The sequence below is a fragment of the Cohnella mopanensis genome (assembly GCF_022352055.1).
GTDB lineage: Bacteria > Bacillota > Bacilli > Paenibacillales > Paenibacillaceae > Cohnella > Cohnella mopanensis.
Genome location: NZ_JAKRWM010000006.1, coordinates 288,357 through 346,027 on the forward strand (window position 1 = coordinate 288,357; position 57,671 = coordinate 346,027).

Annotated in this window: 55 protein-coding genes (2 of these 55 cut by a window edge); 15 read left to right on the plus strand and 40 right to left on the minus strand. The window is 50.4% G+C overall.

All coding sequences use genetic code 11. From position 1 onward, the window contains the following. From L3D05_RS11865 to L3D05_RS11930, 14 genes are all read right to left on the minus strand, one after another. Nucleotides 1–77, minus strand: the start of a protein-coding gene (locus L3D05_RS11865) for a PHP domain-containing protein (RefSeq protein WP_239616481.1). 928 nt of this gene lie to the left of the window's left edge; only the first 77 of its 1,005 coding nucleotides appear in the window; it begins with the start codon at nt 75–77; the stop codon falls past the left edge of the window. Beyond that, nucleotides 67–939: an alkaline phosphatase family protein gene (locus L3D05_RS11870; protein WP_239616264.1), complete on the minus strand. Its 873-nt coding sequence runs from the start codon at nt 937–939 to the stop codon at nt 67–69. The genes L3D05_RS11865 and L3D05_RS11870 overlap by 11 nt, the downstream gene beginning before the upstream one ends. Nucleotides 940–944: 5 nt before the next feature. Beyond that, nucleotides 945–1,739 carry a DeoR/GlpR family DNA-binding transcription regulator gene (locus tag L3D05_RS11875; protein ID WP_239616265.1) on the minus strand — a complete coding sequence of 265 codons (795 nt, stop codon included), beginning with the start codon at nt 1,737–1,739 and terminating at the stop codon, nt 945–947. 2 nt (nt 1,740–1,741) lie between these two features. Further along, the gene (locus L3D05_RS11880) at nt 1,742–2,791 is read right to left on the minus strand and encodes an ABC transporter ATP-binding protein (RefSeq protein ID WP_239616266.1); all 1,050 of its coding nucleotides are present in this window, start codon (nt 2,789–2,791) and stop codon (nt 1,742–1,744) included. Continuing rightward, nucleotides 2,788–3,591, minus strand: coding sequence for an ABC transporter permease (locus L3D05_RS11885; RefSeq protein ID WP_239616267.1), 804 nt, complete (start codon nt 3,589–3,591; stop codon nt 2,788–2,790). Before L3D05_RS11885 ends, L3D05_RS11880 begins: the two co-directional genes overlap by 4 nt. Beyond that, nucleotides 3,588–4,517, minus strand: coding sequence for an ABC transporter permease (locus L3D05_RS11890; protein ID WP_239616268.1), 930 nt, complete (start codon nt 4,515–4,517; stop codon nt 3,588–3,590). Before L3D05_RS11890 ends, L3D05_RS11885 begins: the two co-directional genes overlap by 4 nt. Before the next feature lie 99 nt (nt 4,518–4,616). Next, nucleotides 4,617–5,720, minus strand: coding sequence for an ABC transporter substrate-binding protein (locus L3D05_RS11895; RefSeq protein WP_239616269.1), 1,104 nt, complete (start codon nt 5,718–5,720; stop codon nt 4,617–4,619). Nucleotides 5,721–6,308: 588 nt separating this feature from the next. Continuing rightward, nucleotides 6,309–6,956 carry a ribonuclease H gene (gene rnhA / locus L3D05_RS11900; protein ID WP_239616270.1) on the minus strand — a complete coding sequence of 216 codons (648 nt, stop codon included), beginning with the start codon at nt 6,954–6,956 and terminating at the stop codon, nt 6,309–6,311. Between the two features lie 48 nt (nt 6,957–7,004). Beyond that, entirely contained in the window at nt 7,005–8,330 is a 1,326-nt protein-coding gene (locus tag L3D05_RS11905; RefSeq protein ID WP_239616271.1) for a discoidin domain-containing protein, read from the minus strand. Nucleotides 8,331–8,501: 171 nt separating this feature from the next. Continuing rightward, nucleotides 8,502–9,491 carry an aldo/keto reductase gene (locus L3D05_RS11910; protein WP_239616272.1) on the minus strand — a complete coding sequence of 330 codons (990 nt, stop codon included), beginning with the start codon at nt 9,489–9,491 and terminating at the stop codon, nt 8,502–8,504. Between the two features lie 93 nt (nt 9,492–9,584). Beyond that, nucleotides 9,585–10,421, minus strand: coding sequence for an AraC family transcriptional regulator (locus L3D05_RS11915; RefSeq protein ID WP_239616273.1), 837 nt, complete (start codon nt 10,419–10,421; stop codon nt 9,585–9,587). Next, nucleotides 10,415–11,161: a type I methionyl aminopeptidase gene (gene map / locus L3D05_RS11920; RefSeq protein WP_239616274.1), complete on the minus strand. Its 747-nt coding sequence runs from the start codon at nt 11,159–11,161 to the stop codon at nt 10,415–10,417. Before map ends, L3D05_RS11915 begins: the two co-directional genes overlap by 7 nt. Nucleotides 11,162–11,323: 162 nt before the next feature. Beyond that, nucleotides 11,324–12,607, minus strand: a complete 1,284-nt coding sequence (locus L3D05_RS11925; RefSeq protein ID WP_239616275.1) for an ArsB/NhaD family transporter — start codon at nt 12,605–12,607, stop codon at nt 11,324–11,326. Nucleotides 12,608–12,677: 70 nt separating this feature from the next. Beyond that, nucleotides 12,678–13,919 carry a multidrug effflux MFS transporter gene (locus L3D05_RS11930; RefSeq protein ID WP_239616276.1) on the minus strand — a complete coding sequence of 414 codons (1,242 nt, stop codon included), beginning with the start codon at nt 13,917–13,919 and terminating at the stop codon, nt 12,678–12,680. 189 nt (nt 13,920–14,108) lie between these two features. Between L3D05_RS11930 and L3D05_RS11935 the strand changes: the two genes are divergently transcribed. Both L3D05_RS11935 and L3D05_RS11940 read left to right on the plus strand, forming a co-directional pair. After that, nucleotides 14,109–15,239 (plus strand): ParB/RepB/Spo0J family partition protein, encoded by a 1,131-nt coding sequence (locus L3D05_RS11935; protein WP_239616277.1) that lies wholly within the window; start codon nt 14,109–14,111, stop codon nt 15,237–15,239. Between the two features lie 236 nt (nt 15,240–15,475). Beyond that, on the plus strand, nt 15,476–16,732 hold the full coding sequence (locus L3D05_RS11940) for an MDR family MFS transporter (protein ID WP_239616278.1): 1,257 nt from the start codon (nt 15,476–15,478) through the stop codon (nt 16,730–16,732). Here L3D05_RS11940 and L3D05_RS11945 read toward each other — a convergent pair. Together L3D05_RS11945 and L3D05_RS11950 are read right to left on the minus strand one after the other, a co-directional pair. Next, nucleotides 16,713–17,501, minus strand: a complete 789-nt coding sequence (locus L3D05_RS11945; RefSeq protein ID WP_239616279.1) for a CPBP family intramembrane glutamic endopeptidase — start codon at nt 17,499–17,501, stop codon at nt 16,713–16,715. The genes L3D05_RS11940 and L3D05_RS11945 overlap by 20 nt on opposite strands. A 108-nt stretch (nt 17,502–17,609) precedes the next feature. Then, nucleotides 17,610–18,221 carry a TetR/AcrR family transcriptional regulator gene (locus L3D05_RS11950; protein ID WP_239616280.1) on the minus strand — a complete coding sequence of 204 codons (612 nt, stop codon included), beginning with the start codon at nt 18,219–18,221 and terminating at the stop codon, nt 17,610–17,612. Between the two features lie 132 nt (nt 18,222–18,353). On the opposite strand from L3D05_RS11950, the gene L3D05_RS11955 reads away from it, so the two are divergent. Together L3D05_RS11955 and L3D05_RS11960 are read left to right on the plus strand one after the other, a co-directional pair. Further along, a complete protein-coding gene (locus tag L3D05_RS11955; protein WP_239616281.1) occupies nt 18,354–19,025 on the plus strand; it encodes a Crp/Fnr family transcriptional regulator in 672 nt (223 codons plus the stop codon). 82 nt (nt 19,026–19,107) lie between these two features. Then, complete coding sequence (locus tag L3D05_RS11960; RefSeq protein WP_239616282.1) at nt 19,108–19,488, plus strand: carboxymuconolactone decarboxylase family protein; 381 nt, start codon at nt 19,108–19,110, stop codon at nt 19,486–19,488. 368 nt (nt 19,489–19,856) lie between these two features. Here L3D05_RS11960 and L3D05_RS11965 read toward each other — a convergent pair whose 3' ends face one another. The 3 genes from L3D05_RS11965 to L3D05_RS11975 form a co-directional block, all read right to left on the minus strand. Then, on the minus strand, nt 19,857–20,987 hold the full coding sequence (locus L3D05_RS11965; RefSeq protein ID WP_239616283.1) for a site-2 protease family protein: 1,131 nt from the start codon (nt 20,985–20,987) through the stop codon (nt 19,857–19,859). Nucleotides 20,988–21,197: 210 nt separating this feature from the next. Then, nucleotides 21,198–22,958 (minus strand): methyl-accepting chemotaxis protein, encoded by a 1,761-nt coding sequence (locus L3D05_RS11970; protein WP_239616284.1) that lies wholly within the window; start codon nt 22,956–22,958, stop codon nt 21,198–21,200. Nucleotides 22,959–23,107: 149 nt separating this feature from the next. Then, the gene (locus tag L3D05_RS11975; RefSeq protein WP_239616285.1) at nt 23,108–23,542 is read right to left on the minus strand and encodes a YkvA family protein; all 435 of its coding nucleotides are present in this window, start codon (nt 23,540–23,542) and stop codon (nt 23,108–23,110) included. A gap of 147 nt (nt 23,543–23,689) precedes the next feature. Here L3D05_RS11975 and L3D05_RS11980 point away from each other — a divergent pair, with 147 nt between their 5' ends. Both L3D05_RS11980 and L3D05_RS11985 read left to right on the plus strand, forming a co-directional pair. Continuing rightward, entirely contained in the window at nt 23,690–25,342 is a 1,653-nt protein-coding gene (locus L3D05_RS11980) for an SWIM zinc finger family protein (protein WP_239616286.1), read from the plus strand. After that, the gene (locus L3D05_RS11985) at nt 25,339–28,341 is read left to right on the plus strand and encodes a DEAD/DEAH box helicase (RefSeq protein WP_239616287.1); all 3,003 of its coding nucleotides are present in this window, start codon (nt 25,339–25,341) and stop codon (nt 28,339–28,341) included. Before L3D05_RS11980 ends, L3D05_RS11985 begins: the two co-directional genes overlap by 4 nt. Nucleotides 28,342–28,390: 49 nt before the next feature. On the opposite strand, the gene L3D05_RS11990 is transcribed toward L3D05_RS11985, so the two are convergent. Together L3D05_RS11990 and L3D05_RS11995 are read right to left on the minus strand one after the other, a co-directional pair. Next, complete coding sequence (locus L3D05_RS11990) at nt 28,391–28,672, minus strand: hypothetical protein (protein WP_239616288.1); 282 nt, start codon at nt 28,670–28,672, stop codon at nt 28,391–28,393. Nucleotides 28,673–28,773: 101 nt separating this feature from the next. Further along, on the minus strand, nt 28,774–29,130 hold the full coding sequence (locus L3D05_RS11995) for a LytTR family transcriptional regulator DNA-binding domain-containing protein (protein WP_239616289.1): 357 nt from the start codon (nt 29,128–29,130) through the stop codon (nt 28,774–28,776). A 212-nt stretch (nt 29,131–29,342) separates the two neighbouring features. On the opposite strand from L3D05_RS11995, the gene L3D05_RS12000 reads away from it, so the two are divergent. Continuing rightward, complete coding sequence (locus L3D05_RS12000) at nt 29,343–29,702, plus strand: helix-turn-helix domain-containing protein (protein ID WP_239616290.1); 360 nt, start codon at nt 29,343–29,345, stop codon at nt 29,700–29,702. 5 nt (nt 29,703–29,707) lie between these two features. Here L3D05_RS12000 and L3D05_RS12005 read toward each other — a convergent pair whose 3' ends face one another. Both L3D05_RS12005 and L3D05_RS12010 read right to left on the minus strand, forming a co-directional pair. Continuing rightward, nucleotides 29,708–30,361, minus strand: coding sequence for a DUF8426 domain-containing protein (locus L3D05_RS12005; protein WP_239616291.1), 654 nt, complete (start codon nt 30,359–30,361; stop codon nt 29,708–29,710). A 26-nt stretch (nt 30,362–30,387) separates the two neighbouring features. Continuing rightward, nucleotides 30,388–31,119 carry a ZIP family metal transporter gene (locus L3D05_RS12010; protein ID WP_239616292.1) on the minus strand — a complete coding sequence of 244 codons (732 nt, stop codon included), beginning with the start codon at nt 31,117–31,119 and terminating at the stop codon, nt 30,388–30,390. A 191-nt stretch (nt 31,120–31,310) separates the two neighbouring features. On the opposite strand from L3D05_RS12010, the gene L3D05_RS12015 reads away from it, so the two are divergent. Further along, entirely contained in the window at nt 31,311–32,195 is an 885-nt protein-coding gene (locus tag L3D05_RS12015; RefSeq protein WP_239616293.1) for a lipoate--protein ligase family protein, read from the plus strand. 369 nt (nt 32,196–32,564) lie between these two features. Here the strand turns inward: L3D05_RS12015 and L3D05_RS12020 are convergent, their stop codons facing one another. The 10 genes from L3D05_RS12020 to L3D05_RS12065 form a co-directional block, all read right to left on the minus strand. Next, on the minus strand, nt 32,565–32,744 hold the full coding sequence (locus L3D05_RS12020; RefSeq protein WP_239616294.1) for a hypothetical protein: 180 nt from the start codon (nt 32,742–32,744) through the stop codon (nt 32,565–32,567). A 243-nt stretch (nt 32,745–32,987) separates the two neighbouring features. After that, on the minus strand, nt 32,988–34,070 hold the full coding sequence (rhaS, locus tag L3D05_RS12025) for a rhamnose ABC transporter substrate-binding protein (protein WP_439647943.1): 1,083 nt from the start codon (nt 34,068–34,070) through the stop codon (nt 32,988–32,990). A gap of 71 nt (nt 34,071–34,141) precedes the next feature. Then, nucleotides 34,142–35,131: an ABC transporter permease gene (locus L3D05_RS12030; RefSeq protein ID WP_239616296.1), complete on the minus strand. Its 990-nt coding sequence runs from the start codon at nt 35,129–35,131 to the stop codon at nt 34,142–34,144. A gap of 3 nt (nt 35,132–35,134) precedes the next feature. Continuing rightward, nucleotides 35,135–36,184: an ABC transporter permease gene (locus L3D05_RS12035; RefSeq protein ID WP_239616297.1), complete on the minus strand. Its 1,050-nt coding sequence runs from the start codon at nt 36,182–36,184 to the stop codon at nt 35,135–35,137. Then, nucleotides 36,181–37,716, minus strand: a complete 1,536-nt coding sequence (locus L3D05_RS12040; protein ID WP_239616298.1) for a sugar ABC transporter ATP-binding protein — start codon at nt 37,714–37,716, stop codon at nt 36,181–36,183. The genes L3D05_RS12035 and L3D05_RS12040 overlap by 4 nt, the downstream gene beginning before the upstream one ends. Before the next feature lie 171 nt (nt 37,717–37,887). After that, complete coding sequence (locus tag L3D05_RS12045; RefSeq protein WP_239616299.1) at nt 37,888–38,214, minus strand: L-rhamnose mutarotase; 327 nt, start codon at nt 38,212–38,214, stop codon at nt 37,888–37,890. Beyond that, the gene (locus L3D05_RS12050; RefSeq protein ID WP_239616300.1) at nt 38,201–39,859 is read right to left on the minus strand and encodes a response regulator transcription factor; all 1,659 of its coding nucleotides are present in this window, start codon (nt 39,857–39,859) and stop codon (nt 38,201–38,203) included. Before L3D05_RS12050 ends, L3D05_RS12045 begins: the two co-directional genes overlap by 14 nt. Further along, nucleotides 39,846–41,678 (minus strand): cache domain-containing sensor histidine kinase, encoded by a 1,833-nt coding sequence (locus tag L3D05_RS12055; protein ID WP_239616301.1) that lies wholly within the window; start codon nt 41,676–41,678, stop codon nt 39,846–39,848. Before L3D05_RS12055 ends, L3D05_RS12050 begins: the two co-directional genes overlap by 14 nt. Then, complete coding sequence (locus tag L3D05_RS12060; protein ID WP_239616302.1) at nt 41,668–42,717, minus strand: autoinducer 2 ABC transporter substrate-binding protein; 1,050 nt, start codon at nt 42,715–42,717, stop codon at nt 41,668–41,670. The genes L3D05_RS12055 and L3D05_RS12060 overlap by 11 nt, the downstream gene beginning before the upstream one ends. Before the next feature lie 64 nt (nt 42,718–42,781). Continuing rightward, complete coding sequence (locus tag L3D05_RS12065; RefSeq protein ID WP_239616303.1) at nt 42,782–44,284, minus strand: L-fucose/L-arabinose isomerase family protein; 1,503 nt, start codon at nt 44,282–44,284, stop codon at nt 42,782–42,784. 117 nt (nt 44,285–44,401) lie between these two features. On the opposite strand from L3D05_RS12065, the gene L3D05_RS12070 reads away from it, so the two are divergent. Further along, complete coding sequence (locus tag L3D05_RS12070; protein WP_239616304.1) at nt 44,402–45,274, plus strand: AraC family transcriptional regulator; 873 nt, start codon at nt 44,402–44,404, stop codon at nt 45,272–45,274. A gap of 100 nt (nt 45,275–45,374) precedes the next feature. Here L3D05_RS12070 and L3D05_RS12075 read toward each other — a convergent pair whose 3' ends face one another. Beyond that, the gene (locus L3D05_RS12075) at nt 45,375–46,640 is read right to left on the minus strand and encodes an FAD-binding protein (protein ID WP_239616305.1); all 1,266 of its coding nucleotides are present in this window, start codon (nt 46,638–46,640) and stop codon (nt 45,375–45,377) included. Nucleotides 46,641–46,662: 22 nt separating this feature from the next. After that, nucleotides 46,663–47,040, minus strand: coding sequence for a MerR family transcriptional regulator (locus L3D05_RS12080; protein WP_239616306.1), 378 nt, complete (start codon nt 47,038–47,040; stop codon nt 46,663–46,665). A 96-nt stretch (nt 47,041–47,136) separates the two neighbouring features. On the opposite strand from L3D05_RS12080, the gene L3D05_RS12085 reads away from it, so the two are divergent. Together L3D05_RS12085 and L3D05_RS12090 are read left to right on the plus strand one after the other, a co-directional pair. Beyond that, nucleotides 47,137–48,108: an aldo/keto reductase family protein gene (locus L3D05_RS12085; RefSeq protein WP_239616307.1), complete on the plus strand. Its 972-nt coding sequence runs from the start codon at nt 47,137–47,139 to the stop codon at nt 48,106–48,108. Nucleotides 48,109–48,212: 104 nt separating this feature from the next. Next, on the plus strand, nt 48,213–49,346 hold the full coding sequence (locus tag L3D05_RS12090) for a transglutaminase domain-containing protein (protein WP_239616308.1): 1,134 nt from the start codon (nt 48,213–48,215) through the stop codon (nt 49,344–49,346). An 11-nt stretch (nt 49,347–49,357) separates the two neighbouring features. On the opposite strand, the gene L3D05_RS12095 is transcribed toward L3D05_RS12090, so the two are convergent. The 4 genes from L3D05_RS12095 to ku form a co-directional block, all read right to left on the minus strand. After that, complete coding sequence (locus L3D05_RS12095; RefSeq protein WP_239616309.1) at nt 49,358–50,284, minus strand: SMP-30/gluconolactonase/LRE family protein; 927 nt, start codon at nt 50,282–50,284, stop codon at nt 49,358–49,360. A 112-nt stretch (nt 50,285–50,396) separates the two neighbouring features. Continuing rightward, complete coding sequence (locus L3D05_RS12100; RefSeq protein WP_239616310.1) at nt 50,397–50,912, minus strand: acyl-CoA thioesterase; 516 nt, start codon at nt 50,910–50,912, stop codon at nt 50,397–50,399. A 59-nt stretch (nt 50,913–50,971) separates the two neighbouring features. Next, the gene (locus L3D05_RS12105; protein ID WP_239616311.1) at nt 50,972–51,946 is read right to left on the minus strand and encodes a hypothetical protein; all 975 of its coding nucleotides are present in this window, start codon (nt 51,944–51,946) and stop codon (nt 50,972–50,974) included. Between the two features lie 74 nt (nt 51,947–52,020). Continuing rightward, nucleotides 52,021–52,854: a non-homologous end joining protein Ku gene (gene ku / locus L3D05_RS12110; protein ID WP_239616312.1), complete on the minus strand. Its 834-nt coding sequence runs from the start codon at nt 52,852–52,854 to the stop codon at nt 52,021–52,023. 287 nt (nt 52,855–53,141) lie between these two features. Between ku and L3D05_RS12115 the strand changes: the two genes are divergently transcribed. The 4 genes from L3D05_RS12115 (at nt 53,142) to L3D05_RS12130 (ending at nt 57,451) form a co-directional block, all read left to right on the plus strand. Next, nucleotides 53,142–54,173: a substrate-binding domain-containing protein gene (locus tag L3D05_RS12115; protein WP_239616313.1), complete on the plus strand. Its 1,032-nt coding sequence runs from the start codon at nt 53,142–53,144 to the stop codon at nt 54,171–54,173. A 71-nt stretch (nt 54,174–54,244) separates the two neighbouring features. Then, nucleotides 54,245–55,636: an ABC transporter substrate-binding protein gene (locus L3D05_RS12120; RefSeq protein WP_239616314.1), complete on the plus strand. Its 1,392-nt coding sequence runs from the start codon at nt 54,245–54,247 to the stop codon at nt 55,634–55,636. Nucleotides 55,637–55,737: 101 nt separating this feature from the next. After that, nucleotides 55,738–56,616: a carbohydrate ABC transporter permease gene (locus L3D05_RS12125; RefSeq protein ID WP_239616315.1), complete on the plus strand. Its 879-nt coding sequence runs from the start codon at nt 55,738–55,740 to the stop codon at nt 56,614–56,616. Between the two features lies 1 nt (nt 56,617). Then, nucleotides 56,618–57,451 carry a carbohydrate ABC transporter permease gene (locus L3D05_RS12130; RefSeq protein ID WP_239616316.1) on the plus strand — a complete coding sequence of 278 codons (834 nt, stop codon included), beginning with the start codon at nt 56,618–56,620 and terminating at the stop codon, nt 57,449–57,451. 44 nt (nt 57,452–57,495) lie between these two features. On the opposite strand, the gene L3D05_RS12135 is transcribed toward L3D05_RS12130, so the two are convergent. Continuing rightward, nucleotides 57,496–57,671, minus strand: the end of a protein-coding gene (locus L3D05_RS12135) for a tetratricopeptide repeat protein (RefSeq protein WP_239616317.1). 565 nt of this gene lie beyond the right edge of the window; 176 of the gene's 741 nt are visible here — the last part of the coding sequence; the start codon falls outside the window, past its right edge — the gene reads right to left on this strand; it ends in the stop codon at nt 57,496–57,498.

The window sequence follows — 57,671 nt, forward strand, 5'->3', positions numbered from 1 at the left end:
AGCGATTGCATGGTGCGCGAAAGCCAGCGGAGCGAATAAGGTCCTTCTTCTAGGTGAAAATGCATATCAACCTTCATCATCTATCTCCCCCCGCCAAGTATTCCGCGCGAACGGGAACGACGGGTTATCTTGAATAGTCATGGCCGGCGAAGGCTCCAGTCCCAAACATTGGCACATTAACGGAGCCACGCTTAGCTGCGCAAGAGTTTGCCCTTCCATCAGCGGGATGGTCGAATCTCCGACGATATAGAGCGGAACGAGCCGTTCCTCGCTTGCCGTTCCTCCATGCTGGCCATTCGCATCCATCCCATGGTCCGACGTCACGATCACGCGATAACCTTCCGACAGCCAGGCCGGAACAAGCATGGCGAGCATTCCGTCCGCCATCCGCACGGAACCGTCGTACTCTTTGCTCTCCCCTCCGAACTTATGGCCGGCATCGTCGATATTCATGGAATGAATATATAGAAAATGCGGATCATACGCCGTGCGTAAATATTCTGCGTCCGCGAACAAATGGCTATCCGGGTAATGATCCTCGAAATAAAAGGCGCCATGCTGGATCGGTTTGCTCTCGTCATGCTGATGACGGTCGCGAACCGGATTAAAGGGAGCGGAGTTATACAGCTCGCTGACCCAATGGTAAGCTGCGGCAGCCGTCCTTAAGCCCGCTCCGGCAGCAAGATGAAAGACGCTTTGCTCCAGGCTTAGACGAACAATATGATTGGTCGTAATGCCATTTGTATATGCCGGGGTACCCGTTAATAACACTTCATATAATGGCCTCGAGAGGCTGGGCAGCTCCGACTTCACTTGATAACAGACCGCCTCGCCTTGCTCGACGAGGTGCTCCAAGTAACCTAAGCATCTACGGGCCGTATCGTAACGAAGTCCGTCCAATACGACGACGATCAGTTTGGGAGACTGCGGTTGAGCCATCCTCTTCACACCTTTCCTTTTGCTTCTATCCATTGAATGCGGTGCGACTTCAGAGCCGGCATCCACTCTTTAGGCGGCGCTACGTTGCTTACGATCGTATCGATCCGGCGAATCGGCGCGAGCTCGACGAACGCTTCCTTGTCCAGCTTCGAATCGTCCGCAAGCACGATCGTCTGGCTTGCCGCCGCGACCATCTTCCGGGAAAGCATCGTTTCGTCCAAGTCGTAATCGCTCGCTCCTCGCTGCACGGAAATTCCGCCAATCGAGATGAACGCCTTATCTACGCGAAATTGCTCCATCACCCGTTCTCCGAGCGCTCCGGACAAGGACTGCTGCTCCGGATTAAGCTGCCCGCCTATGACGATGATTTTGCCCGAAAAACGTCCTTCGATGACCGATTCCATGAGATGGTAGGCCACTGCGATGGAATTCGTAAGCACGGTTAGCCGTTCCTTGCCCGAGATCGCCTTCGCCAGTTCCAAAGTCGTCGTTCCGACATCGATAACGACCGTATCGCCCGAATTGATGAGTTCGGCCGCCCTCATGCCGATCTTCGCTTTCTCTTCCGCTCTCACTTTCTGGCGGAGCAAATACGGCGGTTCGAAGTTGGCTTGCTTAGTCCCTACCGCCCCTCCGTAAACGCGCTTCACTTGCCCCTCTTTCTCCAACTGAACAAGATCCCTTCGGATCGTTTCTTCCGATACGCCGCATTGAAGAGACAACTCCTGTACCTTCACTTGGCCTTCCTGCCTAAGCTGCTCGAGAATACTCCGTTTGCGTTGTTCCGACGATACCGACATTCTTAAGCTCCTTCCTTCTCCAATTGCAGCAACTGGGAAGGATCGAGCACCAATCGGACCGCGCCTCCATCTTCCGAGCGGCGCGAACGTCCGTCGTTCAGAATATCGATCGTTAACCGGACCCCTTCCGCTTGGACGAAATAACGAATAATATTACCGAGGACGTTCACCGATTCAATCGTCCCTTCCACGATGCGCTTATCCCCCTGCGTTCCCTCGCTATCCTCCGCATGCAGCGGAAGTAGCTTCACGGACTCCGGCCGCAATGCGAAGCTATCCGCCGAACCGACCCCTTGGCCGAACAGCCGAACGGCTTCCGTTCTGGCTAATACGTTATAGCTGCCCATGAACCGTGCGACGAATTCGGTGCGGGGAGTCGAATACAAGGCTTCCGGAGAGCCATCCTGCACGATATGCCCATTGTTCATGATGCAGATCCGATCGGATAACGTCAGCGCCTCTTCCTGGTCATGGGTAACGAAGATCGTCGTCATCTTCAACCTCTTCTGAATCTCGCGGATTTCCATTCTCAAGTTTTTACGGATTTTCGCGTCGAGCGCGCTGAGCGGCTCATCAAGGAGCAGAACCTTCGGCTGCACGGCTAGCGATCTCGCAAGCGCGACCCGCTGCTGTTGCCCGCCGGATAGGTGCTGCGGGAACGCATCCCTCTTATCCGCCAGATCAACCAGAGCTAGCAACTCCTCGCACCGTGTCTCTCTTTCCTTTTTGGCGACGCCTCTCATCTTAAGCCCGTATTCCATATTTTCGTAGACGGTTAAATTCGGGAACAAAGCATACGATTGAAAGACCATCCCCACCTCGCGACTGCGCGGCGGCAGGCTGGCGATATCTTTGCGCTCAAGAATAATTCGCCCGCCATCGGGCTCGGTCAGACCTGCGATACAACGTAATAGCGTGCTTTTCCCGCAACCTGAAGGCCCTAACAGAGTGACGAGCTCGCCCTCTTGTATCGTTAGATCCACATTGTTCAACACGGTCGAAGCCCCGAACGTCTTCCGTATGCCCTGAAGCTCCAAGTACGACGTATTCATCTCTCCACCTCCCTGTTCATTTTCTTGCCTAACTTCATCAATATCGTAGACATGACCAGAATGAATAAGAAATAAGAAATTGCGATCGCGCTTGCCAGATGCCCGCTTTCCCCGACCCGTTGGTACAAATACACTTGAATCGTCTGAATATGGCCGCCGACCAGCATATTCGTAAGCACGAACTCGCCGAACAGGACGGAGAAACTAAGCAACGTCGAGATGATCACGCCCGGCCAAATATTCGGCAGAATGATCGTCACGAACGCTCTCATCCGAGAAGCCCCGAGCAATTCCGCGGCATTAAGCAGCTCAACCGCCGAGACGGTAAGCAAGCTGTTGCGGATCCCCTGGTACATATAAGGGAGCACGACGACGAAGTAAGCTCCAATCAAGATATAAGCCGTTCCGGCAATATTGATCGGACCCGAAGAATAGGTACGGATAAGCCCGACAGCAGCCACGACTCCGGGAACGGCATACGGCAGCACGACTAACCCTTTCATGAACGTTTCCCATTTCGGCAAGTACACCGTGATGACGAATACGGCAGGCAACATCACCGCGAGGCTTAATGCGATGCTGATAAGACAGAGATATAGAGACGTCCATAACGCTTCGAGAAACCGGATATCCTTGAACATCTCCCGGATCCATTCCAATGTCCAGCTCTCGGGAAGAACCGTTGTCTGCCACTCCTTGGCGAATCCATATAGGAAGGTGGCGAGCAGCGGAAGCAGCAAGTAGATCATGAGCAACAACATAAGCGTCCGATGCGTCCAGCTTGATCTGGATTTGATCATGGATTCACCCCCTCTTGGACTGCATCGCCTTGCCGCCGACCGCGGGACCGGGAACGCTTGAGGTTCGGATTGGATGCATAGGAGGCGGTAAATTGCTGCGAGCGCTTAGACATTTTATGGTTGAGGACGACAGCCAGCAACGTTGATAATGCCAGCAGTACCGCTAACGCGCTGCCGAGCTCCGGTTGGTTCACGACATCTCCCGCTACCAAGGAGCCAATCCGGATCGCCAGCAAATTGTAATTGCCGCCGACGAGCGCATATGCCGTTGCATACGCTCCCATGGCATTCGCGAACAAGATACCGAGCGTTCCGAATATCGCCGGAGTCAGCATAGGCAGCCCGACGGTTCTCCAGAACTGCCATCTGCTAGCGCCGAGTAACGCCGCCGCTTCCCGCCATTGATCTCGAATTCCGTAGAAGGAAGGATACAATAACAGCAACGCGAGCGGCACTTGAAAATAGACGTAAACGAGTACAAGCCCCGTCCAGCTGTACAAGTTGAAACCGGAGAAAATATCCCAGCCCCACTGCTTGAACAGAAGGGTGAACACCCCGTTATTGCCCAGCAAAATAATATAAGCGAAGGCGAGCGGAACGCCGGCGAAATTCGAGGTCATGTTGGATAGCATAAGCAGCCTGTCCCTGATCCTTGGCGTAAATCGGGTAATCGAATACGCGCAGAGAAGCCCGACGATAATCCCGATCAAGCTAGAGTAAACCGCGATCAGCAAGCTATTCTTGATCGCCTTCAAATAATAGGCGCTGTGAAAGATTTTATCGTAGTGGGCGAACGTAAAACCCGAAGCGCCCGACTTGCTTATACTTCCCGTGAGCATAGACAGGAGCGGCGCGAATTGGAATGCCAGCACCATCAGAGCGAAGGGAACCAATCCGAGCAGCATCCAGCGGTTTCTAGCCTTCATGCCTTCCACTCTCCTATGGCGGTATTAAAACGGGCGCCCTCGCCACGCGGACGAAGGCGCCCCATTGCTGCTATCCATGCCGCATCAAGCGGCAATCGGTTAATTGATATGGACGAGAACGCGCTCCTGCCATTGTTCCGGAATGCTCTTAGCCGTATCTTCCCATACCTTGTAATCGCCGACCGGCTTCGCGTTCGCGTAATCTTCCTTCGGCAACAGCTTCGCCGCTACGTCGTCCGGAAGCTTCACGCTGTCTCTGATCGGTCTGGCATAACCTTTAGCTAAATTGATCTGTCCCGCGTCGCTAAGAATGTATTCCCGCGTCAGCTTAGCCGCGTTAGGGTGCGGAGCGTATTTGTTAATGATCGTCGCGTATCCGCTGACGACGCTGCCTTCTTTCGGAATCGTTACCGCATACTGATCCTTGCCAAGCTGATCTCTATAGTTAAGAGCGTTGAAGTCCCATAGTAGAGTGACTTCGACTTCGCCCTTCTCGATATTAGCGAGCGATGCTTCTACGTTAGCGATTCTGTTGTTCTTCGCCAGATCCTCGAAGAACGCAAGTCCGGGCTCGATATTCGACTCGTCACCGCCGAAAGCCATCGCGGCGGCCAATACGGCCATTTGCGCTTGAGCGGCTTTCGTCACGTCTCCCGTAACGATTTTATAATTGCCATTCTTCAGATCTTCCCAGCTTTGCGGCGGGTTGGCTACGAGCTTCTTATTCGTAAGGAATGCGATTGTCCCTTGATAGCCGATCAACCAATGTCCGTCTTTGTCTTTTGCCCAAGCGGGAATTTCGTCCCAGTGCGAAGTTTTATACGGTTGAGTGACGCCTTTCGCGATCGCTACGGAACCGAACGCAATGCCGACATCGCCAATATCCGCCGTCGGTTTATCCTTCTCCGCATCGAACTTGGCAATTTCCTCCGCGCTCGACATATCGGTGTCGGTATGGGAAAGTCCGTACTTGGATTGAATATCCTCCCACGTGCCTTTCCAGTTCGCCCAAGAGTCCGGCATGCCGACGCTGACGACGGAGCCCTCTTCTTTCGCTTTCGCTTCGATTTCGGTTAAGGATAATTCCTTGGCATCCGAACTATTCGCTTTATTATTGTTTCCGCCTCCACAAGCAGCAAGCAGCACGACGAGTAATGTAAGGATCAGCCCGACGGCAAGCTCTTTCTTCAACCGATTTTTCATGATTCCCTTTTCCTCCCATGTGGTTTTTTGTGGGGTGTCTCTTTAGTCTTGTTGTATTCTACCCTTCACAACTATAGAACTGTTCTATTTCCGAGGAATTAACCGGGATGATATAGTTTGTAAAAAAAGATACGGTGACGGAGGAAAAAGATAGTTGCCGATCCCCATCTTACTGCGCCGATTCTCTACGTCCGCCAAGGGAACTGTCGCGCTTAACGTTATGGGATCACCTTATTTGTGCGCATGACGATGACTTCGACTGAAATAGCGTTACGCAATAACGCTATTTCTGAGGTTCGGTCTATTGGGAGAGGACATAGCGATAATAACGTTGCCGGATCGTCTTATTCATTCGGTTGGCGACGATTCCATTAAAAATAAGACTCCTACATAACGCTATTGCCGACGGAACTCAGTTGGGGAGCATAGCAAAACACAAAAAAGAAGAGCGCCCGATCGGCGCTCTCCCTCTAACTCTTATAGTCGTGGTATATTTCCTTAATCTCATATTGTTCTCCCGTGTTGTGGAATACGACCGCGAAAGTATCAAACTAATTAGGTAAAATATATCACTAAAGAGAAACGATCTCACTTCCGCCCATAGTCGGCTTTAATCTCGCCCCATTGTTTCGTCTGCCATTTAACAACCTTGTTCGAGTACTTGTTCGTCTTCAGCCAGAGAACAGCTCGGTCCACCAAATCCCAAATTTCCCTAGTCGACTCGTCTCGCACCAACGTCGACGACACTTCCTTCTGCTTCACCCATTTCAAAGCGTTAACCGAATCGCTGTAGACGGTCTTGTCGCTGCCAATCTTCTGCAAATAAGCGAGACCGTGAACGATGGCGAGAAACTCCCCGAGGTTGTTCGTCCCTTTGCGAATAGGCCCCACGGAGAAAATGACTGCGCCCGTCTGCGTATCCACGCCTTTATATTCGACCGGTCCCGGATTTCCGCTAGTCCCTACGTCGACGGAGATACTGTTATAGTCGATTTCCTCCGTCGTCTCAACCCCAGTCGACCTAGGCTTGAAGCTCCCCCCGGAGCTAGCTGTTTTCCCGCTTCCCCAGTGTTTCTTCCAACCCTCTTTATAAGCCAGTTCAGCAGCGGCCTTCGTCTCGTAGGACTTAAACTTCGCTTCGTCGAACTTATTGATTTGTTCTTGGCAATCCGCCCAGTTCGCATAGACACCGGGTTTTCTGCCGACCCATACCACGTAATGTTTTTGCTTAGACATCTATTGGTTACCTCTTTCATTCGGAATGACTATTCCTTTATCCCTAATCTAGTAAAGCAATAATAACTCCGTCAAACAAGTATCTTCGTATTTGGTGCCCGGATACGCGTCGAGCAACGTCAGCTTGATCGTCTTTACTTCGCCCTCGTAATAATCCAATTTATCGGATAGCAAATACAAGTTGCCATCCGCTACCGCCTTGGCGTTAAACGGCTTATCCTCGAAATAAACTTCTCTGGTAATCCACTGGTAATCCTTATCAGGAGAATATCGAATTAAGCTTTCTACGCGCATTGACTTCACCCTGGCATTATTCCGGTAAGTTTCCTTGCTCTTCAAATATCCGTTCATTAGCCTCAATTCCGATAGACTCGTATTCTTCTTCAATTCTATCGTGATCTTCTGACCGATTCCCAGCCCCTTAGCCCCTTCCGCCCATGCCGTAGATAAGCTTCTATCCAGCAGCTTGCTCGCATCGTAACTTTTCCCCAGCTCGGAGGAAGCTTTAATGCTCGAAACGAGCTTCGAGGAGATGCGATTAGAACTGATCTTCTTGGATTTCAAGTAGTCCTCGTATTCGTATTGAAATTTGATTTCACCGAGAGACTTCAAATCCGCTTGCTTAAGCTCGACTTTGAAAATCCCCTCCGGCAAAGCTTGTCCATACGGCAACGTAAGCTTCCGCAGGGAACCGCCTTTCTTAACGATGTCGCGATAATCGAACGTGATATTCAGCTTATCCACTTTCCCGTCTCCCCAGTACCCGGCAGGCGTAAGATCGTAGCTGAATTTCCGTTCCCCAATCTGATCGAGTACGCTGTAGGGATCCATCCAATTCACGTAACCGGCATTAACCGCATAACTAACCTTAATAACCTTCGTTTCATTTTTTGCGAAAGAGATATTCGTTTTATACACTCTACTAGCCTTCTGAACAATATACTCATCATCTATGATTTTATTAATGGACGCTGTAATCAATTCATTCGTGACATTAAGAGATTGGTTGCCGTCCAGAATCCGAAACCCGCTTGCCTTATAATCGCAGTTCGGTTCGCAGCCGTACTCCTGTTCATAATAATCCACGGGAAAGGCAAAGGCCACTTGGTCTGCCTTGCCGTGATTCGTAAGCGTATAAGCAACGTTGATCTGCACCCGATCGCCAACGATCACGAAGCTCAGATCCTCCGCGGTCAAAGTCACGTTCTTCTTCTGTACAAAATGAATGCCGCCCCCAGTGACATTAGGCACCGTATCCGATGGTCCTCCATTCGCGAGCGCATTCCCGCCAACCGACGAGACGCAAATCACCGCTATTAACAAGACTCTAGCGATTCTCTTCCTTAACTCGCCTAACGCGCCGAAACTCCCCATCGCATGCACAACCTCCGCTTTACATAAAAAGGATGTAAACCCATAACTCCCTGAATCTATCATATAATATCGCGCAACGAAAGGGGCACAGCGAAAAGGCACCCCTTAGGGTGCCTCGATTGACTTGAATTGACCTTTTTTGGCCTTCGTGCCCCGTGTGCCTGATAATCCTTACTTCAAAATTTCGTCAATACGAGCCAATTCCTCGCCGGAGAAGTTCGGATGGCGCAGCGCGGCAACCGCATCTTCAATCTGGCCGACTTTGCTCGCTCCGATCAAGGCCGATGTCACTCGCCCGCCTCGCAGCACCCAGGCCAGCGCCATCTGAGACAGCTTCTGCCCTCTCTCCGCCGCGAGCTCGTTCAGCAACCGGACTTTGCCGAGAGTCTGCTCGGTCAGCTCTTCCGGCCTCAGGAATACGCTCGGACCTGCCGCTCTCGAATCCGGCGCGATTCCGTTCAAGTAACGATCGGTAAGGATGCCCTTATGCAGCGGGGAGAAAGCGATCGAGCCGATGCCTTCTTCATCCAGCACATCAAGCAGCCCGTTCTCGGGACCCCGCGTTAACATCGAATATTGAGGCTGATGAATCAAACACGGCGTTCCTAGGCGTTTTAAGATCTTAGAAGCTTCTTTCGTCTGCTCCGGGGAATAATTCGACAACCCGACATACAGCGCTTTCCCTTGGCGCACGATCAGATCAAGCGCCGCCATCGTCTCTTCAAGAGGCGTATCCGTATCGGGACGGTGATGATAATAGATGTCGACATAATCAAGATCAAGCCGCTTCAAGCTCTGATCTAGACTGGAAACGAGGCTTTTCTTGGAGCCCCATTCTCCGTAAGGGCCCGGCCACATATAATAACCCGCCTTGGTCGATATAATCATCTCGTCACGGTAAGCCGAGAAGTCCGCCTTCAGAATGCTGCCGAACGTCGTTTCAGCCGATCCCGGAGGAGGCCCATAGTTGTTCGCCAAGTCAAAGTGGGTTATGCCAAGGTCGAATGCCCTTCTGATCATCGCCCTGCCATTCTCGAAAGTATCGATTCCTCCGAAGTTGTGCCACAAGCCAAGCGAAATGGCTGGCAGCTTCAAGCCGCTTCGCCCGCTGCGATGATATGTCATCATGTCGTATCGTTGTGAATCCGCTGAATAAGTCATTCTAACTCCTCCTCGCAATCTAAATATACAAGAAGTGTATAAGAAAGACGAAGACGAGCCTATATCATGAAGGGTGATAAATATGGATTAATGTCAGAATGGCTTGAAGTTCTTAGGAGACACCCCGCTGATTTTCTTAAACATCTTGGAAAATTGCAGCGCATCCGGATAACCGACGGACCTGGCTACCTCTCCGACCGTATACTTCCCTTTGCCGAGCAATTCTCGGGCTTTGTCCATGCGATACTGAAGTAGATATTGTTGGGGAGGCACCCCTAACGCATTCTTGAAAATGACCGACAAATATTTACGATCCAGCCCTAAAGCCGACGCGAGCTGCTGAACCGAAAGATCTTCCCCGTAGTGGGAATGGATGAATTCCATGCTTTGGTGGACGTACGTATCTTGTTTGGTCGGGCGATAATCCTCCCTTGCCTCCAAAGGAATAGCCCCCATAATGGAGGACATCAATTCATACAACGCCGCTTGCAGCCTTAGTCCGCAGCTGATCTCGTCGGACTGGATGTCCGTAAGCTTCTCATATAAACCCGGCATGAGCTGCATATCCATCGGAAATACGGGCATCTCCGGGGTGAGCCCGGTTCGGGCAAGAATCGGAAGCGCTTGAGCGCCGTAGAAACCGACCCAGGAATACACCCACGGCTCTTCCCTATCTGCCTCGTAATAAGTCAAATAATGGGGATAGATCAAAAAGGCTTGTCCTGCGGAGAGCGTGTATTCCCGCTCCCCGATGCGGACGAGACCTTTGCCTTGATGGATAAAATGAATTTTATAAACCTCTTTAACCCCCGGACCGACGGCATGGCCCGGCGCGCATTTCTCTTTGCCCCAGAATTGAAGGTAAAGATCCGGCTCATCCCTGAACGGTCGCTCCGGATTGTACTTGAAAATAGGAGTTCCGATTAACATGCGGTAACGATAATCGGCTTATTGTTCGTAATAATGATCGTATGCTCGAATTGCGCGACGCGGCTGCGATCCGGAACCGCCAACGTCCAACCGTCCGCCTGTTCCACGACATAGCTTGCTCCCGTTGATACGAATGGCTCGATCGTAATGACCTGGCCCGCCTTCAGCACCCTGCGATCCTTCGGTTCATAATAAGGAAGGATTTCATACGGTTCCTCGTGAAGCCCTTTGCCGACCCCGTGGCTGCACAAATTTTCGACGATGCGATATCCGCTTCTTCTGGCTTCTTGTTGCATCATTTTGCCGACTTGATTCAGCTTCACTCCGGCTTTCAAGCTATTGATGACTTTCATCATCGTCGCATGGGTCGCTTGGCATAGATGATCGATCTCGTTCGTTGCGGGAGGAATCTGAAAGGATTGCCCCGCATCCGCATAATAGCCGTTAAGCTCGGCGGATACGTCGACGTTGATCAGGTCGCCGGCTTGCAGCACCCGGTCTCCCGGGATACCATGGGCAACCTCTTCATTGAGGCTAATACAAGTATAGCCCGGAAAGTTGACGTCTTTCATGGGAGCGGATGTAGCGCCATGCCGCGCGAGCATCTCTTGGCCGATCAGATCCAGCTCCCTGGTCGTCATGCCCGGCCTGGCGCTTTTCTTCATTTCTTCGATCGTCATCGCGACGATCCGTCCGATCTTCATTAATTGCTCTATATCTTCTTGCGATTGTATAGTCATCTTGGTCTACCTCCTATCGTCATCCCAGATGCGATTGATTCATTCGTCTAACTGTTAACCCGGTCATTATTTACCTTACCGCTTTCCCCGAGTCACTTCAAGTACGGTCTGCCGCAGATGCAAGAAGCCGACCTCCCGGTCGGCTTCGCGTGAGGCTGTCCGCTACAACAAATACCTCAAATAAATATATACGCTGGATATCACGATAGAGAGCAGCATGAGAGGGAACCCGTATTTCAGGAATTTAACGAAAGTGATCGGGTAACCTTCTTTGGCAGCCAGCCCGGCCGTAATGAGATTCGCGCTTGCCCCGATCAACGTGCCGTTACCACCCAAGCACGCTCCTAGAGCAAGACTCCACCACAGCGGTTCGAGATTGCTCACGCCCATGTTCCCCATCTCCTGAATAAGCGGAATCATTGTCGCCACGAACGGGATATTGTCCATGAACGCTGACGCTATAGCACTCATCCAGAGAATAAGCATGGAGGAAGCGGCAACGTTACCGCCCGTCAAATCGATCGCCTTCACGGCAAGATCGCTAATGATCCCCGTATCCACGAGTGCTCCTACTAGAGTGAACAATCCGACGAAGAAGAAAATCGTCGTCCATTCCACCTTGGTGAAGGCTTCTTCCATCGCATGCTCTCCCGCCAGTAACAGCAGAAGGAAAGCGCCGATCAGAGCGACCACGGATGACTCCACGTGCAACGTTTGATGAAGGAAGAAACCTGCGATCGTGAGCCCTAGAATAATGAGGCAACGGGTTAGCATCGGACGGTCGGTAATGAGTTTGCTCTCGTCCATTTCCATGATTCCGCGCTTGTACTCCTCGGACGTCCGCAGCTTTTTGCGGAATAGCAGAACGAACAAAGGAAGCTGAACCGCCATGATAATAATGACGATCGGAGCCAAGTTGTCTATGAACGCCATAAAGGTAAGCTCTTTAACCGCGCTGCCGATCATAATGTTGGGCGGATCTCCAATCAAGGTAGCGGTGCCCCCGATATTCGAAGCCAAAATCTGGGAAAATAAAAAAGGAAACGGATGAACTTTCAGCTGTCGCGTAATGCTGAACGTCACCGGAACGATCAGCAGCACTGTCGTGACGTTGTCCAAGAACGCCGAGGCTACCGCCGTTACGGCAGCTAACGCGATCAGAATTTTGACCGGTTCTCCTTTGGCTTTCTTTGCCGCCACGATCGCAATGTAGCTGAATAAGCCCGTCTTGGCCGTAACGCTGACGATAATCATCATTCCGATGAGCAGTCCCAGCGTATTAAAATCAATGTGATGTACGATTGCCGAATCCACGCTCACGAGGCCTAGCGCAACAACCAGTAGCCCGCCGAGCATGGCCACGATAGTTCTATGGATTTTTTCCGCGATAATCATTCCGTAGGTAATCAGAAAGATGGCAAGCGCAAGTATCGCTTGTTGCTCCATAGGTCCTCCTAGAAATTCTAGTTTCGTCTTGGTTTGCTGGCCGTGTTGTTACCGCACGATTCTTTATCCGTTAAACCTGCGATTTCATGTTTTCGTATTTATGAACCATTATAAAGTAACAGATGATAGCCCCTATATCCGTCACCGCAATAATGATTCCCATCGGCAACGCGTTCGCGCTCCCCGCTATTCCGACAATCGGCGCCAGCAGACCTCCAAGAAGGAAAGACAGCAGTCCGAGCAGCGCCGATGCGCTTCCCGCCGCATGTCCTTTGTTACTCATTGCAAGCGAGAATCCGGTCGTGCCTACGATGCCGACACTCGAGACGACGAAGAAAAGCGGAATCAGAATGGCTGTCAAACTTGCTGAAGATACGATCATCGCGAGCAGCAAGGTTGCGCTGACGGCAGCGATGATTAACCCGGCTAAGAAAAGTTTCTTCTCGCCTACTCTGCTTGCAAGCGCCCCCGTAATCTGCCCCGCGATAATAATGCCGATTCCGTTAATGGCGAAGAATAGGCTGAACATCTGCGGTGATACGCCGTAGATGTTCTGTAACACGAATGGCGATCCGGCGATATACGCAAACATAGCCGCGCTGACCAAAGCCTGCGCTAACGCGTACCCCATGAATGAACGATCGCGGAGAAGACTACGGAACGTGGACAGCGTTTCACGAATCCCTCCTGTCATTCGCTTGCTAACAGGCAACGTCTCCGGCAAGCCGAACAGCACGGCCAATAGCGTAAGGACTCCCCATCCCGCCAAGACGACGAACAACCCTTCCCAAGGCGTAACCTTGAGCAATTGTCCCCCAATGACCGGTGAGAAGATCGGAGCCGCTCCGTTCACGAGCATCAGCATGGCGAAGAACTTCGTTAATTCCGGCCCCGAATACAAGTCTTTCACGATGGCGCGCGAGATGACGATTCCGGCCGAACCGGCCAAGCCCTGTACGAAACGCAATGCCACCAGCACTCCGATTGACGGACTGAAGGCGCATAGGACGGAGGATACGGCATAAACCAATAATCCGATTAGTAAGGGCATTCGGCGACCTCGGAAGTCGCTCAGAGCTCCGGCGAATAGCTGGCCAACGGACAAACCGATCATGCAAGCCGTTAAGCTTAATTGCGCATAGGAGGAACTAGTGTGCAGCTCCTCGGCAAGTTGAGGTAAAGCCGGTAAATATAAATCCAGCGACAACGGGCCGAACGCCGAGAGCGAGCCGAGCAGGACGACAAGCCAGAGGATATTCGTTCTCTTCGATGCGTTCGCCCCGATCGCTTGCGGGTCTTGAAGTCGATTCATAATGAGCACCTCTCGTCTCTTGCAGTCCTCCTATCATATTACGAGTGGATTTCAAACATCAACCTTTTTGCTTTGCCAGTTTTGACAGCCCTTTAACAGCCCTTTATTCCCAGGAATCAACTCCTGTTATATAATACATATGTTCCCATTGGCGTTTCCTTTAACGACCTTAACGATAGGAGATTACGCATGGACATTATTCAAATCCCTACGCACTTAATCGATGAAGATAAAGAACAACCGAGATATCAATTCGACGAAGAGGCTCTGCAAGAGTTGATGAGCAGCATAGAAGAGCTAGGGCTCTTGTCGCCTATTAAAGTAAGAACGACGAACGACGGCCGATATAAGATCATTTATGGGAATAGGCGCTACAAGGCATGCTCGGCTTTGAACCTCCCGACGATTCCGTGTATCGTATCGAACGTGACCGACGAAATGGAAATTTACCTGGAGCAGATCGCGGAAAATTTAACCCGCCAAGGCTTCTCGCCGATCGAAGAGGCCGAAGCTTTCAATAAGCTGCTGACCGATCCGAAATTCAGCAGCTCCGTGAAATATTTGTCCAGCAAGCTCGGCAAGCCGGAAAATTACATTAAGAATAAGCTAGATCTGCTTAAATTCAGCAACGCCGTTCGCGCACTCATCGTATATGGCACGGAAATTCGCAAAGACAAGCTGACCGAGGACCAACTGATGCCCCTCAAGGACTTATCGATGGAGTATCGCGATTCACTCGCGCTGATCATGGCGCAGGACGAAATGTCCGTCCCGGATGTTAAACGAATTGCGAAATTGTTCAAGGATAAGGAAATTTCGGATAGCACGAAGGGCAAACTGCTGTTCAAGACCGGACCGCAGCTGCTAGAAACTTGGTCCTCGTTCGAGCAGACGAAGAAAGAGCGCGCGAAGAGCGCTGAGCCCAAAGAGGAGACGGTTAAAGATAAGACACCCCCTACGTCTATCGATGGAGCAAATAGGGATATGGGGAATGATCAAGAGTCTGGTACAGCGACCATCGTCGAGAAATCGATAAGCCCGTTGTCGGCGCTCGCATCCGCCCTCGATTATTATTCGGATGAAGAGTTCGATGGGCACGACGATACGGAGCAAGCTTCGGAAAGCTTTATCGAGAGCATGCTGAACCTGTTACTCGCGACGCTTCCCGCTCCGAGCACCCTTGCCCCTAAAGATTTGCCCGATCTTGAAGGCGTGGAACGAGCCCAATTCGTTCAGGACGTCGATACGCTCATTAACGACCTAGAGAAGCATCTGGCGGAGTGGCGGTCGGTCAAAGACATGATGCTCGTTAAACCTTAAACAATCGATAAGAGCACCCGAAACGAAGAAGGATGATGTCATTTCGCCGTACATAGGCGTTCCTTCCCGTTTTTCGGGTGCTTTTTGCCAATCTACTCTCTTCCAAATCTCCTAATTGGGCTTTTCATCCTAAACTGGTTTAATATCGCCACATGGTTCGGTTCGGATCTCCTTGTGCGACGGATGCGTTGGCAGTATGATGGTTGGATATCTTACAACTAGAGGTTATTCGCATCATGAGAATCAAGGATTGGGATAGCAATTTAAAAATAAGGCTCGTCGGGGAAGCTTCCTTTAATATCATTCTGTGGGCGTTCTTCCCGTTCTTGTCCATTTACTTCGCGGAATCGTTCGGCAGAGGCTGGGCGGGAGTGCTCTTGATGTTATCGCAGGCCCTCTCGGTTATCGCCAATCTGTCCGGCGGATATTGCGCGGATCGGTTCGGCCGCAAACGAATGATGGTCATCGCGGCTTTCGGGCAAGCGGTCGGATACGGCATCTTCGCGCTTGCTTCTTCGCCTTGGCTGCCAGCTCCGATCCTGGGCTTCGCCGGATTCACCTTAGCGAGCCTATTCAGCTCGATCTATTATCCGGCGAGCCAAGCAATGGTTGCCGATGTCGTGCCGGAGCAACATCGCTCCGGCGTATTCGCCGTCTTCTATACCGCCGCTAACATCGCCGTCGTCATTGGACCGCTAATCGGATCGGCCTTGTATTTAAACTATCCGTTCATCGTCCTAGCGGCGGCCTCTGCGCTATGCGCTATTCTCGCGACTGTGCTGAGCCGACGCTTAAGGGAAACGCTGCCCGGCGATATCGCCAAACGTGTTCGGCTTCAATCCGGCGGTCCTTGGCACCGATTCTTGACCGATCAGCTTCGCGATTACAAGATTATTGCCTCGGACAAAGTATTCCTGCTCTTCATTATCGCGGGAGTAATGCTGTCTCAAACCTTCATGCAGCTCGATCTGCTGTTCCCGGTTTTCCTTAAAGAGACCATCCCGCTTACAACTTTATTCTCTTATGGAGATTGGAGCTTGCAGCTCACCGGAGAGAAGCTGTTCGGAATCATCGTGTCGGAGAACGGTCTCCTCGTCGCCCTTTTCACTGTCATCGTGACCAGATGGATGCTTGGTTTTAGGGATCGCTATGTATTCATAGGCGGAGCGCTATTCTATGCGCTAGGGATCTGGATGTTCGGGCAAATGTCTTCCTTCTGGGGCTTATCCGCGGCGATCGCCGTCTTCACGCTTGCCGAGCTCATGTCCGCCGGGCCGCAGCAGGCCTTCGTTTCCCGGCTTGCTCCCGATCATATGCGCGGCCAATATTTCGCGGCATCCAGCTTGCGGTTCACGCTAGGCCGCACGATCGCCCCGATGTCCATTCCGCTAAGCAATTGGCTTGGATTCTCGTGGACATTCGGCATCCTAACCGCTATTGCGATCCTTTCCGCGCTCCTGTACAACATCATGTTCAACCGGCATGAGCGGTAGCCTCGTTATTCCGAGATGCCGCCTTGTCCCATGGATACCAAATGATATGGAACAAGCAATGTACCGTCATCGCAGCGATTAACCCGTAGTGAAAGAGCAAATATCCGCAGAAAACGGAAACCCAGAGGTTACCGATGATCGACGTCCCGACGAACAGCGGCGACGGCTTGCATCCTTCTTGAAGATTGCCCGGCAGATGCGCCAAACCGAATACGATTCCCGTTAACCCGATTCCTAACCACGAAGAGACGGGTTCGCTTAAATTTAATCCGGATAGCGCCCATACAGTAACGGTTAGCGCTCCCCAACGGAAAATAACTTCTTCAATGATCCCGCCGGAAGTTACCCGAGTCCACAAGCTTAACCGGTTCCTCAACCTCTCGGACACCACGACCGTTTCCTTGTCTAAGCGAGAACGCACGAACCCATAGTACGCAAGGATCCATGCCACGGCGCACAAAATACCCGACAGCGCCCCGGCCTTCAATTGGCGATAAAGATCGGACCATTGCGCTTCCCCGCGTGCAACTCCTTCGAGAACAACATCGCGTATTCCGACCTTGTGACCGAGATACACTCCCGCGGCGGCGCATAGAGCGACGATGATCAAGGTTTGCCCTGCAACTATAGCGAACAAAGCGGAATCCGATAACTTGCTGTTCTTGCTTTCCGGTTTATCCTTCAGCATCCGAACGGAATACTTGCTCATCAGCACGATTCCCGGAACGGAAAGAGCCACCAATACGATTACGAAAATGATATTATGCATGCGTGCATTTCTCCTCTACGGTTTGATATATTGCATTTGGATTTTCAACATTCACCATAGACCGACCATCCGGTCTAATTAGTATGTAAAAAGAAACGCCAGAAGCTCTTAATGACTAGCTTTGGCGCGAATTCCGTTCAGCACAAGCTGAACCGCACTCCGATAATACTCTCTTACCTTATCCTGTTCCCGCTCTCTGTCGACCATATAATATATTTTGGCCAAGCCCTCGAACATACTGCTCACGATGAACACCATTTGATCGAGATCGCCACTCGCGAAATCGCCCTTTTCCATTCCTTCGCGAAGCACTTCGCGACAAGCTTGAGAGCTCATATTGTTGATACCCAGCAAACGTTCGAATACGTCATCCGTAATGACTCGGCTTCTAGAAAATTCCTCAACCGATTTCTGCAAAGGGTTCTGGAAATCATTGGCATAATGCTCCGCCAAGGCATACATTTGCTCTTCGATTCCGGACAACTTCAACCGCTTATTGCTCCATTCGTTCTGCCAATGCTCCGAGTCCTCTTCGATAACGTATAGGAAGAGCTCATCCTTGCTCGGAAAATGATGATACAAGCTGCCTTTGCTTACGCTCGCTTCCTTGCACACCTCGTTCATCGTGACTGCTCCGTAGCCTTTCTGGATAAACAGTTGCATAGCCTTATTCGTAATCCGTTTCTTCGTTTCTTCACCGTCAGAGCGTCCCTTAACCATGAATGCACCACCTTAGACCGACCGGTTGGTCTAATTATATACGATTCGAGATTGACCATCAAGGTTTCTAACAGGAATTGGTTATCCATTCGCGAATACTGATACAGAAGTCTTCACCTAAGGAGTGCGCGAATGAACGCTCAACATCTAAATCGAATCCAGCAAATATTTCCATGCTTCTCCTCGATCCCGAACGCTCATTGGACGGATGCAGACTTGCTTGTCATAGATTCTTCGACCCCGCATTCCATTCAAGAAGGCCATCTTTTACAACATACGATGTTTATCGTTAGCGGCACCATACGAATTTACAAAATCTGTCCGAATTCCGGCCGAGAAATCACTCTATATCGCGTAAATGGCGGTCAATGTTGCTCGCTCATGTTAGCTAGCGTTCTAGGGGAAACCGAATACGAGGCTTCCGTGTCCGTGGAAACTCCGACCGAAGTTCTAGTGCTGCCTGTTCCCACGTTCAACAGCTGGATGGATGCCTTCAAGCCGGTTAAGCGGTTCGTATACCAAGAAATGGCGAGTCGGATTATCGATGTCACGACCTTATTGGAGCAAGTCGCGTTTCAATCCATCCCCACTCGACTGTCGGATTATCTACTTTCCCGATTCGATGGTCCGCAAGCCGATACTTTGTTCATAACCCATGAGCAAATAGCGATCGAACTCGGCACGGCCCGTGAAGTCATCACGCGTACGTTGAAGAGCTTCGCCAAGGCTGAGGCAATTACCCTAAATCGCGGACAGATCGTTCTCCTGGATCGCAATGCCCTCCGAGCACTCTCCAACCGTTAACCGTGACTTAGTCACGGAAGATTTGCTCTACTCTCCTTACAATCGTGGATAGAACGATTAAACGTATTGGGAGAGGATAACGATGAACCCTTATTACGCACCCGAGAATTTGAAACGTATACCCGAGCTTGTTCAGCTTGCTCCGCAAACCGCCACGTCTTTCTTAAACTTCGAGAAGGATGTCTATCACGCCACCGATGCGGTCCCCTTGAAAACGAAAGAACTTATCGCGATAGCCGTAGCCCATCTTACAGGTTGTCCCTACTGCATTGACGTTCACGTCAAAAAATACAAGGAGCTCGGAGGTACGCGCGAGGAAATGCTAGAAGCGATACTTGTCGCCGCGTCTACCCGGGCAGGAGCCATACTCAGCCACGCGACGCATGCCTTGAATTCTTTCGACGACGGCTCGCAGAAGAAGCCTGATGGCTCTGAGCCGACAGGACCGGATTGCTTCTGCTGAAAAGTATAGCTCAAACGAAATACCCCCGATTAGACGTGAGATCGTCCAGTCGGGGGTAGCGTATGCTCCGTTACCGGAGAATTTCTTTGATCCTTTTCAATGTGTATCCCGTATGCTGAACGACATCCATTATCGTAGCGCCCGGGTTCATTTTAATGTATTCCTTAACGATAAGTGCCTCTGATGCATAGAGTTGCTGACAGTCCTTACACAGAGTATCCGGCCTTTGAACTTGTAATTTTCCACACCTATTGCAATTAACTAATTCCATGTTAGCTCACCCTGCCGCATGATTTACTTCGTTCAAACGCCTATTCCCTACTCCCATTGTAACATCGGATACGCGAACCGTCTTCTAAAGCCTTCCATTATCTATGAAGCTCCATAATCCGGTGACCGTATAACATGAACAATGACAAGGCGGCTGCTAGAAGCAGGTACGCGGTTAATACTTTCCATTTCACGGAAGCCGGAGCTTTGTAATAGGTCCGATAATGCTGCAGCTCTACATCCACGAGCTTGATTCTCTCTTCCGTCCTCTCCGTCGCTTCTTCGAGCAGCATGGAAGGAATCGGACGCGAAGGGTCAGAGTCCTCGTATTTCACCGGCTGATGCTCCCATTCTTGAATAACCGCAAGCGCCAAGCTTGCATAATGCCGATCCAATCTCGCTTGGTCGCGGACGAGACGCTCCTCGTCGTGCAAGAACGGGAAAAGCCGCTTAGGCATGCCGGCTTCCTTCTGCTGGGCAGCATCGATTTGAGCCGATAACGATTGCTTAACCGACCAAGTGCTCGTCAGGCTTGGCCATTTTTGAAGAGCTGACCGGTACCAAACAAGCTTCTCTCTCTCATAGGCTAGCACGGAGCCTTGGTAATTTTCCTTCGCGCGATTCCACCAAGAGAACAGGCCAATAATAATGATGAGAAATAAGATCGGACTAGGCGAGATCGCTACGACGACGCCCAACACCAACAAACCGGCAAACCAGATTTTCGTCGAGAGCACGGACACGATCCGCCCTCCGTCTAAAGGCGATACCGGAATTAAGTTGAAGAGGTTAATCAGCGCGCCTAGAAAAACAACCAATGCCCAGAACGGTTCCCCGGTAGTCTCATACAGCACTACGGCAGGCAAGAACGAGATAAGTCCCGCAAGCGGACCGCCATAAGCCATGTATGCTTCGGTTGCCGCATCCCGCGGTCTATCCTTCAAGGATACGAAGGCGCCTACGAAAGGGATAAAAAAGGCCGGCGACATCGCTATTCCCTTACGTTTGGCGGCGATAAGATGTCCCATCTCGTGAACGAAAATCAAATAGACAAGGGCAACGCCGAATTTCCAGCCGTAGAGAGCCGCATAGGCCCCTAAGCTTATCATCATCGTAATGAACGTGCCGCCGAATTTGGTCCATTTCAATAATGCGAACGCCCATTTGAATTTCGCTAATAGAAATGCGCCGATTCCCACCAGCCATGAGCGGCTTTTGGATTTATTCACAATAAACTTCCTTTCTCAGACCTGCTTAAGTAGTACACTTCCATCCTTCTATCTCATTATTATACGTGAATGGATAAGAGCCGGTTGCGTCGACCCTTGAATTCGACCCTCTTGCGGCATTTAGAGCGGCTACGCCAGGTGAAATCAAAAAGCTACCCCATAAGATTTCTTACGGGGTAGCCCCTTTGCCCAAATCGCGATGCTCGACGTTTATTTGATTTTAAATTGATTGGCTAGTTGCTTCATTTTGTCCGACATTTGGTTTAACTGCTTGGCCGAAGACGAGATTTCATCCATGGACGCGAGTTGCTCCTCCGTAGTCGCAGATATCATAGTAGCGGCACTCGCTGAGTTCGAGGAAACGCTCTCCATCTGCTGCAAGGACGCCGCCACTTCCTGGGCGCTTGCGGACATCTGCTCAGCCGCGGCGGATGCCTCTTCGGCTTGCGCCACCACGTTACGCGTCGCTTGAAGAATACGGGTAAACGCTTCGCCCGTCCGAGCGATGGAAACCGTTCCGGCAGTTACCTCGTTTTCTCCGTTACGCATGGATTCTCCGGCAGCCGAAATGTCTTCCCTTATCGTATCGATCAATTCCGTAACTTGGTTAGCGGATTCGCTTGATCGTTCCGCAAGCTTGCGAATTTCTCCCGCTACGACGGCAAACCCTTTGCCATGCTCTCCCGCTCTGGCCGCTTCGATGGACGCGTTAAGCGCCAACAGGTTCGTCTGACCCGCTATTTCGCTTATCATGTTCGCGATATCCCCGATTTGCTGGGAATGTTGACCCAATTGCGCGACAACCGTGCCGATAATGCCTACCGTATCGCTGATGGCCGTCATTTGCTCCGACGACCTTGTAATTAACCGGTTACCATCCTCCGCTTCCTGCAGCATGGCCGCCGAAGATTCGAACGTCGTCGTTGCCGAGACGGCGATCCGCCCGATACCGGCCGTCATCTCTTCCATCGCCCTCGACGTTTCCCCGATGCTGACGGCTTGGATCTCATGATTAGTCGCCAATTCCGACAGAGAATCCGATGTCTGATGGGCCGCCTTGACCGAATCCCCTATGACGTTAGTAAGATTACCTGAGGATTCGGCCAATGCATTCGCGCTGAGCAATTGACTTCCCGCCAATTCACGCAAATTATGCATAAGTCGATTGAAGGAGTCGGCTAGCTGTCCGATCTCGTCTTTACTGGAGACAATAATATTCTCTTGCGTCAAATCGCCTTCCGCTATTCTCTCCGCCTGCCTCGATATTCGGACGACAGGTCTTGAAATATGCAGGGCAAACAGCGTGAGAATTGGAATACCGATCATTAAGCAGCTCCCCAACGTGATCGCCAGCGTAATCAGAATATCCCGTTGGCCCCCGTTGTAATCCTGCAAGTAAGAGCCCGCCGCGATAATCCAACCCCAGGACGGAGCTGACTCCGCATATACGATTTTCCGCGCTTCCTTAGTCGATTCGGGCAACGGCCAATCGTAATAGGTAAATCCCCCGCCGTTCTGCGCGGTCTTAACGACGTCCCTAATATAGTAAGTGCCATCCGCCGTTTGCTTGTCCCAAATGTTCTGCCCTTCGAGCGTCGGATGAGCCAACAAATTCCCTTTCTCGTCCAGAACATAGAAATAGCCGCTCTCGCCCAAGTCGATCATCTGATTAATCGGTCTCGTGTTGTCGGGATTTTTCTCCCCCAGTAGGAAGACCCGCATGCTCTCCTCCGCGTCTTCTTTCGTCATGGAGCCGTGCTGTACGGCTTTGTCCAAGGATTCCAACATTTGCCCTGCCATTCTAACGTTGTTCTTTAATCCGCTCTCGATTAACGCGCTCGACTCGTTCGTCGACACACGATAAGTAACCGCGCCCAATACTAAAATCGGAACGATCAACAATAAAGAGGATACGATCAGGAGTTTCTTTTTAATCGTCAGTTTGAATATGCCTTGTGTCTTCCCCATCATCGCGAGACCCCTTCATACCCCTACAGATGAAATAAAGGATATATTTTCCTTGGGGTCTTATCTTTTGGTACATCATAACAAAAGATAGACGGCACTTCCCCCGCTATTTGTAAAGTTTTAGGACAATTATGTGAACAGGCTTGTTTTACTTAATCTATTTTGGTGTCTTTGGAAACTTCGGTGTCTTTGGAGTCGACAACGATTTCGGAATCGACCTCCATCACCTCTTGGCTTTTCAGAGCCTCTTCGCCGAACAGATCTTTCAATTTATCCTTCGCTTTCTGCTTAACCTCTTGATCGATGCTCTGCGCAACCGCCCCGAGAGCTAACCCCAGTGCGCCAAGATCATCTACGTATCCGACCACAGGCAGGAAGTCCGGCACTAAATCAATCGGGAGTATTAAATATCCTAAAGCCCCGTATATTTGTACCCTTGCCTTAAGCGGAGTTTTCGGACTTTGAACGGCATAATAGAGCAGCAGCCCGCTATAGACAACTTTGCTCCCCGCATCCTTGGCGCTTTTTTTCAGCTTGGCCCAGAAACCTTCGTCGGAATAATGCTTTTCATATTTCGATTCACTCATCTTAGCCCCCCCTTTCCCTACAAGATTCTACAATCTTCGCTTGACCCCTGCTCGGGAATTGTCAATCCATTCATCCTGAATACGACTCCATTCAATGTTATAATGATAGCATCCAAAAGCGACTAACGTCATTCGGGAGACCTGTATATGATACCTACTTATGAATTGGACGACGATCAATGGAATCAGCTCGTCCAAGACGTAGCCGACCATTTCGGCGATGTTACCCTAAGCAGAGGGTTTCAATATTATAAGCAAGGCTGCGTAGTAAAGCTTACGATTCCCACCCCACGATCCGTAAAGGCGCTCGTCGAGGGATCCGAATATTATCAAGTCGAGATTAACCTCGACAGCTTCTCTGCCAGCCGTTGCAACTGTCCGGTCGGCAGGAATTGCAAGCACATGTTTGCCGCGATATTGAAGTATGCCCATTTGCACAACCGATCGGTACACACGCTCGTGAATGCCAAGACGACAGCCCTTACGAAGCCGCAATCAGCGATAGCCTCGTCAGCGAAATCTTACAACGAAGCCAAGCAATTCGCAGCGAAAAAAGCTGCGGATAGCTATGCGAGATTGCAACAGCAAGCAAAGCTCATCCCTCAACTGAGCATCTCGGAGTGGCATGCGTGGTTCGAGCTGGCTACGGAACGAACGTTGCAAAGCTCGCGGAACACCCAGTTCGTTACCGATTCGTTAGCTTCCATATTCCGTTATAAGCCTTCCCTCCCGCAGGAGATCGAACTATTTTTTATTCTTCATGCCCATCTGTTCGTCTTATCGAGGCTAACGAAGCAACCGCAGGACCAATCGGGATACGTCTATTCTTATCTCGCTTTTCATACCCATCACGCCGCATCGGACTTGCAAGAGTCGATCGAGCAGGGAATGATTCAGCTTGCGCCTGCGGCCGCCGATCCTTCCAACGCTCGGATGGTTGAACAAAGCTTAGCTTATTTGCGCAAGGAAATGCTAGCGGAAACGAACGAAAACCGTTATTTTCTTACCCATTATCTGAAGCTTTGGAGCCAGTGGATCGTACCGGTTACCAGTGACACTCTTCGCTTTGAAGAAGAATTGCGACTGTTAGAACGCGAGTCCACAGAGCTCGGTTCACCCCTTTCCCCTTTCGCGTATAACATCGCCCAAGCCGGGATGAACCTCTATCTCTCCCGAGACTCAGAAGCATGGGAGCTGCTGAATGAAGCGAAGTCGATCTCCGGTATCTCCGGGGATTATTTATTGGTTTTCTTAGCTTATCTCTCGAACGCGGAGCAATGGACGCGTCTAACGAATTGGTTAGGGGAAATAACGCCTTATCTTGACTTGCGCCGAAATACGAGCCTGCGTACCTACTCGGACTACTGGGAACAAGCCGTAAGCCATCTGCCCGAAGCCGAACAGCAAATGTGGGATACCCTTGTCGCCATGCTCCCGCATTCGCGCGCGCTCTACGAGGAGAAGCTATTAGCGAACGGCAAGTGGGAGCGTTGGATGGATTTCCATCTGAGTCGGGACAGCGATCCGATGGACTTCCGGGTGACGGAGCTCGCGCCGATCGAGAAGAACGCGCCCGAGCTCCTCTTGCCCTTCTATCACCAAGCCGTCGAACGATATGTTTTAGTGAAAAATAGGGATAGCTACAAGGCAGCGGTAAAGTTGCTGAAGCGTCTGTCTAAGCTGTACAAGAAATTAAAACAAGAGAGTAGCTGGGAGCAATTCCTTTCCTCGTTTATTTCCCGGCATAGTCGTCTTCGCGCGCTACAAGAGGAGCTCAGGAAAGGAAACTTGCTGCCATGACCACGAACAGACATACCGAATCCATCCATATTCAAGTTATCTTCGACGGGCATGGCAATGCTCTTATTCATGGTTCCTACAATGAACATACCTATGCGACCGGGGTCCCGCTCAAACAGGCGTTATTCGCATGGCACGAGCCCTCCTTCTATGGAACGGGACTGGAAATCCGCCATCTCGAAGGACTCGAGCTTGTTCTTCTTCCGGCGGAGATGGTCATCCCGTTCTTCGCGGAAGCCAAGCTTCTTCACCACATAGATTGGGTTTGGAGCGATGTCGCCCGGCAGCTTCTGCAGATTGCGCCCGCTCTTGCGGCTTGCCTGCAAGAGAAACGATACATCCCTAACTTCGAAGCTTTCCAAACCGGCAAGCTGCAATGGACTTGGGATGAAGAGGCCTTAACCGAGGACGAACGCTCTGCCTTAGAAGTAACCGAGGAGCTAGCCGACTTCATCGAAGGCCTAAGAGCGGCATTCTCCGCCACCGTCTTCCATACTTATTACGGCACGGAAGCGACGGCTTCGGATTTAAGACGGGAGTATCCGCTGTTGTTCTCTCGTAAAAAGGTCGATTACACGGGCTTGGATGAACGGGAATGGTTAGTGACGATCGGTTGGAAAGCAGACTACGCCCCCTTCCGGCCGGCCTTGCAGTTGCTTGAACCTGACGAGGAGCAATCCGATTGGCGGCTTCGACTCGTCCTGCAAGATAAGCGGGACCCGGCAGAGATCGCAATCGTCCGAATGACTGCGGGCGGCGACGTATTCGGATCATGGCCGAGCGTATGGACACCGCATGTGAAGCTACGTTCCGGCAGTTGGTTGGATAGGCTGCGAGGCATTTTGCCGGATGATCGATTTAACGGCGCCCGCGACGATGTATTCGCCGAAGCTATGGATGATGAAGCCGCTTGGCGCTTCTTGACAATAGATAGTCAGCATCTGCTAGAGGCGGGCTGGCAAGTGTTGCTGCCCGCCTGGTGGGAAACGGTCAGCCGGAAGAAGCCTCGTCTGCGCGCCAAGGTAAGCTCTGCGTCTGACGAAGGAGGACGCAACGTCGGATCGTTGTTCGGACTCGACTCTCTGATCGATTTCGATTGGCGGATCGCCATCGGCGAAGTCGATCTGTCCGAAGCTGAATTTGCGGAGCTCGTTGCTCGTAACGTCAGGCTTGTCCGTTTCCGCGGACAATGGATTCAATTGGACCCCGCTTTGCTCGCTCAAATTCGCAGAGCGATGGCATCCGTGGACAAGAATCAAGGCCTTTCATTTCAAGACGTGCTTCAGTTGCATCTGCTCGGAAGCGAAGGCTCCGTCGTGGAGCAAGCGGCCAACGCTGACGGGGATGAGGCGGAGCATTCGGAACGAATCCGGCTCGAAGTCGAGCTTAACGAGCATTTAATCAAGCTGGTCAGCCAGCTTACCCAGCAGACGGAGCACCCGAAGCTTCCGGTACCGACCGGATTGCGCGCGGAGCTGCGTCCCTATCAACAAGAAGGATTCGCCTGGTTGTCCTTCCTGCGCCGCTTCGGGCTTGGGGCTTGCCTAGCGGACGATATGGGCCTCGGCAAAACCGTGCAGCTCATCGCCTATCTGCTGCATATCCAAGAGACCGCTCCCTCGGACGCAGCTACGGGCAAATTCCCTTCCCTGATTATTTGCCCAACCTCCGTTCTCGGTAACTGGCAGAAGGAAATTAGCCGGTTCGCGCCTTCCCTGAAGGTGATGCTTCATTACGGAAGCAGAAGGCTCAGCGGGGACGACTTCATCGAGGAAGCCAAGCAAGCCGATGTCGTGCTGACTTCTTACGCGACTTGTTCTTTAGACCAGGAAACGCTTCAAGATCTGACTTGGACTTCCATCAGCTTGGACGAAGCGCAGAACATCAAGAACGCCCAGACCAAACAATCGACGGTCGTTCGTAGCCTTCCCGCAAGGCATCGCATCGCCCTTACCGGGACGCCGATCGAGAACCGGCTTGCCGAGCTATGGTCCTTGTACGACTTCATCAACCCGGGATACTTGGGCAGCTCCCGGGAGTTCAACAACCGGTTCGCGACGGCTATCGAGAAGGACAGAGACGAACAAACGACGGCCGATCTTCAGAAGCTGATCAAGCCTTTCATGCTGCGTCGCAAGAAGAAGGACCCGGCCATCCAACTCGACTTGCCCGATAAGAATGAAATGAAAACTTATGTTCATCTGACTGCCGAGCAAGGCGCGCTATATGAACAAACCGTTAATGAGTTAATGGAGAAAATGCAGAAGCTCGAGGGGATCGAACGTAAAGGGGCGATTCTCGGGGCGTTGACCCAACTGAAGCAGCTTTGCGACCATCCGATCCTTCTAACGAAGGAATCGTTGCCGGACGCGCCGGAGACAAACGAGGATACTCCGAAGCCGTCCGACGGTCCGCTCCTCGATACGGAAACGCTCATAAACCGATCTTCGAAGCTGGAGCGTCTGCTTGCTATGGTTAGGGAGCTCCGCGAAGAGGGCGAACGCTGCCTGATTTTCACCCAGTATATCGGCATGGGACAGATGCTGAAGCTCGTTCTAGAGCAAGAGCTCGAAGAGCCCGTTCTTTACTTGAACGGAAGTACGTCTAAGACGGCACGCGACCGCATGATCGAGCAGTTCCAATCGGCAGAGCAACCTCCGTCGGGCGATCAGCCGAGCGTGTTCATTCTCTCGCTGAAAGCCGGAGGAGTCGGCTTGAACTTAACTGCCGCTAACCACGTCTTCCACTTCGACCGCTGGTGGAATCCGGCCGTCGAGAACCAAGCCACGGATCGCGCCTATCGAATGGGCCAGACTCGGGACGTGCAGGTACACAAGTTCATTTCACTTGGTACGCTTGAGGAAAGGATCGACGAGATGCTGGAAAGCAAGCAGCAGCTTAGCGAGAACGTTATCTCCTCTTCCGAGGGCTGGATTACCGAGCTGTCGACGGACGAGTTGAAAGATCTCTTCACGTTGCGGCGGGATATGATAGGCTAAATGAATAAAGACACTGGCCTCTGGGGCCAGTGTCTTCTTGTATACCTAGTTAGTAATGGCGCTGCATGTTAGCCGCTTTCTTAAGCCGCTTGCGAATCGCGGCGTTGCCGGCGATTACCGTTAATGAGCCTGCTGCAATTCCAATCGCTGCAGTCGTCACGTCCGTTGCTCCTGAGCTGGCCGCAACCGAGCCGACAGTGAAACCGAGCGTAATCCCTATCGCCGCAACCACAATACCTAATGCCTTGCCCACATTAGAAATAAATCCCGTAACGACGGTCGCCGCGCAGGCTATCGATGTTAATACTCCGGCTATTCCCAAGAGGAGCATAAGATCACCCATTCTAGTAAATTTGATTTCACTACTAGAATGGACAGATGTCGTATCCGATAAACCTGTATTCATCCGCAATTGTATGAAAAGACGTATCTTTACTCGTGATCCAAGCTCGCCCCGCTCACGCCTTTTAAGTAAGCTTTAATTTGCTTCTGCATCTTATAGGCGATTGGCATGATCACTTCTCCGTTGCTCGTTCGCAGCTTTACGATATTCAGAATTCCGTCGAAGGAATCGATTCGTTCCAGGTTGAGGATCGTCCCGCGATCGGTACGCATGAACCCCGAATTCCCGAGAAACAAGGACAAATCCTTCACCTTGGTAATCATTCTGTACTTGTCGTCGTAAGAGTAGATCATGACCTCGCCGGAGCCGTTCGTCTGCAAATAGACAATCTCCTGCACGTCCAATAATCGGAATTCCCCATTGGAATTCAACAAAGGCAGCAGCACCGTTCTTCCCTCATTCGCAAATAAGATGAATACAATCCGCCACGCGGGAAATGATATCAATAAATATTAGCCGGATCCCAAACTATAATCCAACATCCTAATTATATCGTTAAATACGACTTATGAATACTATTTATCATATTAATTATATCCATCGACTAATTCATTCCTCCTTGATGCTTCACTACACTTTAATCAAAGAGGTGCGTTCGATGGAAATTAATGTGCTTAAGCTTGTTGGGCAAAGGATCCGGACCTTGCGGAAAGAACGGGAAATGTCGCAGGAGCTGCTAGGGGAAAAGGGTGGATTTCATTACTCTTATATCGGACAGATCGAAAGAGGCGAGAAGAACATTTCGCTTCTTAACCTTGCCAAGATTGCGTCCGCGTTGGACGTAAGCTTGTCCCAACTCTTTACCTATGTTGACGAAGAAGAGAAACGGACCGAAACCGAGGCGGACTTGCAGGAAATATTATCGACGCTAAGATACCAAAAACCTGACCAAGTACGAATGGTCAGGAATGTCGTGAGAGAAATATTAGTGGAGCATGACCGGTATTCGACAGACTGATGCGATTAAGCGGAGGATGACGAACGAGAAGACGCATATTGCAAGATCGCCGCGGCTGCGCGCTCGCGCCGGTCCGCGTCGTCGCTTCTCATGGCTTCTTTCATAATAGCGAGTGCTTCATCTATCGTTTGCTGGTCGACATGGACATGGGCATGATCATCTACCGGAGACCGTGCCTTCTCCATAGTCTGCGGCTCAATTCCTCGCTCCAACTGCGCATATGAAATCGGATATTCGAACTTCTTTATGGCCCCAGGATAGCCGAGAAATTCCCGTACGTAATCATTCAACTCCGACCGAGGAATACATTGAAGCCACGTCACGCCGCGCCGATGGCATAATCCATCCTCCACGGAGTCGGAAGCATCCACATAATAATAATCGCCAACGTCTCCGAGATAAACGGAATCATTCTCGGACACTAATACATAATCCCCATCCTGCATCTCATTCACGAAAGCCGACAGCTCATCCACGCCGTTTAAGAGCTCCTGACCCTCGTATTCGTACGCTTGAGTCAGCCGCTCCTTGAGCTCGTTCGGACTGATATTGTCCAAATCCCCGATCCCCGGGTAACCAATGCTTATGTAGTTATCCTTAAGAAACCCTGCCATCCGTTCTATCCCCAGCGGATTGGATTTCACTTGATACAAATTCATCGCCGACACCTCCATCTACCGCTCAATCACCCAAACCAATGACTAATATAGACCATGATCAACAACCCGAATATGAACGAATACGTAGAAGGCCGTTCGTAGCCGTGGCCATGGCTTTCGGGAATAAGCTCCTTATAGGAGATGAACAGCATAGCCCCGGCCGCGAAGGCCAGTCCGAAACCGATCAGATTCTGAATACTGCTGGCCGTTAAGTAGCCGATCAATGCGGATACGGCCTCCATGAGTCCCGTCAGGAAAACGATCGCGAACGATTTGAGCTTGCTCACCTGCGAATTGATCAGGAAGACCGCGAGGATAAGCCCCTCCGGCATATTCTGAGCTCCGATCGAGATCGCGACCATCGGCCCTAATCCTTCGTTCTGGCTCGCATAACTGAAGCCTGTGCTCAGCCCCTCGGGAATGTTATGGATGAATAGAGCAATGATGACTAAGAGAGACTTGGAATCGAATGAACTGACGCGGCTGTCGTTCTCGACGTCGATGTGCGGAATATTTTTCTCGATCAGGTCGAGCACGACGATTCCGATCATCATGCCTAAGGTCAGAGCAATGATACCGGATTCCTTGATCGCTTGCGGCATTAATCCGAACATGGATGCGGATACCATGATTCCCGCGGTGAAGGCGACCAGAATATCCTTCCACTTCTCGGACAGCTTCTTAATGAAAAATATAGGAGCGGCTCCAAGGACGGTAGCCATTGCGGATATGAAACTTCCGATTAAAGCAGATTCCACGTTCAAGTACTCCCTTCGTGCCTAAACAAGCAAGCGATATGAATTGATTCTAATTTGTAATCCCTTCCTTTGCAATGTTCCCCTTCCTATTGTCCTATTCCAAAAGCGCCGCGACTATACGCTTGTCAGTGATATAATGACTTCATGCGATTAGTTCGAGACACAAGCGTATCGGCTTCGGAGGAGTTACTATGGATAATATGCGTTTAGATCCGCGGATTCTAGATCGGACAAGGGAAACCACCCACCGAGACATTAGCTACCCGTTCGCCTTGGACGAACTGCTCGGCAGGCAGACGGGAGCCGGGGGACCTTCGGTTTGCCATCTCTGGCGGCATCCTCGGGCGTTCGTCATCGGATCGAAAGATAGCCGGTTGCCCGGAGCGGCAGAGGCGATTAGATGGTTGGAAGCTCAGGGGTATTCCGTGCTTGTGCGCCATTCCGGCGGGGCGGCCGTTCCGCTCGATCCGGGCGTCGTTAACCTCTCCCTCATCCTCCCCATTCGCGCAATGGCGGATCAAGGATTCCATGCGGACTTCGAGCGGATGTACGCGTTGATTCGCCGAACTTTGTCCGAGTACGGCTGCATGGTCGACAAGGGAGAAGTCGCAGGCTCCTATTGTCCGGGCGATTACGACTTGCAGATCGACGGTCTGAAATTTTGCGGAATTGCCCAACGGAGGCAGGTGCGGGCTATGATCATTCAAGCTTTCGTTATCGTAAAAGGATCGGGTTCCGAGCGCGCCGAATTGGTCAGGGAGTTCTACAATCGTGCGGGCGTCGGGGCGAAACCGGACGACTATCCCGTCGTTCGGCCTGAGGTAATGACGAGCTTGCAGGAGAGAACCGTAACCGGGCTTGGCGGAGCGGAAGATTTTGCGGATGCGATCGTGCGGAATTTGCGGGAAAGCCAACCTGTGATCTCGGGTTCTGATGCGGCTCATCCGATTCACATGCCGGAGGGTACGGCGATTGTGGGTTCCGATGCGGCTCATTTGTTTCGCATGCCAGACGATACGGAGATTGCGGAGATGTGCGAGCAACTTAGGCAGCGGTATCCTTTGCCTAGACCTTAGACTATGGATAATGTCGGGTGCCCCATGAGACTCACCTCGTCCCCATAACTGTAAATGTACAGTTATTTCCCATGTTATCCTCGCTATTTAATTAAATAACGGGAAAATTACAGCTATTTAGGCAGAATGCTCGGACTATCTTCCCCCATCTGCGATAATAACTGGACTTTTACAGGTATTTGCTAATAAGTAACCTTTCCACGCTGACTAAATGTATTTTTACAGGTATTTCTTATCCGCATCTATTCACATGACCACGTTTCATAAATCCGCTTCACCGCCCTTCGCAAGCGAAACGCTTTCTGATCGCAACAAAAAGCCCCGACAGGCTGCGCTTCGCAGTCTATTGGGGCCATCGGTATTCGATGATTAAACTTTTTTACTCGCGGAGTTGATCTCATGCTCGTTCTGATGCCATTTTCTAACCATGCCTTGATAGAACAGGTTCTCTTGTCCGGTTAACCCTTGCTTGTTATCCTTCATGATCATCGATCCAATGTTACGTTTCAGGATCTCGCTACGGCGCCTTAACATTTCAATGTGAGTCATGCTGTAATACCTCCGGATGATGTTCTCCCTTTAAGTGTACCGATTATCCTTAGCCATGGAAAACCGCATACGGGAGCCTCTCGCCCGATAAGACGCGCTAAGAAATAATGAGATTTCGTCCAGCCGCTATTTTCGGAAAAATCCTTCTATATCCTCTATATAACGTTCCCATCGCAAGTCGCAAGAAGAGACCAGCTTGGCAGCTGGTCTCATCATCGTCAATCCGATGGGTCTATCCGATTCTTAGTAAACCGCTTTCCACTCCGCGATGTTGGAAGCATCGAATTTGAACGGGGCGCCAAGCATGATTTGCGTGCCTTCGCCGTCCGCGATAACTTCTTTCTCGCCCAGCGTACCTGCCGTCAATTTGTCGCCTACTTTACCGGTAATCGTTCCTTTAACGAGAGCATCGGCCGCATAGCCGGACAGGTATCCTACGTCAAGCGGATTCCACAGGTACATCCAAGGGCATACGCCGCTTTCGATGTATTCCGCCATTTCGCTCGGCAGGCCAAGGCCGGTCAATTGCACTTTGCCTTTGAGCCCTTTGTCCGTCAATACTTTACCCGCGGCAGCGATCCCTACCGTAGTCGGAGCAATGATTCCCTTGAGGTTAGGATACGATTTAAGCAGAGCTTCCGTCTCGGATACGCTCTTGTCGCGAAGATCGTCGCCGTAAGCCACTTTAACCAATTTAACGTCTTTGTATTTCGGATCTTCCAATTCTTTTTTCATCCACTCGATCCAAGCATTCTGGTTCGTTGCTTGGGATGTCGCGCTAAGAATGGCAATTTCGCCGGATCCGCCGATCATCTCGACTACGCCTTGGATCAGCGTACGTCCGATAAGCTCGGGATCTGCTTGGTTCACGTGGACCAAGCGACTTTCCGCGTTAACGGCGGAATCGAGGGACAACACTTTGATTCCGGCTTTCATCGCTTTTTCCAAAGCCGGTTGAAGAGCATCCGGGTCATTGCCGACGATAGCGAGAGCATCGACCTTCTGAGAGATCAACTCGTCGATCATCGTAATTTGAGCTTCCGCGGTCGGTTGGTCGGGCGCTTTCAGAATCGCTTCGTAACCGAGCTCCTCGATCGCTTTCTTGTACCCTTCCATTTCCTTCTCGCCGTACGGGTTACCGGTATTCTTAAAGATGATAGCGAATTTCTTCTTGCCGCCCGCATCGCCGGACGGCGCCTTGCTCTCCCCGGAGGCTTTCGGGCTGCTCGAGGCTTCATTGCCGCCTTTGTCGTTATTGCTTCCGCAAGCCGATACGAGTACCATCAACATCACTGCCGTCAGACAGATTCCCAAAAACTTTTTCACTTTCATTTCCTCCCTTTTCGTCTGTAATTTCATCTATACATAACAGTCTTCGGACCGTAATGTAGCGCGAGTCACTTCTTGCGTCCCGTGGCGAAGCGTTGCTTGAGCTGCGGGATCGCCACCGAGAAAATAAGCAATAAACCTAAGATGATGAGCAGCATTTGGGCGGATACGTTCACGAGTCCTAGCCCGTATCGCAGGAAGCCGATCAGGAATACCGCAAGAATCGCCCCGATCATCCTGCCCTTTCCTCCAGCCGTGCTGATCCCGCCGAGCACGACCATCGCAATGACTTCGAGCTCATACCCCGTCGCGATGTTCGGACGCGTGCTTCCCATTCGCGAGGTCAGGAAGATTGCCGTTACGGCAGCCATCAACCCGGCAAGCGTGAAGACGACGATCTTGATTCTATCTACTTGAACGCCGGAGTACCGGCTCGCCGTAGCATTGTTGCCGATCGCGTATACCCGTCTGCCGAAAGTCGTCTTGTGGAGCAATATCCAGAAAACGACGGCGACCACCACGAAAGCGATAAGAATGAAAGGAATGCTGCCCACATAGTCCCACGCCAGAAACTTGAACCATTTCGGAAATTTGCCCGAAGCCTGATCTTCCAGCAAGATATAAGCGATTCCCCTGTAGATGATCATCGTCGCCAAGGTCACGATAACCGCGGACAGCTCCTTAAATCTGACGATCAGCATTCCGTTAATCCAACCGCATAACGTGCCTACCGCCAAACAAATAACCATGGCCATTTCCATCGGCATTCCGTGATTGTACAAATCGGCCATGATGACGGAGGATAAAGCAACGGTCGAACCGACGGAGATGTCGATATCTCCCATCAGGATGATGAACACCATCGGCAGCACGATGAAGGCCTTATCCAAGAACCCCATCGTCGCGTCCCTCAGGTTATCGTAGTCCATGAAATACTCGGACAAATTCGCGTTCATGACGAACACGGCCATAATCAGGACGACCAGCAGCCACTCCCATTGGAGGAAAAAGCCTTTAAGCGTAAAATCCTTCTTGTTCGCAAGCAATCTCGGTTCCATGGCTTATATTTTCCTCCTCATCAGATGATTGCGGTCGATTCCCCGCTTGACCAGAGCATTGACCAGCACGGCTATGAGGATAATCGTCCCTTGAATGAACATTTGCCAGAACGGCGAAACGTTGATCATCGGAAGGGCGTTGTTCAATATTCCGAGCAAGACCGAGCCGAGCACGATTCCGGATATTTTCCCTACGCCGCCGGCGATGCTGACCCCGCCGAGCACGCAGGCCGCGATGACGCTAAGCTCGTAACCGGATGCGGTATCTCCTTGAGCAGAGGCGAATTTGGATACCCATAGCACGCCCGCAAGCCCGGATAGACCGCCCATGATCGTATACACCAGCCACAAAATTCTGCCCGTGCGAATCCCGCTGATCTCCGCCGAATCCGGGTTGCTCCCGACCGCGTAAATCCGTCTCCCCGTACGGGTGTGGCTTACGAAATAATAAGCAACGATGTAGATAAGAATGGCGATCAGGATCAGATTGTTAATCCCGAATACCGAGCCCGTCGCGATGGCTTTGAAGCTGGCCGGCATCTGATGCGCGCTGACCCATTTTCCGCCGCTCGTCTCGAAGGTTAATCCCCGGAACACGTTCATCATTCCCAAGGTCGCGATGATCGGCAGAATATTGACCCAAGCAACCAGGAAGCCGAGCACCATCCCGCATACCAATCCGATTCCGACTCCTACCGCAACCGCAAGCAGCGGATGCAGTTCCGGGTAATGGCTTACCGTCAACGCGGCGGTCATTCCCGACAAGGCTAACGTCGCTCCTATCGATAGATCGATACCTCTCGTAATGATGACCAGCATCATTCCGACTGCCAGAATGCTGAGGATCGCCGTATTCGTAGCAATATCGCTTATATTTTCCCATGTGAGGAAACTCGGATTGCGAAGCTGTACGCCAACCGATAACAAGAGAATGAAGGCGAGCAGCCCCAGCTCCCGGAATTTCGCGATCATGGCGCTAATCGAACGTTGCTGCGTTTTTGGTCCTACCTGTGCCCCTTGCAATCCGGCGGACTCCGTTGCTGTTTGTTTCATGCTCCAGCCCACCTCTTACCGTCTGTATTTGGCGCCGTGTCATCCATCGACGCTTCCAGAATCGCCTCCTGCGTCAGGCCTTTCCGGTCTAGCATTGCCGTTACCCGGCCTTCGCGCATGACCGCCACTCTATCGCACATCCCGATGATTTCCGGCATTTCGGAAGACACGAGAATGATGCCGTATCCGGCGCACGCCAGATCGCTTATCATTTCGTAGATCGCGGATTTCGCTCCGACGTCCACCCCTTTAGTAGGTTCATCCAAGATGAGCACGTCGAGCTCGGCCGTAAGCAGCTTGGCGAATACGACCTTCTGTTGATTGCCTCCCGACAGGGAACTGGCGAGATCGAACACGCTCTTGGCTTTGACGCTCACTTTCTCCGCCAGCCGTTTCGCGACGTCCAATTCCTTGCGGGAATTGACCATGCCTTTGTTCGCGAATTTGCTCAGCGTCGGCAACGTAATGTTCCGGCCGATTCCCCATTGCAGCACCAAACCTTGCTTCTGCCGATCCTCGGGCAGGTAGCCTATTCCCTGCTCCATGGCGTCCCGCGGGCTTCTGACTTTGAGCTCCTTGCCTTTGAAGAAAACCTTCCCCTTGTCGAAGCGCTCCACGCCGAACAAAGTTTGGCATACCTCGGTTCTTCCGGCGCCGACAAGCCCGGTCAAGCCCAAAATTTCTCCTCTTCGCAACGAGAACGAAACGTCCGCGAAGTAGCCCGTTTTCCCTAGCCCTTCCAACCGGAGCAACTCTTCGCCGATGTCCGCTTCTTTCTTAGGGAACAATTGCGAAATCTCTCGCCCGACCATAGCGATAATCAAGTCCGAATTCGAAATTTCATCCACGTTCCAAGTTCCGATATATCGGGAGTCCCGGAATACCGTCACCTTGCTAGCCAAACGATACATATCTTCAAAACGGTGAGAGATAAAAATGATAGAAGCTCCGTTATCCCTCAACCGTTCCGCGATCCGATACAATTCTTCGCTCTCGTTTTTCGTTAGCGCCGCCGTCGGTTCGTCCATGATGATGATTTTGGCGTCCACCGACAGCGCTTTGGCAATCTCGACGATCTGTTGCTCGGCGACGCTAAGCGCGCCCATCAGCGTCTTCGGACTGAAGCTCGCGCCTAATTCCTTCAGCAGGCTTCCCGCTTCCTCATGCATTTCGCTCCAACGGATGCGCCTTGTCCCCCGTTGGATTTTCTCATGGCCCATGAATATGTTTTCCGTCACGCTAAGATCGGGATAACAGGTCACATGCTGATAAATAGCCGCGATTCCCGCTTTCTGGGCATCCGTGGGATGGCGGAATTCCACCTTCCGGCCGTTCAGGTACATCTCGCCTTCCTCGGGAGAATGAACGCCGGTGATGACCTTGATGAAGGTCGATTTGCCCGCTCCGTTCTCGCCCATCAAGGCATGAATTTCTCCCGGCTTCAACTTGAAATAAACGTCGTCCAGAGCTTTAACCCCTGGGAATATTTTGGTGATGCCTTTAAGCTCTAGCACGTATTCCGAATTGGCCATGCCCGCTTCTCCTCCTTCTCTCTAGGTGCCTCTCTTTCTCGTAAACTAAAGATACAGGTGATAGCGCTTTCTCCATAGGAGACATTATTCAGGTTGGGGGGATAAAACACGGGTAACGCAAAAAAACCGAACGCCAATTATCGGCGTCCGGGTCAATATCCTGGTGCTATGTCATTTCAAGTAGAACACTTCGCGCATCGGCCTTATAGGTTCGGCTTCCTTAAAATCGAAGGAGCCTTCGACCATCTTCGAGGTGATCGCGTTCCAGCGACTGCACGCCTCGCTTTCCGCGATGATCCCGAAAGCCGCCTCCACGTCGTCGCACTCGAAGCAATAGAAAAACTGATTGCCGTTCTGGAAGATGGAGTAATTCCGAATTCCCGCGCGGGAATGCTCTTCCATGATCTCCGGCCAAGGGGACAAATGCATCTCCACGTATTCCGCCAAGCATTCCTCTTTAATCTTCCATGTCCATGCAAACTTATTACTCGGGTTCATTATATCCGTCTCCTCCTTGGAAGATCGTCTGCTCTCTGAATTTAGACGGAGTTTGCCCCGTCCAGTTCTTAAACAAACGACTGAAATACTTAACGTCCTGATAACCGATCCGACAGCATACATCCTGCAGCTTCAAGCGCGGGTCGGCCAGCAGCTCCTTCGCTCTCTCAATTCGTTGCCGGGTTAAATAGTCGAGCACGGTATCCCCGGTTTGCATTTTGAACACTTCGCTGAAATAGGTCGGGTTCATGTACACTTGATCGGCGATTTTCTTGATCGTAACGTCCTGATCCAAGTGGTCGTTAATCCAACCTTTCGCTTGTTCCACCGGCTTCTTGTTGCTGCTCTCGCGGGCTTTGCGAATATCTCCGATCACGCGATCCATTAACTGCTTCACGCACATCTTCAGCTCGTGCAAATTGCTTGCCCTCTCTACCTTGTGAAGCTCGTCCTCGAGGGACGCCGAGTCTTCGATCCCGCTGCGGCTCTCCAACCCTGTCGAATGTATCAGGATGATCGCGTTCTGAACCGCCTTATGCAAGTTAGCCGGAGAATCCAGACGATCCCATTGATCGAAGATGAGCTTGGCATTGTCGGCGGCTTCTTCCGGATTGCCTTGTTCTACGCTGCGCTTGAGCTTCTGGGCCAGTAGAGACAGATCCTTGTCGTTCAGAGCCGAAGATTTGCCTTCTTCATTCAAGCTCTCCGGTCTGAACACTTGATTGCCTCCATGGAGGAACCGGTAGTTCATGAGAGCCATCGCTTGGCGCTTAGCTTCGGGTAGAACGTATAAATCCTGTAAGCCGTCTCCGTAAGCGACGGATACCGAGAAGGGGGTATACGTCTGGATAGCGGAACGGATGTTAACCGCCAGATCGTAAGCAGCGGTCCCCCAATCGAAATCGGGCTCAGGGCTGTACAGCAGCATCCAGAAGTCCGATTCCGCCCCCCGCCAGCTCCATCCGAGCTGGTCCGTCTGCCGGAATTGATTGTCCAGCAGCTCGCCCATAATATTCTCGAGCGCGTAGAAGTAAGCTTTCCAATCGTTAGGCTTATAACTTCTCGTCTTCACGGGCAGCGTATCCATACGAATGGATAGCAGTACGTAGGACCCCTTCGGAAATTCGTCAACCCAATAGCCTAGCGTGGCCATGTCGATTCCCATGGAGGTAATATAGCTTAACGTTTGAGTTTGCCTTGTTTTCTTCAACTGCTCGGATTCCCGCACCATTTCTCCGCGCTTAAGGCTTTGGTAACGCCCATTGGATATGATCGTTCGAATCTCCGCCATCCGCATACGGAATTGTTCGCGGTCGACGGGCTTAAGAAGATAATCCAACGCTCCTTCCCGCAAAGCCGTTTGCAGGTAAGTAAAATCGTCGTAGCCGCTAATGAGTAACGGATAGAACGAATATTGCTTTTTCGCTTCCTTGATTAAGGTCAGCCCGTCCATCTCCGGCATCTTCACGTCCGTGATTAATAAATCGATGGCTCCATCCGTCTGAAGGAAGTAGTCCAGGGCTTCCCTTCCATCGCTCGCCGTGGCCACGACTTCCCAGTCATCCCCGCAAGAATGGACTAGCCGTTCGATGCCGCGGCGAATACGGGCTTCATCGTCTACAATCAAAGTTCTAATCTTCTCCATTCACGATCGTCTCCCCGTGGATCATCGGAATCCGGATGATCACTTCTGTCCCCTTATCGACAATGCTGTGGAGCTGCAACCCATAGTCCGTCCCATGCATCATCACGATTCTAGCGTTTACGTTAATTAACCCGAAGTGCGAGCTGCGTCCTTCGAAACTGATTTTTTTCAGCGATTGCTCTAATTCGCTCAAACGATCGCTTGGAATCCCGGGTCCGTTGTCGCGGATGCGAATGACGATATCCCGCTTCCCGGAACGCGCCCCGAATTCCTGGCTGACCGCGATATGAATATCCAAAGCTTTGCGGCTCTCCAGCCCGTACTTAATCGCATTCTCCACGATCGGCTGAAGGATGAACTTAGGACTATAGAGAGCATGGAAGTCCCGATCATCCATGACCTGAACGATATCGAAATGCACTCGATCCTCGAACCTGAACTTCTGAATCGTCAGGTAGTCCTTCACATGCTGCACTTCTTCCGCGATCGTGACGGATTTCGATTGGTTCGATACGGAGAAACGAAGCATGCGCCCAAGCAGCGTCACCATATCCACGACCTGCTCGGTCTCCCCTTCCTCTACGGCCATCCCGATCGTCTCGAGCGTATTGTACATAAAATGAGGGTTGATTTGCGATTGCAACGCATAGAGCTCGGCTTCTTTTTGCCTGATTTCGATCTGATAGTTTTTCTGAATCAGCTCGCGGATCGTCGAGATCATCGAGTTGAAGCTTCGTGCCAGCATGCCGACCTCGTCCCCGCTTTGAACCTTGAGATCGACCTGGAAGTCTCCCATCTCGACCGACTTCATTAACCCGGTCAGCTTCTTCAAGGGGCGCGTCATGTTGTAGGAGATAAAGACCCCGATGATGGAAGTAAGAAGCATGATTCCGATAATTACGAACACGGTTACGTTCCGCACCTGATCCGCACTCTTCGTCAAGTCGCGAAGCGGAATGCTATGAACGAGTATCCACCCCCGATTGGAGGTTTGATTGACGCTAACGAGTTTCTGATCCCCCGTTCCGTTGGAGCGGAAGCTTCCGTTAAGCACCGGATAACGCGCCTTGTCCCCATCAACAGTTCCGATAAGAGACCGATTCGTATGATAAATGATTTTACCCGACGGGTTCATCACCCACAAATCCGCTCTCTCATTCTTCTCGAAATTGCGAACGATGTTATCGATGAAGCTAAGGTCTACCGCAATGAGCATCGTTCCTAAGCTTTTGCGATTATCGTCATCGTAAATCTGCTTCAGAATGAAGACGTAGGGAGCCTCGCTACCGAACTGGAGATCCATCTCCCCGGGCAAAATAATCTTGGCCTTGCCGCCCAGCTCGACATTCTGAACGTAATCGCTGAGTCCCGCGCTCCAGTTGCTTTCCTTGAAGCCCACCTTGGAACTATAAAATACCCGATTATTGGAAATAACAAATACGCCTAGCACATCGGCATTTCGTCCGTTCGTGTAGGTTCTAGCCAGATAGCTATTCATATTGTATTGGTCCTTGTTCAGATCAGACCGCTTGACATAAGTCGAGCGCCTAAGAATGCCTAGAATACTGTCGGAGTTAAATAACATTTCCGGCAGCGTGGTCAGTTCATCGATACGTTTCTCGATGTCCGCGTTCGCCTGATAGAGAAACTTAGGCATGTATTCGCCGATCTGTTCTTCGACCGACCTTGCATACTGGATGTAGGAGAAATAAACCAAGAGCATCATCGGGAAAGCCGTCAGGAGAATGTATGTGACGATCAGCTTATAGCCGATGGGATAATTCCGAAAGTGGAGTCCGCGCATTCTCTTAAAAATCATATTGGCTCACATTCTCCGCTGTAAAATCGAGCGGCTCTCCCATAATGACCATATCCCCGTTCAAACGAATGTTCCCGACCCCGTCGATCTCCTGTCCGTCCATCGGCATTTGCCCATTCAAATAATTGTATGCCAGCATGATCGTCAGATAGCCAAGCTTCTTCGGACTCCACAGCGTAGCGATCTGTGCGGAGCCTTCCCGGAGATACGGGCCCATCAGATTGGGGCTCGATAATCCGACAACCTTCACGGAGCCTGATTTCCCGGCTTCCTTCACCGCATGTGCCGCAGCGGGCGGCCCGACCGAAGAATTGCCTAGAATCCCATCCAGATTAGGGTAATCTTCGAGCAGCTTCTTAGCGACCTCATACGCCTTCTCCTGATCGTCGTCGGTCGCTACGGTTGCCACGAGATTCATATCCGGATAATATTCGCTTTGCTGGACATTGATCCACTTCAGCCATTCGTTCAGATTCGCCGCGGCGAACGAGCCCGTCATGATCGCGAAATTGCCTTTCTCCCCCATCGATAAGGCCAGCGTGTCCAGAAGATGTCTGCCCAGAACTTCCGGTTCGACCATATTCACGAAGAACTCCCTGCATTGGGGCTCGGTATCCGCATCCCAAGTGATCACCTTAATTCCCGACTTCCGCGCTTTCTGCAGGACGGGCACCAGCTTGACAGGGTCGTTAGCGGAAATGGCAATAAGATCGACCTTCTGGTCGATCAATTGCTCCACAACTTGAATTTGACGCTCGGCATCCGCGCTTTCCGGACCGCTTAAGATGACGTCGATTCCGAGATTGTTTGCCGCTTCCTTGGCTCCTAACGCCGCATACCGGAAATATTCGATCTCGCTTCCCTTCGGTACGAAACCGATCTTATACCGATTTCCGGGAGCAATCGACTGAACCGGTTGAGGGCCCGTAGCGGTTCCGGGTTCCATCGAATACACCAGTTCATATCGAGTGCTTGATCCGGATTGGCAGGAAGTAATGAATAAGGCGATGATTACAAACGTCGCGATTGTTCGGTACAAAAGACTCTCCACCTTTATACCTGGATATCTAACCGATAGCGTGAATATCAAACTGAACATTTTATTATAGAGTAACGTTCTTTAAGCGCATTAACTCTCCCACTTTAGCAAACAAAGAACCGTTATGGCCGATCGACATCGCGCAATGGTGGGTAGGCGCCTCCGCGAACCAGCGGGTCATGTAATCATCCGGGTGCATGCGGAACTTAACCGGAGTTTGGGTGTTGCCGATTCTCATGGTCGGGCCGTCCGTCGCCTCCGCTTCGCTTATGATCATTTTCAGCTTGCCATCCTCGGTTTGCGTCATACCCAGCGTTGTAATCGGGCCGGTTTTGACCTTCGCCTCCACGGACACCCCCGTGCCTTGCTTGCCGTGATACAGTCCCATTCCCCTTAAGATCGGTTTCCCCTCCGATATGGCGATATGGAAAGGACCGTCATGGCCGAGCAATATCGTTCCGTCCACGTAATCCACCACGACGATCTCGGAGAAACTGCCTCCCGTGCCTACGATATCGCAGATTTTCATCCCTAAGGCCGTCTTAAGATCGCCCTCTCCGGCACATGGAATACCGTGCGCGGTGAGCAAGGAATGACCGACGATAAAGCCGCCTTGAAGCTTCTCGTATTCGCCGCCCGGCGCGCCATGGTAATAATAGCTGAGGGCATCCAGATCGAATTCCCGCACAAGCTTCTCCTGCGCCGCCGCAACTCGGCATGACCATTCCAGCTGTTCATCGCTAGGCTTTCTTGCGATCGGATCGGAAGGGGAATCCCCGCTTATTCGGAACATATTATGGACGGCATCCAGCTTATTCTTCACATCTTGCGGAGTAACTTCTTTTAGCATGCGATCGAGGTCGCACATTTCCAACACTTCGACGTGAAGGCCTGTCTGAGCCTGTATCATCGTAAAATCGCTGTACATGTCCAACATACCGCTGTACGTATTGCCCAGGAAACCGAATCGGCTGTGCTTCAACGTACGCGGAACCGAAGCCGCTCGAATCCATTCCTCGATATCCCGCCATGCGCGTATGGCTTCCGCCCTGACATGGGTCGTCTCGTTCGTCAAGGAAATTTCTGGCGTATAATCAAGACCCAGTATACCATTCACGACCCGGAACGCAATTCCCGCCCGGTTGAACGCATTGGCGAACTCCGGTACCGGGCAAGCGCCGCAATGGGCCAGCCATTCGCCGGTCGTCGATTGGTCGTAATTAATGCGTTCCGTCGGCTGCAAATTTAGAAAGACAACGGGCGCCGGGCACAATTGATGGACGGGGAGCACGGTAGCGCTCGTAGAATACGTCGCCGCATGGCAGAATACCAGATCGACGTTCTGGCCGTTCAGCCACTCGCCGGCTTTGCGTCCTTCCGTTTCCGTATCGACTAGGCCGTAATTGAACACTTCTCCCCACTGGGACATCCTGTTCTCGATAAACTTGCCATATTCGACTAGCCGGCCGCGCAGCCCGGGAAACTGCTCCCAATACGCTCGCAGTCCAACGCTATATAGGCCGATGCGCGCCTTGCGAGCCGGTTTGATGGGATTGAATAAAGACATCTTTACCACCTCATGATCCTATGGAATAATCGTTATGTACCTCATTGTAAAGGCTTACACTTCGGTTTACATCCAACGATCTTGGGTAAAAATAATAGTATCTTGGAGTTGATCCGCATGACCGGTTACCGGGAACAGGCATCGCACGACTGGACGGAAGATTCGGTACGAATGATCGCTACGCCTTCCGCATTCGCCAAAGCCGCCTTGTACTACGTACAGGAAGCCGGGCTGTTCCGTACGATGTCATCTTACTATACAGAACGAGAAAATCTCGATTCCTATTTGATTCTCTACACGACCGGCGGTACCGGATATTTGACGTATGGCAACAAGACCTATACGGTAACGCCCAATCAGCTCGTGTATATCGATTGTCGAAAATACCAGTATTATCGAACGGATTTTTCCGATCTGTGGGAGATGCTGTGGATCCATTTTAACGGGAGCTCCGCGCCTGCTTATTATGATCGTTTCGCTTCTACGGGGAGTCCGGTCATCACTCTTCCTAGCGAGTCTAGAATACCGGGATTATTGCAGGAAATCGTCGATCTGCATCAGCATAAGACGATCCAGACGGAATTGTCGGGCTCTCGGGTTATCGTCGACCTCCTTACCGAAGTGCTGCTGACCGGCCAGTATCCCGAGTCATCCGATCCGGGCATTCCCGCTTCTATTCGGAATGTCATGAATCATTACGATCGCTATTATTCCGCGCGGCTGTCTCTTGACGAAGTATCCGCTTCCTTCTCGATCGACAAGTACCATCTGTCCAAAGAATTCAAACGATATACCGGCTTCTCCCCGAACGAGTATTTGATTAACACTCGGATTACCCGCGCTAAGGAGCTCCTCCGCTTCACGGACATGCCTATTGCCGAGATCGCTTTGGCCGTCGGCGTCGAGAATGTCAGCCACTTCATTAATCTGTTCCGAAGCCGCGAAGCGCTTACGCCTTTGGTGTACCGCAAGCATTGGCGGCAATCCTAGAGTAGACAAACGAAAAGGCACACGGAACGAGTCCATGTGCCTACTGCCTTCTTCTTCCTTGGTGAGCAGAAGCTCAATTTCCGATGCTTCACAGCTCTTTTTAGCAACCCATTATATACCGATCCAGGAATGAATTTCGGAATTTGCCCTGCGGATCATAACGGGAGACCATCTGCCGAAAATCGGGCAGTTTTACGAAAAGCTGTTGCAATCGTTCGGGATTCATCGCGAAAAGCTTGCCCCAATGCGGACGAGCATGATAAGGCTGAAGTCGTTGTTCAATAACCGGTAACACTTGTTGAACGGAGGGCCAATCCGCCTTCCACGTAAAATGGATCGCCACAGAATCCTGCATGTAACAGGGACTCATCCATAGTTCATCCGCCGCAACCGAACGAATTTCACAAATATGAAGCAGCGGCGAAATGGACGTGCGAATCCCTTGAATCGCGGTCAATGCATCGTAAGCGTACTGACGGGGCACCAGATATTCGCTCTGCAGTTCGTCCCCGGCACTCGGCGTAAAATCCATGCGAAAATGCGGCAGCCTTTCGTGCCATGGCCCCGGTATACCCATCTGTTCGCTGCAATTCTCCGATCCAAGGCCCGGAACCGGATGCTTGCTCGTGCTTGCTAGCGTGGCGCCGAATAACGAAGGTTCCGTCTGCACAGGGGCCGAATTTGTTAATTTTTGTTTCACCCAAAGCTGATTAAACGACTCGTCCTTCCAGTCGGTGAATAGACTCACGCTATAGGCACTGGAGAATATATCATCAAAATGATCTTTAAGCTGCACTAGCGGCAAGTTTTCGTAAACTGATTGGCTTACATTAAAGCTCGAAACGACATCCAACGTGATTTTCGTTACGATCCCAATTCCCCCGAGGCTTACTACTGCTCCGGCGAATTCATCGTTTTGCAGATCACGGGAAAAGGTTACCACGTTCCCATCCGCGGTAACGATCTCCATGGAGTGAACCGCTGTCGCAAGACTGCCGTTGCGGTCGCCAGATCCATGTGTCCCCGTCGCGCATGCACCAGCAACGCTAATGTGCGGCAGCGACGCCAAATTGTGCAGCGCATAGCCGTGATTGTTAAGATATGTACACAAGTCTCCATAGCGTACTCCGCCTTCTACGGTTACCTTGTTCCGTTTAAGATCAAAATCGATGAGCCGGTTCAACTTCTGTAGCGAGAGATGGACGCCGTTAGAATCCGCGATACCATTGAATGAGTGGCGCGTGCCAAGCGGCTTGATTCGGGTGCTGCGCACGACGATTTCCTGTACTTGTTCTAGAGTCTCGGGCGTGTGGATTTCAGTGACGTTATAAGTGTAGTTGCGTGCCCAATTTTGATGCTTTTGCATGGTGATATCTCCTTTTTCACAGTTAGTAAGTATCTATATGAAAAATCCCTATTTTATTATAATTTTTCAGTTTGTAATTTATCATTTCTAGGCTGCGATTTAACATTTCCATCTGTCCTAAAATATTTGCTTTGTGCTGTTCGAGCAGTTCTTTACGTTGCTCACTTGTAGTCGAACCTGTCAAACATAACACCATGAACTCCTTGATTTCCTCTATAGGCATACCGGTATTTTTGAGGCAGCAAACTAACTCCAACCAAGAAATATCCGTTTCTGAATATTTACGGGTACCCGTCTCAGTTCTTTTTAATAATGGCATTAACCCTTCCCTGTCATAATAGCGAAGTGTAGAAATAGGTAAACGCAATCGTTCTGAAACATGCTTAATTGTATACTCCATATGAAGCTCCTCCACATATTATCAATTTGACCCTTGACCTGAAGTTAAGTTTAGCCTTTATTCTATTTGAATCAAAGTCTAGGAGGTAACAATAAAATGAAATACAGAAGACTAGGCAAAAGTGGACTAAGGGTAAGCGAAATTGGTCTTGGAAGTTGGATGACTTACGGCTCAGCAACAGCAGAGGAAACATCGAACGCTTGTATTTCAAAAGCATTTGATTTAGGGATTAATTTCTTCGATACATCTAATTCCTATATAGGCGCCGAGCAAGTACTAGGCAATGCTTTAAAAGCATACCCTCGCAGTAGTTATGTGCTTGCTACAAAAGTATATTTCCCTCAAGGCGAAGGACCAAATGATCGAGGTTTATCCCGGAAACATATCATGGAGCAATGCGACGCCAGTCTGAAACGATTGGGTACCGAGTACATCGACTTATATCAATGTCATCGTTTCGATAATGAGACACCAATTGAAGAGACGCTCCGCGCGCTGGATGATTTGACCAGCCAAGGCAAAATCCTATATTCGGGAGTCAGTGAATGGTCTGCATCGCAGATAGAGAATGCATCTTCATTGGGCAAAACATTAAATTTGCGTCCTTTGATTTCAAATCAACCCATTTACAATTTGTTCGAACGTTACATTGAAAAGGAGAACGTTATCAAGCAGTGCGAGTTGGAGGGCATTGGTTTAATTGTCTTTTCTCCACTTGCACAAGGTATTTTAACTGGTAAATATAAACCCGGCCACGCCATACCACAAGACAGTAGAGCAGCTAATAACGAGACAAATGGCGTTATTAACAGCTATTTGCGAGAAGATGTGCTGAATTGCACAGTCAAGCTAGAAGAACTAGCTGCCGAACTTGGTGTTACTTTATCGCAGTTCGCTCTTGCATGGGTGTTACGCCAGCCAAATGTGAGCTCAGCCATTATTGGTTCCAGCCGTCCAACACAAATTGAAGAGAACATAAAAGCTATTGATCTGAACATAACTGCAGATGTACTTTCCCGTGTGGAAGAAATATTAAGTGCGGTTCACAACTTCGCACCAATGAGATAATCCATGCTGCTTTCACTTTATATCCCCCGCGCCAAAGTATCGTTGTATGTGCTATATTCAATGTATTCCATCCGTGGCCAACCCGGAGAGAGGATCGAGCGAATATGAGAACAAAAATGAGAATGCTGCTAGCTTCCTCGATCCTATTAGGAGCTCTACCGCTTACGGCGGGATGCGAGCCCTTTCCTTCCGCTTACGTATTTGCCGCAGATCGCCCATTGTCCCAGGATCAGCTCCACCAAGAGCTTAACCGTGCCTGGAGCGAGCGACTGGGGTCCCTTAAAGTTACCTTTTCCGGCAAGGAAGGGACGATTAAAAGGGATATGAAAGAAATCTTGAATCATGCCCTCTACTCGGACGACTATTTACATTATATTGTAAAATCATATGGCTACGATGCTACGATCAAGGGAAACATCGCTACCATTACCTTCAAATTCACCTATTGGGAAACCTTAGCCCAGACCAACGAAGTGAAGCAACGCGTCACCCGCACGCTCAAGCGTATTCTTACTCCGGAAATGAACGACTTTCAGAAACAAAAAGCGATTCACGATTGGATCGTGACCAACCTTTCCTACGATACGCGCCTCGTTTCCTATTCCGCATACGACGGGATCGTGAACGGCGAGACGGTATGCCAGGGCTATGCTCTTCTAACCTATGAAATGATGAGACAAGCGGGCATTCCGGTGAAGATCGTGGAAGGCACTTCGCGGGGCATCGCGCACACTTGGAACCTAGTCCAACTCGGGGGCAAATGGTATCACCTCGACACGACGTGGGATGACCCGGTGCCGGATGAAGCCGGACGGATCGTGTATAACTATTACAACTTAACGGATTCCCAGATTAAGATCGATCATAAGTGGAAGCCTTCCGCGTTATATCCGACCGCGGTAACCCCATTCGATCAAACATTGGCTTCATTGTCTGGCAAAGGTGCCCCGAAAGCTGACTTTTACAAGAAGCTTTACGAACAACTCGGTTTTGTCTACCTAAGCGATGCCAATACGGCCACCAGCCTGCAGGAGTTAACGAGCCTCATCAAATCCGCGGTAGATAAGCGCCAGAAGCAATTAATCGTTCGTTACACCAATGGAGTTACGTTCAAGTCGGATATGAAAAAAGCTTTCTCCGCGCAGAAGGGGCTATCCAGCTATAGCTATTCCTATGAGGACTACACTCCTACGACGATGAATGATAAGCTGCTGCGTATTAAGTTTACTTATTCTTGAGAAGATCCTGCTTAAGGATAAATATTAATTCGCTTCAAGATTCCGTAATCGAATACGATAAGGTTCCCGTCGTTATCGACGGACATCAATAGCTTGTAGGGATCAAGTTTTAGTTCATCTTCCGATGTTATCGGCCAGTTGAGCGTATCGGGAAGGCCGTAAATCCCCGTATGGAAAGACACGTCTTCGAGATTGGCGTAGAGCAATATTTCGCCGTTCAGGCTTACGCGATGTACGGTTTTCTTGTTATCCAGCACATAGAAATAACCGTTGGATGCTGTTACATTCTGAATCGATGTGACATCTAAAGCGACTTCGGCGAACTTTTCCACCGCTTTTCCGTTCCACTTGAAGATCTTTCCGCCCTTGGTGTCATAAAAGTAGACCACTCCGTCCCGAACGGTCGAGAACAACCGGGTTTTATCCGCCGTTCGGGAGGAATCCGCCACTTCTAAAGCCTTCCCCTTAGCAGAAGAATAGATCATCTGAGATTGCGGGTCCCCATAGTAAAAGGTCTCGTCATCCACGGACGCAAAGAAATTATCTTCTAGATTGTAGTAACCTTGGGTATTGATCTGGTAGGAAACCATTCTGACTTCCGGCAAAATAGAGAAAACGACCGTCCGCATTCTAACGGGCGAATCGGACTCCGCGCTCTCCCCAAGCAAATACAAGGAATCTGTTGCCTCGTTATAGAAAAGCCTTCTAGGAACGAACTCCGAATAAGCAAAGCTGCCTTTGTTATTCTCCTTCAATGTGTATTCGAAATTAAACTTTTGATCGATCGACGTAATAACCGTAAACTTGTTGTCTGCACGAGGATCGTATTTCTTAATCTGAAACCCCTTGTTAGGGTCCTTCTCAAGAATATAAACTTGATTGTTCTTCGCGGCAGCTATGCTGCTCGCATAAACTTTCATTTTATCAAGGTGAGACATAGAGTTAGTAGGTCGAAAGGACAGTAGATCAACCGTCGGCTTCTCTAGACTCGTATATTTACTCCGTTAAATATTTCTATAATAAATGGAATTTTCCTCCACAAACTCCGTACTACTCCCAAGGATATTTCGTAACCAAATAGTCCGCGAATTTCTTACTTTCTTCCCTGCGCTGCTTTCGCATTTCCGTCCGGTGCTCGGCGGTCTCGAACAGCTTGTGCTCCTCTTCGGTCTCGGGTACGATCTGCGGAACCGGGATCTTCTTATTGTCTTCGCCTAGAGCGACGAAAGTGAGGAAGGAAGTCGCCGCGATCTTCCTTTCTCCGCTCCTGAGATCTTCGCGGATCACCTTGACGAACACCTCCATTGAACTTTTGCCCGTCCAGGTCACGAAGGACTCTAACGATACGGAATCGGTTGGCCGGATCGGATACAGAAAATCGACGGAATCGGTCGAGGCCGTAACTGCCGTAACGCGGCATAGTTTAGACGCCGAGATGGAGGCGATGTCGTCGATGTAGGACATCAGTTTACCTCCGAACAACGTATCGTGATTGTTCACGTCGGTGGGAAATACCCTGGACACCTTGAAACATCGGGTTTCCCTAGCGAATTTAAGCTCTTGCATCCCGCACCTTCTTCCCCGCATTTTTTCAGGATATTTTATCCAACCCGCTAACCGACTATTCACTTAAGAAACCGTTCATTCGAGACCAGAAATATATAGGTGTGCATAACGCCTTCCGAGTCCGCGACATCCCCCTTGCCGATCGGAAGACCGGTCAAAGTCCTTGGATAGCCGATTTTCAAGTCCTCTTTCGCTCTATTGATCCCCAGTACGTCAACCAGAGTACCGTCGGACGTCTTGATAATGATTTCGGACTGAATGCCGCCAATAGGACTAAAACTATCAACGTATTCCACCTTCCCCGTGACGGTAACCGCTTTTCCATAATAGTTCTGGGGCGCTTCGAACAATTTGGCCGGCGATACCTTCTCACCGTTATTCAAGACTCTGAAGGTCGTCAATTCTTGGATGGCTAAGGCTTCATTACCGTTCGTATCGATATCCAAATCCGTCGTATTCCAGTTTGAGACTGGCGTATGCTTAATCCGAATAGATTTCGTGACCTTGGCAACTACGTTATTTTTAATAGATTCGTAAGTTTCCTTAGAGCACGTATAAGATAAAATGTACAATTTCGCATCCAATGGAACCAACAAGTTATACGCAACTACGCTTTCCCCCGTCTCCTTGTCATCGTATTCCTGATAACTTTCGAGCGCCCGAACCCCCGAGGAAGTCCCTGTCGGAAAAATATAAGCGTTTCTCTCGTTCTCGATTGATAAGTTCCGCAAATCATCCAGTTGCTGAGCGCTATAGGTATTCGCCATTTGGGTTACCGAGGGCGCTTCCGTCTCATACTTTTTAACGACGATGCTGAAAGTTTCCCCGATCCCTCCAGAAGGAGCTTCGCTCGCGAAAATAACCCGGTCGTCAAGAACCTCATTCTTGAACGAACCGGGGTAGAGAACCGTATAATCAATATTTTCGTAACTCTGAAAGGCTTCGGCCCCTGCTTCCTTATTCGGAGCATCCTCGCTACACGCGGTCAACATGAGGATACACAACAGGGCGGTAATGAAATATTTTGCAATCACTTGGCTGCTCCTTTGCTAGAAAACATCGTAATCCAAACAATATCGGATGATAAGGCGCCAGCGATTAGTTACGCTTAATGAGTCTGATTGAAGTCCGACTGCGTAAAGACATCATCTTCGTTTTTCACGAAATTCAGGCTCGTATTCAGCGATGACAGCAAATCTTCGAGATTGGCATTGCGTTGCAGCTCGGGCTCATCCTTGATCCGATCTTTAGGCGTTAATTTCGTTATTTTATTGTCGATAAGGGATCTCAAAGCTACGTCGTACCGGTTAACATATTTCGAACCCACGAAAGTAGCGGACATAGCCTGAATCAATTGATTAAAGACGAACAGATGAGCTTCGCTGATATGGGCACCGGCCCGGTTAGAAGGGGCATGGATTTGCTCCATCGCCCGGATCTCATCCTCGTACAGCATCGTCGATAATACTAATCCGTCCCCTAAAGGCCATACGGCAGCAAGGCTTTGAACGGATCTTAACGTAATATAGCCGATCCCGATTTTCTTGGCTTGAACGAGGCTAGCTTGAAAAAGCTTAAACGCTTCCTCCCCCACCTCATCCGTACCCATGTAATAATGTTTCTTCAGCCGAATTCGGCTAATTTCCTCTTCATCGGCAAACTGTTCAACGAGAAGCGACTTGGAAGCTTGCGGCGTAATCCCTTTCAGCTCGTCCTCCGTCAGCTCGACGAGATTGCCGCCACCGAGATCGTATCCCTTCCTGATCTCTTCCGACTCGACCTTCGTTCCGCAAGCCTGACAGAATTTCAAATGAGAGATTGAACCTCCGCAAACCGTATGAGTTTGCTTCAAGGAAATCTCTTTGTCTTCCGTCGCGGCATAAAGCTTGATCGGAATTTGAAACTTGGCAATCTGAATGGTCCCTTTCCACATGGCATGCATCTTCTATCCTTCCCTTCCGCATAGACAATCTATTACTTGTATTGCCTAAGCGATAGGAAAGGATACCGCAGCGAAACTATGAATTGTTGTAAACAAATGCGGCATAGCGGCTCTTACGATTGACAAAAGTTCGTTAACGAAAGTAATGTAAGTAAAGTAAGCATTTTTTACTTAATCGATAACTCTTTTTTCTGCATTTTGTAAGTAAATAGCTGTCGCTTTCTATAGAATTGGCTCGAATTATATCTTTATCACTCGTTTGTTTGAAGCCGGAGGGAAATCAATTTATGAAACATAACATTACGATGCGCGATATCGCCGACAAGCTCGGAGTAAGCACCGTTACGGTTTCCAAAGCCATTAACGACAAAGACGGCGTTGGCGACGATCTGCGGAAGAAAATCAAAGGGGTCGCATCGGATATGGGCTACCGGATGAACGCGGCCGCCAAATCGATGAAAGAAGGCTTATCCTATAACATCGGCGTCATTATTCCCGAGCGCTTCACCGGTGTTACGCAAGCTTTTTACATGCAATTTTACCAAGCCTTGACCAAAAGCATGGATGAGTTCGGCTATTCCGGAATCATGCATATTCTGAGTATGGACGACGAGGAACAACTCGCGCTTCCGCGGGTTTATCTGGAGAAGAAAGTCGACGGATTCATTATTCTCGGGCAATCAAACCGGGATTACACCGATATGTTCTTACAGACGGGGACGCCGCTTGTATTTCTTGATTTCTATACCGATCAGCCGGACGTCGATTGCGTCATCACCGATAACTTCTACGGGGTTTACGATTTAACGAATCACTTGATTCAACTAGGCCATCGGGACATCGCCTTCGTCGGCAACATTCAAGCGACCAGCAGCATTCTGGACCGCTATTTGGGTTATTACAAATCGATTCTGGAACACGGAATCAAGACGCCCGAAGATTACCTCATCAACGACCGGGACGACAAGGGCCAATATATCGAAATCGCTCTGCCAAGCCGTATGCCGACGGCATTCGTCTGCAACGGCGATCAAATCGCCTTTCACTTGGTTGCCATGCTGCAAAGAAAAGGGTACCGCGTACCCGAAGACTGCTCCGTCGTGGGATTCGATAACGACATTTTCGCCACTCTGACGCAGCCAAACCTAACGACCGTCGAAGTAAATATGCCGGAAATGTCCAAATCGGCCGTGTCGATGCTCGTCAGAAAGATCAAACATCCGAACATCAGCCACGGACGGGTATCGATCAAAGGGAAAATCGTTTATCGCGGTTCCGTGAAGAGTCTGCGACAGACGAATGCAATAAATAACGATTGACTTGTAAGCGCTGACATCTTATACTCGCCTTGTAACCTAATCGATAAGCTTATTTCAGGGGGAGATCTTAAGTGAAGAAAACAGTTTTATCGGTATCTATGGTTTTCGTTCTTCTAGCCGGACTGATTTCAGGATGCGGCGGCAACAACAATAACAATAGCAGCCCTTCGGCTTCTCCTTCGGAGACACAGGCCGCCAGCGAAAGCTCGGCAGCTACCGAAAGCAGCTCCGCTGACGTCAAGCCAAGCGGTTCCATCACCGTACTTACGCAACGCACGGACATCGTTGACACCCTGCAAGGTGAATTCACCGCAGAGTTCAACAAAGTTTACCCAGATATTAAAGTGAAATGGGAGGCAATCCAAGACTACGAGAATAACATCAAAATCCGGATGGGTACGGAGGATTACGGCGACGTTCTGTTAATCCCGAACAATGTCGAAGCGAAAGACTTCCCGAACTTCTTCGAGCCGCTGGGCGACTACGAAAAAGACAAATCCGTTTACACGCAAATCGACGTTAAACGTAACGAAGGCAAATATTACGGCATTCCAATGGCCATCAATACTCTAGGTATCTTATACAACAAAAAAGTATTCAAAGATGCCGGTATTACGGATATGCCTCGCACGCCGGCTGATTTCCTTGCAGCCATGCACAAAATTAAAGATAACACGAAAGCTATCCCGCTCTATACGAATTACAAGGACGATTGGACTTTGAGCCAATGGGCGGATTATTTGCAACCGGCATCCGGCGACCCGAACTATCCGAATATCGGATTTTTGGAAGATCCGAATCCGTGGGCTCCAGGCAAACCTTATAACGACATCTTCAAACTGATGTACGATGTCGCCAAAGAAGGATTAATCGAGAGCGACCCGACTACGACGGACTGGGAATCTTCTAAAGGTATGATCAATCGCGGAGAGATCGGCACGATGGTTCTGGGCTCATGGGCGATTACGCAAATGCAAGCCGCCGGTCCTAACCCGGACGATATCGGCTATATGCCGTTCCCGACGAACGCAGCTAAACTGTCCGCTCCATTAGCCGCGGATTACACTTGGTCCATTAACGTGCACAGCAAAAACAAAGAAGCCGCAAATGCCTTTATCCATTGGGTTGTTGACATATCCGACTACGCTTCCAAGTATCAAGGCGGATTCAGCGCGAAGTTCGGTCCTGACGGCAAGCTGCAAGTTCCCGAGCTTCTGAAAGGCTTCCAAGATCTTGGCGTTACGATGGAAACATCCACTCCGGGACCGGATGATTTGAACGGCCTCAGCACGCAAATCGACAACGATTCCGAGGTGGGTATCCATAACCCTGAATTCAAGAAAAAGTTGATCGAAGCCGCGATCGGCAACAGAAGCGAATCTTTCGAAGACATCATGAGCGACCTCGACAAAAGATGGAATAAATCTTGGAAGAAGTTAATTCCTGATAACTATAAGAAATAAGCTCTTTCGGGGATAAGAAACTCGTCGCTTAGGGGAAAGTGCAAACGTGCTTTCCCCTAAGATTTTCTATACTCCATAATTTTCGCGGCGGAGGTACGGGTATGTTTAGTTTATCGAATCTAAGCTATAAGGCACAGAGAATCGTCATCATCGTTACCTTCTCGTTTGTCCCGATCTTGCTATTACTTACATTTGGATACTTACCTGTTGTAGGCATGTTCAAATATGCTTTTACGGACTGGAACGGCATATCCCCTAACTACCATTGGGTAGGCTTTGATAACTTCAAAAGAATTTTCACAGAGGAAAAATATTATGAAGGCTTCTTAAACAGCATTTATTATTTCGGCGGCAGCTTTGTTCAGTTGGCCATTGCCTTATACTTCGCGACGATCTTAAGCTTCGCGGTCAAAGGCAAAAACTTCTTCAAAGGCGTGTTGTTTTTCCCGAGTATGATCAACAGCGTGGCCGTCGGCTTAATCTTCCTCTTCTTCTTCAGACCAGAAGGAACACTAGATACGATTCTTGGTTTCTTCGGCATTACGGATCCCCCGAAGTGGCTGCTTAATACGAAGATCATTAACATCTCGTTGGTTGGAGCGTCCGTGTGGCGTTACTTGGGCTTTACCTTCATTCTCCTGCTGGGAGCCATTTCTTCTGTACCTCATGATCTATATGAAGCGGCGGAAATCGATGGTGCCAATCGCTGGCATCAATTTAAATATATCATTCTACCGAGCATTCGCCGGATCGTCGCGATCACATTGATCCTATCCATCAGCGGCTCCGTAGCGCCATTCGAAATTCCTTACATCATGACGGGCGGCTCCAACGGCAGTAACACGTTCGTCATTCAGACGGTTACGACCACGTTCTCCTACAGCAAATACGGTATGGGTTCCGCAATGGCCGTCGTTCTTTTCCTGATCGTCATCTTTGTGACTTTGCTGCAAAAATCCTTTATTAAGGAGGAGAAATAGAATGGCAAACTTAAAAGCCCCTACAGCCCGCACATTCAAATATCTCACCTTAATAATAGGTGCATTCTGCGCTCTAGCTCCGCTTGTCGTCGTATTGTTCGCTTCCTTTAAGTCTTCGCAGGAATATATGGGCACCGGTCCGTTAACCCCCCCGCAGGACTGGTTTAATTTCGACAACTACCGCACGGCTTTCGTTAAAGGGAACATGCTGACGGGCTTTAAGAATACGGCGATTATTATGGCCGTGTCCTTAATCGGGAATATCCTGATCGGCACGATGATCGCGTACGTACTGCAACGGTTTACCTTTAAGGCCCGCGGCATGATCATGGTCGCGTTCCTGTTCGCCGCCTTAATTCCGAGCGTTACGACGCAGGTTATTTTGTTCAAAATCGTTCATGCGCTCGGGTTGTTCAACTCGATGGGATCTGCGATTATCCTCTACTTGGGTACCGATATTATCGGGATCTATATCTTCATACAGTTCATGGAAAATATCTCGACGCAGTTGGATGAATCGGCAATGCTGGACGGCGCCTCCTATTTCACGATCTTCGCCAAAATCATTTTCCCGTTATTGGCTCCGGCGATCGTTACGTTGCTGATCATCAGAGGCATTGGGATATACAATGACTTCTATATTCCGTTCCTGTACATGCCGGACCCTGATCTCCGAACGATATCGACGTCGTTGTTCGCCTTCAAGGGACCGTTCGGGTCGCATTGGGAAACGATCTGCGCGGCGGTCATGCTCATCATCATCCCTACCGTCATTGCTTTCTTAGCTCTGCAAAAATATATTTACAACGGATTTACGCAAGGCGCAGTGAAGTAAAAACAAGCCGGCAGAGGATATTCCTCCGCCGGCTTGTTTTTACTTCAGATCCCTTCTTTAAGGGCATATTCAATCATATCCGCAACGTTCTTGACAAAGTCCTCCTCGCTCTCCCCCAGTATGGGGAGAACCCGAAAGAAGGCGAGCCTCGCCGTCATGCCGGTAAGCTCCTCATCCTGTTCCTTATAATATTGCAACCCTTCGAAAGTGGTAGGTCTAA

Excerpts from the sequence above, each read along its gene's own strand:
- L3D05_RS11870 (WP_239616264.1), bottom strand. The coding sequence starts at position 939 with ATGGCTCAACCGCAGTCTCCCAAACTGATCGTCGTCGTATTGGACGGA.
- L3D05_RS11875 (WP_239616265.1), bottom strand. The coding sequence starts at position 1,739 with ATGTCGGTATCGTCGGAACAACGCAAACGGAGTATTCTCGAGCAGCTT.
- L3D05_RS11880 (WP_239616266.1), bottom strand. The coding sequence starts at position 2,791 with ATGAATACGTCGTACTTGGAGCTTCAGGGCATACGGAAGACGTTCGGG.
- L3D05_RS11885 (WP_239616267.1), bottom strand. The coding sequence starts at position 3,591 with ATGATCAAATCCAGATCAAGCTGGACGCATCGGACGCTTATGTTGTTG.
- L3D05_RS11890 (WP_239616268.1), bottom strand. The coding sequence starts at position 4,517 with ATGAAGGCTAGAAACCGCTGGATGCTGCTCGGATTGGTTCCCTTCGCT.
- L3D05_RS11895 (WP_239616269.1), bottom strand. The coding sequence starts at position 5,720 with ATGAAAAATCGGTTGAAGAAAGAGCTTGCCGTCGGGCTGATCCTTACA.
- rnhA (WP_239616270.1), bottom strand. The coding sequence starts at position 6,956 with ATGTCTAAGCAAAAACATTACGTGGTATGGGTCGGCAGAAAACCCGGT.
- L3D05_RS11905 (WP_239616271.1), bottom strand. The coding sequence starts at position 8,330 with ATGGGGAGTTTCGGCGCGTTAGGCGAGTTAAGGAAGAGAATCGCTAGA.
- L3D05_RS11910 (WP_239616272.1), bottom strand. The coding sequence starts at position 9,491 with ATGACTTATTCAGCGGATTCACAACGATACGACATGATGACATATCAT.
- L3D05_RS11915 (WP_239616273.1), bottom strand. The coding sequence starts at position 10,421 with ATGTTAATCGGAACTCCTATTTTCAAGTACAATCCGGAGCGACCGTTC.
- map (WP_239616274.1), bottom strand. The coding sequence starts at position 11,161 with ATGACTATACAATCGCAAGAAGATATAGAGCAATTAATGAAGATCGGA.
- L3D05_RS11925 (WP_239616275.1), bottom strand. The coding sequence starts at position 12,607 with ATGGAGCAACAAGCGATACTTGCGCTTGCCATCTTTCTGATTACCTAC.
- L3D05_RS11930 (WP_239616276.1), bottom strand. The coding sequence starts at position 13,919 with ATGAATCGACTTCAAGACCCGCAAGCGATCGGGGCGAACGCATCGAAG.
- L3D05_RS11935 (WP_239616277.1), top strand. The coding sequence starts at position 14,109 with ATGGACATTATTCAAATCCCTACGCACTTAATCGATGAAGATAAAGAA.
- L3D05_RS11940 (WP_239616278.1), top strand. The coding sequence starts at position 15,476 with ATGAGAATCAAGGATTGGGATAGCAATTTAAAAATAAGGCTCGTCGGG.
- L3D05_RS11945 (WP_239616279.1), bottom strand. The coding sequence starts at position 17,501 with ATGCATAATATCATTTTCGTAATCGTATTGGTGGCTCTTTCCGTTCCG.
- L3D05_RS11950 (WP_239616280.1), bottom strand. The coding sequence starts at position 18,221 with ATGGTTAAGGGACGCTCTGACGGTGAAGAAACGAAGAAACGGATTACG.
- L3D05_RS11955 (WP_239616281.1), top strand. The coding sequence starts at position 18,354 with ATGAACGCTCAACATCTAAATCGAATCCAGCAAATATTTCCATGCTTC.
- L3D05_RS11960 (WP_239616282.1), top strand. The coding sequence starts at position 19,108 with ATGAACCCTTATTACGCACCCGAGAATTTGAAACGTATACCCGAGCTT.
- L3D05_RS11970 (WP_239616284.1), bottom strand. The coding sequence starts at position 22,958 with ATGATGGGGAAGACACAAGGCATATTCAAACTGACGATTAAAAAGAAA.
- L3D05_RS11975 (WP_239616285.1), bottom strand. The coding sequence starts at position 23,542 with ATGAGTGAATCGAAATATGAAAAGCATTATTCCGACGAAGGTTTCTGG.
- L3D05_RS11980 (WP_239616286.1), top strand. The coding sequence starts at position 23,690 with ATGATACCTACTTATGAATTGGACGACGATCAATGGAATCAGCTCGTC.
- L3D05_RS11985 (WP_239616287.1), top strand. The coding sequence starts at position 25,339 with ATGACCACGAACAGACATACCGAATCCATCCATATTCAAGTTATCTTC.
- L3D05_RS11990 (WP_239616288.1), bottom strand. The coding sequence starts at position 28,672 with ATGCTCCTCTTGGGAATAGCCGGAGTATTAACATCGATAGCCTGCGCG.
- L3D05_RS12000 (WP_239616290.1), top strand. The coding sequence starts at position 29,343 with ATGGAAATTAATGTGCTTAAGCTTGTTGGGCAAAGGATCCGGACCTTG.
- L3D05_RS12005 (WP_239616291.1), bottom strand. The coding sequence starts at position 30,361 with ATGAATTTGTATCAAGTGAAATCCAATCCGCTGGGGATAGAACGGATG.
- L3D05_RS12015 (WP_239616293.1), top strand. The coding sequence starts at position 31,311 with ATGGATAATATGCGTTTAGATCCGCGGATTCTAGATCGGACAAGGGAA.
- L3D05_RS12020 (WP_239616294.1), bottom strand. The coding sequence starts at position 32,744 with ATGACTCACATTGAAATGTTAAGGCGCCGTAGCGAGATCCTGAAACGT.
- L3D05_RS12030 (WP_239616296.1), bottom strand. The coding sequence starts at position 35,131 with ATGGAACCGAGATTGCTTGCGAACAAGAAGGATTTTACGCTTAAAGGC.
- L3D05_RS12035 (WP_239616297.1), bottom strand. The coding sequence starts at position 36,184 with ATGAAACAAACAGCAACGGAGTCCGCCGGATTGCAAGGGGCACAGGTA.
- L3D05_RS12040 (WP_239616298.1), bottom strand. The coding sequence starts at position 37,716 with ATGGCCAATTCGGAATACGTGCTAGAGCTTAAAGGCATCACCAAAATA.
- L3D05_RS12045 (WP_239616299.1), bottom strand. The coding sequence starts at position 38,214 with ATGAACCCGAGTAATAAGTTTGCATGGACATGGAAGATTAAAGAGGAA.
- L3D05_RS12050 (WP_239616300.1), bottom strand. The coding sequence starts at position 39,859 with ATGGAGAAGATTAGAACTTTGATTGTAGACGATGAAGCCCGTATTCGC.
- L3D05_RS12055 (WP_239616301.1), bottom strand. The coding sequence starts at position 41,678 with ATGATTTTTAAGAGAATGCGCGGACTCCACTTTCGGAATTATCCCATC.
- L3D05_RS12065 (WP_239616303.1), bottom strand. The coding sequence starts at position 44,284 with ATGTCTTTATTCAATCCCATCAAACCGGCTCGCAAGGCGCGCATCGGC.
- L3D05_RS12070 (WP_239616304.1), top strand. The coding sequence starts at position 44,402 with ATGACCGGTTACCGGGAACAGGCATCGCACGACTGGACGGAAGATTCG.
- L3D05_RS12075 (WP_239616305.1), bottom strand. The coding sequence starts at position 46,640 with ATGCAAAAGCATCAAAATTGGGCACGCAACTACACTTATAACGTCACT.
- L3D05_RS12080 (WP_239616306.1), bottom strand. The coding sequence starts at position 47,040 with ATGGAGTATACAATTAAGCATGTTTCAGAACGATTGCGTTTACCTATT.
- L3D05_RS12085 (WP_239616307.1), top strand. The coding sequence starts at position 47,137 with ATGAAATACAGAAGACTAGGCAAAAGTGGACTAAGGGTAAGCGAAATT.
- L3D05_RS12090 (WP_239616308.1), top strand. The coding sequence starts at position 48,213 with ATGAGAACAAAAATGAGAATGCTGCTAGCTTCCTCGATCCTATTAGGA.
- L3D05_RS12095 (WP_239616309.1), bottom strand. The coding sequence starts at position 50,284 with ATGTCTCACCTTGATAAAATGAAAGTTTATGCGAGCAGCATAGCTGCC.
- L3D05_RS12100 (WP_239616310.1), bottom strand. The coding sequence starts at position 50,912 with ATGCAAGAGCTTAAATTCGCTAGGGAAACCCGATGTTTCAAGGTGTCC.
- ku (WP_239616312.1), bottom strand. The coding sequence starts at position 52,854 with ATGCATGCCATGTGGAAAGGGACCATTCAGATTGCCAAGTTTCAAATT.
- L3D05_RS12115 (WP_239616313.1), top strand. The coding sequence starts at position 53,142 with ATGAAACATAACATTACGATGCGCGATATCGCCGACAAGCTCGGAGTA.
- L3D05_RS12125 (WP_239616315.1), top strand. The coding sequence starts at position 55,738 with ATGTTTAGTTTATCGAATCTAAGCTATAAGGCACAGAGAATCGTCATC.
- L3D05_RS12130 (WP_239616316.1), top strand. The coding sequence starts at position 56,618 with ATGGCAAACTTAAAAGCCCCTACAGCCCGCACATTCAAATATCTCACC.